At 42.4% G+C, this 57,671-nt stretch carries 49 protein-coding genes (2 of these 49 running past the window's edge); 20 read left to right on the top strand and 29 right to left on the bottom strand.

Annotation, left to right across the window (positions count from 1 at the left end; genetic code table 11):
- The 4 genes in view from PQ461_RS18885 to PQ461_RS18870 are tightly spaced (at most 47 nt apart) and all read left to right on the top strand, a layout consistent with a single transcriptional unit that may run on beyond the window.
- Window positions 1–2,796: the 3' portion of an efflux RND transporter permease subunit gene (locus tag PQ461_RS18885; RefSeq protein ID WP_274207094.1), read on the top strand. It extends 330 nt beyond the left edge of the window; only the last 2,796 of its 3,126 coding nucleotides appear in the window; its start codon lies off the left edge, out of view; it ends in the stop codon at window positions 2,794–2,796.
- Between the two features lie 5 nt (window positions 2,797–2,801).
- On the top strand, window positions 2,802–4,121 hold the full coding sequence (locus tag PQ461_RS18880; RefSeq protein ID WP_274207093.1) for a TolC family protein: 1,320 nt from the start codon (window positions 2,802–2,804) through the stop codon (window positions 4,119–4,121).
- 47 nt (window positions 4,122–4,168) lie between these two features.
- Window positions 4,169–4,552, top strand: a complete 384-nt coding sequence (locus PQ461_RS18875; RefSeq protein ID WP_274207092.1) for a response regulator — start codon at window positions 4,169–4,171, stop codon at window positions 4,550–4,552.
- The gene (locus PQ461_RS18870) at window positions 4,549–5,397 is read left to right on the top strand and encodes an N-acetylglucosamine kinase (protein ID WP_274207091.1); all 849 of its coding nucleotides are present in this window, start codon (window positions 4,549–4,551) and stop codon (window positions 5,395–5,397) included. The genes PQ461_RS18875 and PQ461_RS18870 overlap by 4 nt, the downstream gene beginning before the upstream one ends.
- Window positions 5,398–5,725: 328 nt before the next feature.
- Here PQ461_RS18870 and lnt read toward each other — a convergent pair whose 3' ends face one another.
- Complete coding sequence (lnt, locus tag PQ461_RS18865; protein WP_274207090.1) at window positions 5,726–7,348, bottom strand: apolipoprotein N-acyltransferase; 1,623 nt, start codon at window positions 7,346–7,348, stop codon at window positions 5,726–5,728.
- Window positions 7,349–7,352: 4 nt separating this feature from the next.
- On the bottom strand, window positions 7,353–8,036 hold the full coding sequence (rsmI, locus tag PQ461_RS18860; RefSeq protein ID WP_274207089.1) for a 16S rRNA (cytidine(1402)-2'-O)-methyltransferase: 684 nt from the start codon (window positions 8,034–8,036) through the stop codon (window positions 7,353–7,355).
- A gap of 113 nt (window positions 8,037–8,149) precedes the next feature.
- Here rsmI and serS point away from each other — a divergent pair, with 113 nt between their 5' ends.
- Window positions 8,150–9,421 (top strand): serine--tRNA ligase, encoded by a 1,272-nt coding sequence (gene serS, locus PQ461_RS18855; RefSeq protein WP_274207088.1) that lies wholly within the window; start codon window positions 8,150–8,152, stop codon window positions 9,419–9,421.
- Between the two features lie 3 nt (window positions 9,422–9,424).
- On the opposite strand, the gene PQ461_RS18850 is transcribed toward serS, so the two are convergent.
- Window positions 9,425–9,838 carry a hypothetical protein gene (locus tag PQ461_RS18850; RefSeq protein ID WP_274207087.1) on the bottom strand — a complete coding sequence of 138 codons (414 nt, stop codon included), beginning with the start codon at window positions 9,836–9,838 and terminating at the stop codon, window positions 9,425–9,427.
- Between the two features lie 114 nt (window positions 9,839–9,952).
- Complete coding sequence (locus PQ461_RS18845; protein ID WP_274207086.1) at window positions 9,953–10,234, bottom strand: hypothetical protein; 282 nt, start codon at window positions 10,232–10,234, stop codon at window positions 9,953–9,955.
- Window positions 10,235–10,375: 141 nt separating this feature from the next.
- Here PQ461_RS18845 and PQ461_RS18840 point away from each other — a divergent pair, with 141 nt between their 5' ends.
- Window positions 10,376–12,064, top strand: coding sequence for an ArnT family glycosyltransferase (locus tag PQ461_RS18840; RefSeq protein WP_274207085.1), 1,689 nt, complete (start codon window positions 10,376–10,378; stop codon window positions 12,062–12,064).
- A gap of 53 nt (window positions 12,065–12,117) precedes the next feature.
- On the opposite strand, the gene PQ461_RS18835 is transcribed toward PQ461_RS18840, so the two are convergent.
- Complete coding sequence (locus tag PQ461_RS18835) at window positions 12,118–12,813, bottom strand: SIMPL domain-containing protein (RefSeq protein ID WP_274207084.1); 696 nt, start codon at window positions 12,811–12,813, stop codon at window positions 12,118–12,120.
- 236 nt (window positions 12,814–13,049) lie between these two features.
- Between PQ461_RS18835 and PQ461_RS18830 the strand changes: the two genes are divergently transcribed.
- Window positions 13,050–13,856: a porin family protein gene (locus tag PQ461_RS18830; protein WP_274207083.1), complete on the top strand. Its 807-nt coding sequence runs from the start codon at window positions 13,050–13,052 to the stop codon at window positions 13,854–13,856.
- A 38-nt stretch (window positions 13,857–13,894) separates the two neighbouring features.
- Window positions 13,895–15,328, top strand: a complete 1,434-nt coding sequence (locus tag PQ461_RS18825; RefSeq protein ID WP_274207082.1) for a hypothetical protein — start codon at window positions 13,895–13,897, stop codon at window positions 15,326–15,328.
- A gap of 94 nt (window positions 15,329–15,422) precedes the next feature.
- Here PQ461_RS18825 and PQ461_RS18820 read toward each other — a convergent pair whose 3' ends face one another.
- From PQ461_RS18820 to PQ461_RS18790, 7 genes are all read right to left on the bottom strand, one after another.
- Window positions 15,423–16,028 carry a lipoprotein signal peptidase gene (locus PQ461_RS18820; protein ID WP_274207081.1) on the bottom strand — a complete coding sequence of 202 codons (606 nt, stop codon included), beginning with the start codon at window positions 16,026–16,028 and terminating at the stop codon, window positions 15,423–15,425.
- Window positions 16,029–16,421 (bottom strand): TraR/DksA family transcriptional regulator, encoded by a 393-nt coding sequence (locus tag PQ461_RS18815; protein WP_274207080.1) that lies wholly within the window; start codon window positions 16,419–16,421, stop codon window positions 16,029–16,031.
- Window positions 16,421–19,807: an isoleucine--tRNA ligase gene (ileS, locus tag PQ461_RS18810; RefSeq protein WP_274207079.1), complete on the bottom strand. Its 3,387-nt coding sequence runs from the start codon at window positions 19,805–19,807 to the stop codon at window positions 16,421–16,423. The genes PQ461_RS18815 and ileS overlap by 1 nt, the downstream gene beginning before the upstream one ends.
- A 133-nt stretch (window positions 19,808–19,940) precedes the next feature.
- Complete coding sequence (locus PQ461_RS18805; RefSeq protein ID WP_274207078.1) at window positions 19,941–21,308, bottom strand: S41 family peptidase; 1,368 nt, start codon at window positions 21,306–21,308, stop codon at window positions 19,941–19,943.
- 91 nt (window positions 21,309–21,399) lie between these two features.
- Entirely contained in the window at window positions 21,400–21,945 is a 546-nt protein-coding gene (locus tag PQ461_RS18800; RefSeq protein ID WP_274207077.1) for a glycosyl-4,4'-diaponeurosporenoate acyltransferase CrtO family protein, read from the bottom strand.
- Between the two features lie 53 nt (window positions 21,946–21,998).
- Window positions 21,999–22,775, bottom strand: a complete 777-nt coding sequence (locus tag PQ461_RS18795; protein ID WP_274207076.1) for an SDR family oxidoreductase — start codon at window positions 22,773–22,775, stop codon at window positions 21,999–22,001.
- 54 nt (window positions 22,776–22,829) lie between these two features.
- Window positions 22,830–25,178: an efflux RND transporter permease subunit gene (locus PQ461_RS18790; protein WP_274207075.1), complete on the bottom strand. Its 2,349-nt coding sequence runs from the start codon at window positions 25,176–25,178 to the stop codon at window positions 22,830–22,832.
- A 520-nt stretch (window positions 25,179–25,698) separates the two neighbouring features.
- Here PQ461_RS18790 and PQ461_RS18785 point away from each other — a divergent pair.
- Together PQ461_RS18785 and recO are read left to right on the top strand one after the other, a co-directional pair.
- Window positions 25,699–26,043, top strand: coding sequence for a diacylglycerol kinase family protein (locus PQ461_RS18785; protein ID WP_274207074.1), 345 nt, complete (start codon window positions 25,699–25,701; stop codon window positions 26,041–26,043).
- A 1-nt stretch (window position 26,044) separates the two neighbouring features.
- Window positions 26,045–26,767 (top strand): DNA repair protein RecO, encoded by a 723-nt coding sequence (gene recO, locus PQ461_RS18780; RefSeq protein ID WP_274207073.1) that lies wholly within the window; start codon window positions 26,045–26,047, stop codon window positions 26,765–26,767.
- On the opposite strand, the gene PQ461_RS18775 is transcribed toward recO, so the two are convergent.
- The 6 genes from PQ461_RS18775 to PQ461_RS18750 form a co-directional block, all read right to left on the bottom strand.
- Complete coding sequence (locus tag PQ461_RS18775; RefSeq protein ID WP_274207072.1) at window positions 26,764–27,849, bottom strand: AI-2E family transporter; 1,086 nt, start codon at window positions 27,847–27,849, stop codon at window positions 26,764–26,766. The two genes, recO and PQ461_RS18775, sit on opposite strands and share 4 nt — an antisense overlap.
- Before the next feature lie 58 nt (window positions 27,850–27,907).
- A complete protein-coding gene (locus PQ461_RS18770) occupies window positions 27,908–28,180 on the bottom strand; it encodes a hypothetical protein (RefSeq protein WP_274207071.1) in 273 nt (90 codons plus the stop codon).
- A gap of 80 nt (window positions 28,181–28,260) precedes the next feature.
- The gene (locus tag PQ461_RS18765; protein ID WP_274207070.1) at window positions 28,261–29,820 is read right to left on the bottom strand and encodes a vanadium-dependent haloperoxidase; all 1,560 of its coding nucleotides are present in this window, start codon (window positions 29,818–29,820) and stop codon (window positions 28,261–28,263) included.
- 12 nt (window positions 29,821–29,832) lie between these two features.
- On the bottom strand, window positions 29,833–30,777 hold the full coding sequence (locus PQ461_RS18760; RefSeq protein ID WP_274207069.1) for a hypothetical protein: 945 nt from the start codon (window positions 30,775–30,777) through the stop codon (window positions 29,833–29,835).
- A gap of 39 nt (window positions 30,778–30,816) precedes the next feature.
- Window positions 30,817–31,629 carry a DoxX family membrane protein gene (locus tag PQ461_RS18755; protein WP_274207068.1) on the bottom strand — a complete coding sequence of 271 codons (813 nt, stop codon included), beginning with the start codon at window positions 31,627–31,629 and terminating at the stop codon, window positions 30,817–30,819.
- Window positions 31,630–31,734: 105 nt separating this feature from the next.
- Window positions 31,735–32,283, bottom strand: coding sequence for a hypothetical protein (locus tag PQ461_RS18750; protein ID WP_274207067.1), 549 nt, complete (start codon window positions 32,281–32,283; stop codon window positions 31,735–31,737).
- A 126-nt stretch (window positions 32,284–32,409) separates the two neighbouring features.
- Here PQ461_RS18750 and PQ461_RS18745 point away from each other — a divergent pair, with 126 nt between their 5' ends.
- The 3 genes from PQ461_RS18745 to PQ461_RS18735 all read left to right on the top strand — a co-directional run bounded on the left by PQ461_RS18745 (window position 32,410) and on the right by PQ461_RS18735 (window position 35,972).
- A complete protein-coding gene (locus tag PQ461_RS18745; protein WP_274207066.1) occupies window positions 32,410–33,447 on the top strand; it encodes a tetratricopeptide repeat protein in 1,038 nt (345 codons plus the stop codon).
- 47 nt (window positions 33,448–33,494) lie between these two features.
- Window positions 33,495–34,823 carry a sigma-54-dependent transcriptional regulator gene (locus PQ461_RS18740; protein ID WP_274207065.1) on the top strand — a complete coding sequence of 443 codons (1,329 nt, stop codon included), beginning with the start codon at window positions 33,495–33,497 and terminating at the stop codon, window positions 34,821–34,823.
- A 216-nt stretch (window positions 34,824–35,039) separates the two neighbouring features.
- A complete protein-coding gene (locus PQ461_RS18735) occupies window positions 35,040–35,972 on the top strand; it encodes an SMP-30/gluconolactonase/LRE family protein (protein WP_274207064.1) in 933 nt (310 codons plus the stop codon).
- Between the two features lie 45 nt (window positions 35,973–36,017).
- On the opposite strand, the gene PQ461_RS18730 is transcribed toward PQ461_RS18735, so the two are convergent.
- The 8 genes from PQ461_RS18730 to kdpF form a co-directional block, all read right to left on the bottom strand.
- On the bottom strand, window positions 36,018–37,985 hold the full coding sequence (locus tag PQ461_RS18730) for a KUP/HAK/KT family potassium transporter (protein WP_274207063.1): 1,968 nt from the start codon (window positions 37,983–37,985) through the stop codon (window positions 36,018–36,020).
- A gap of 232 nt (window positions 37,986–38,217) precedes the next feature.
- Window positions 38,218–39,972, bottom strand: coding sequence for a HAMP domain-containing sensor histidine kinase (locus tag PQ461_RS18725; RefSeq protein WP_274207062.1), 1,755 nt, complete (start codon window positions 39,970–39,972; stop codon window positions 38,218–38,220).
- 12 nt (window positions 39,973–39,984) lie between these two features.
- Window positions 39,985–41,118 carry a universal stress protein gene (locus PQ461_RS18720; RefSeq protein ID WP_274207061.1) on the bottom strand — a complete coding sequence of 378 codons (1,134 nt, stop codon included), beginning with the start codon at window positions 41,116–41,118 and terminating at the stop codon, window positions 39,985–39,987.
- Between the two features lie 8 nt (window positions 41,119–41,126).
- Complete coding sequence (locus PQ461_RS18715; RefSeq protein ID WP_274207060.1) at window positions 41,127–42,206, bottom strand: porin; 1,080 nt, start codon at window positions 42,204–42,206, stop codon at window positions 41,127–41,129.
- A 147-nt stretch (window positions 42,207–42,353) separates the two neighbouring features.
- Entirely contained in the window at window positions 42,354–42,917 is a 564-nt protein-coding gene (locus PQ461_RS18710; RefSeq protein WP_274207059.1) for a K(+)-transporting ATPase subunit C, read from the bottom strand.
- 83 nt (window positions 42,918–43,000) lie between these two features.
- Complete coding sequence (kdpB, locus tag PQ461_RS18705; RefSeq protein WP_274207058.1) at window positions 43,001–45,028, bottom strand: potassium-transporting ATPase subunit KdpB; 2,028 nt, start codon at window positions 45,026–45,028, stop codon at window positions 43,001–43,003.
- A gap of 89 nt (window positions 45,029–45,117) precedes the next feature.
- Window positions 45,118–46,833: a potassium-transporting ATPase subunit KdpA gene (kdpA, locus tag PQ461_RS18700; protein ID WP_274207057.1), complete on the bottom strand. Its 1,716-nt coding sequence runs from the start codon at window positions 46,831–46,833 to the stop codon at window positions 45,118–45,120.
- Between the two features lie 12 nt (window positions 46,834–46,845).
- Window positions 46,846–46,923, bottom strand: coding sequence for a K(+)-transporting ATPase subunit F (gene kdpF / locus PQ461_RS21255; RefSeq protein ID WP_173272533.1), 78 nt, complete (start codon window positions 46,921–46,923; stop codon window positions 46,846–46,848).
- A gap of 631 nt (window positions 46,924–47,554) precedes the next feature.
- Between kdpF and PQ461_RS18695 the strand changes: the two genes are divergently transcribed.
- The 5 genes from PQ461_RS18695 to PQ461_RS18675 all read left to right on the top strand — a co-directional run bounded on the left by PQ461_RS18695 (window position 47,555) and on the right by PQ461_RS18675 (window position 52,623).
- Window positions 47,555–48,526, top strand: a complete 972-nt coding sequence (locus PQ461_RS18695) for a polyprenyl synthetase family protein (RefSeq protein ID WP_274207056.1) — start codon at window positions 47,555–47,557, stop codon at window positions 48,524–48,526.
- Window positions 48,526–49,575 (top strand): TerC/Alx family metal homeostasis membrane protein, encoded by a 1,050-nt coding sequence (locus PQ461_RS18690; RefSeq protein WP_274207055.1) that lies wholly within the window; start codon window positions 48,526–48,528, stop codon window positions 49,573–49,575. Before PQ461_RS18695 ends, PQ461_RS18690 begins: the two co-directional genes overlap by 1 nt.
- A gap of 171 nt (window positions 49,576–49,746) precedes the next feature.
- A complete protein-coding gene (cdaA, locus tag PQ461_RS18685) occupies window positions 49,747–50,538 on the top strand; it encodes a diadenylate cyclase CdaA (protein ID WP_274207054.1) in 792 nt (263 codons plus the stop codon).
- A 16-nt stretch (window positions 50,539–50,554) separates the two neighbouring features.
- Window positions 50,555–51,364 carry a helix-turn-helix transcriptional regulator gene (locus PQ461_RS18680; RefSeq protein ID WP_274207053.1) on the top strand — a complete coding sequence of 270 codons (810 nt, stop codon included), beginning with the start codon at window positions 50,555–50,557 and terminating at the stop codon, window positions 51,362–51,364.
- Window positions 51,365–51,411: 47 nt separating this feature from the next.
- Entirely contained in the window at window positions 51,412–52,623 is a 1,212-nt protein-coding gene (locus tag PQ461_RS18675; RefSeq protein WP_274207052.1) for a serine hydrolase domain-containing protein, read from the top strand.
- 65 nt (window positions 52,624–52,688) lie between these two features.
- Here the strand turns inward: PQ461_RS18675 and PQ461_RS18670 are convergent, their stop codons facing one another.
- The 3 genes from PQ461_RS18670 to PQ461_RS18660 all read right to left on the bottom strand — a co-directional run bounded on the left by PQ461_RS18670 (window position 52,689) and on the right by PQ461_RS18660 (window position 56,404).
- On the bottom strand, window positions 52,689–53,225 hold the full coding sequence (locus tag PQ461_RS18670; RefSeq protein WP_274207051.1) for a DUF2911 domain-containing protein: 537 nt from the start codon (window positions 53,223–53,225) through the stop codon (window positions 52,689–52,691).
- An 88-nt stretch (window positions 53,226–53,313) separates the two neighbouring features.
- Entirely contained in the window at window positions 53,314–55,818 is a 2,505-nt protein-coding gene (locus tag PQ461_RS18665) for a M1 family metallopeptidase (RefSeq protein ID WP_274207050.1), read from the bottom strand.
- A 175-nt stretch (window positions 55,819–55,993) separates the two neighbouring features.
- Window positions 55,994–56,404 (bottom strand): BrxA/BrxB family bacilliredoxin, encoded by a 411-nt coding sequence (locus tag PQ461_RS18660; protein WP_274304037.1) that lies wholly within the window; start codon window positions 56,402–56,404, stop codon window positions 55,994–55,996.
- Between the two features lie 163 nt (window positions 56,405–56,567).
- On the opposite strand from PQ461_RS18660, the gene PQ461_RS18655 reads away from it, so the two are divergent.
- Both PQ461_RS18655 and ahcY read left to right on the top strand, forming a co-directional pair.
- The gene (locus PQ461_RS18655) at window positions 56,568–57,458 is read left to right on the top strand and encodes a M23 family metallopeptidase (RefSeq protein WP_274207049.1); all 891 of its coding nucleotides are present in this window, start codon (window positions 56,568–56,570) and stop codon (window positions 57,456–57,458) included.
- An 80-nt stretch (window positions 57,459–57,538) separates the two neighbouring features.
- Window positions 57,539–57,671 carry the 5' portion of an adenosylhomocysteinase gene (ahcY, locus tag PQ461_RS18650; RefSeq protein ID WP_274207048.1) on the top strand. The gene runs 1,187 nt beyond the window's last position, so 133 of the gene's 1,320 nt are visible here — the first part of the coding sequence; it begins with the start codon at window positions 57,539–57,541; the stop codon falls past the right edge of the window.

Raw genomic sequence — 57,671 nt, 5'->3', positions numbered from 1 at the left:
AAGGTATCACAGGCGCAGCGCCAGTTACCGCAGGATATTGATGCGCCGCCGGTAGTAACCAAAGCCGATGCTAACGCCGATAATATCATCACCCTTACGGTAAGCAGTAATACGCGTAATATTATGCAGGTAGATGATTATGCCGAAAACGTATTGCAGGAAGGTTTGCAAACCATACCGGGTGTAAGTTCTATCAACATACAGGGCCAGCGCCAGTACGCTATGCGTATATGGATTGATCCTAATAAACTATCTGCACTTGGCCTTGCCGCTACCGATGTAAGGGACGCTATAAATAATGAAAACGTGGAGTTACCTGCCGGTAAGATAGAAGGTAACAATACCGAATTAACGGTAAGGGCATTGGGTAAAATGTCGAGCCCGAAAGAGTTTAATAACTTGATCATCCGTGCCGATAGTAACCGTGTTATCAGGTTTAAAGACATTGGCTACGTGGTAATGGGATCAGCCAACGAAGAGACCTCGCTTCGCGAAGGCGGTGTGCCCGAAGTAGGCTTGGCTATTGTGCCGCAGCCCGGCGCAAACTATGTGCAAATTGCCAAAGACTTTTATAAGCGTTTAGAGCAAATAAAGAAAGACCTACCGCCTGATATACAGGTAAAGGTAGCACTGGATAATACCAAGTTTATCACCCAATCGATTGATGAGGTGGAAGAGACGCTGATCGTAGCGTTTGTACTGGTGGTTATTATTATCTATCTCTTCTTCCGCGACTGGCTTATCGCTTTCCGCCCGCTGATCGATATTCCGGTATCGTTGATCGGTACGTTCTTCATCATGTACATATTCGGGTTCTCTATCAATATTCTTACGCTATTGGGTATTGTTTTAGCTACGGGCCTGGTGGTGGATGACGGTATTGTGGTAACGGAAAATATCTATAAAAAGGTAGAAGAGGGCATGCCAATACGGAAAGCCGCGTTTGAAGGTTCGGCCGAGATTTTCTTTGCCGTAATTTCCACGTCGGTTACGCTGGCGGCGGTGTTTTTACCTATCGTTTTTCTTGAAGGGTTTACCGGGCGGTTATTCCGTGAGTTTGCAATAGTAGTAGCGGGTTCCGTATTGATCTCTGCATTTGTGTCGCTGTCGTTAACGCCAATGCTTAACGTAAAACTGATCCGCAAGAACCAAAAGAAATCACGTTTCTACGAAAAAACAGAGCCGTTTTTCCAACGGATGAACAACGCTTATACCGAAACGCTGATATCATTTATGAAACGCCGTTGGATCTCAGTTGCGTTAATGGTGGTGTCATTGGTGATCATCGGCCTTTTGGTTAAAAGTACCCAATCAGAGCTGGCACCGTTAGATGACCGCAGCTTATTACGTTACCAGGTTACGGGTACAGAGGGCGCTACTTACGACTTTATGTCGAAATACATGAACAAAGTATCGCAACTGGTAGACGATTCCATACCTGAAGCTAACGTAAATATTTCGGTAATTTCTCCGGGTAGTGGTGGCGGTGGTTCGGCTAACAGCGGCTTTGGCCGTATCGGTTTGGTACCGCCAGATCAGCGTGGGCGTACCCAGCAACAGATAGCCGACTGGCTTACAAAAAAATTAAGCCGTTTCCCGGATGCCCGTGCCATTGTGGTGCAGGAGCAAACCATATCGGGTGGTGGTAGCGGTGCGCGTACATCTTTGCCTGTGCAGTTTGTAATCCAAAATCAGGACTTTGAAAAGATCCGCAAAGTATTGCCCGAGTTTTTCTCTGAGGTGCAACGCGATCCGGTTTTCGCCACATCAGACGTTAACCTGAAATTTACCAAGCCCGAAATTACGGTAGTAACCGACCGTGACCGCGCGCGCGATTTAGGTGTACAGGTAAATGATATTGCGCAAACCTTACAGCTGTATTACTCAAACGGTCGTTTGAGCTATTTCCTGCTTAATGGTAAACAATACCAGGTAATTGCGCAGGTTGACCGTGCAAACCGAGATCAGCCCTTGGATCTTAAATCCATTTACGTGCGTAACAACCGCGGACAACTGGTTCAGTTGGATAACGTAGCACATATAGCAGAGGATGCCACCCCGCCGTCGATCTATCACTTTAACCGTTTTAAATCGGCAACTATACAGGCTGGCTTATCACCGGGTTATACGGTAGGTGATGGTATTGCCGAAATGCAGAAAATTGCCGACCGCCTGCTCGATCCAAGTTTTAGTACCGCATTAAGCGGGCCATCGCGGGATTATGCAGAAAGCTCGTCAAACATCCTGTTTGCGTTTGGCTTTGCCTTGTTATTGATCTACTTGGTACTGGCCGCACAGTTTGAAAGTTTTATAGATCCATTTATTGTGATGCTTACCGTGCCATTGGCTATTGCCGGTGCATTTATATCGCTATGGTTGTTTAACCAAACGCTGAATATTTTCAGCGAGATCGGTATGATTACCCTGGTAGGTTTGGTAACCAAGAATGGTATCCTTATCGTGGAGTTTGCCAACCAGCGTATGGAGCATGGCCTGTCTAAATACGAGGCAGCTATTGAAGCAGCAACAGCACGTTTACGCCCCATCCTGATGACCAGCTTAGCGGTGGTTTTAGGTGCGGTGCCGATTGCGTTCGCTTTAGGTGCAGGTGCAAAAAGCCGTACTTCGCTGGGTATCGTCATTATGGGAGGTATGTTGTTCTCTTTAATCCTGACACTTTATATCATCCCGGTGATGTATGTAATGATGGCATCTAAAACAAGGCATAACCCGGATGAAGAACCACCTGAAGAAGCTAATGAACAAAAAGAAATTAAACTGATCGAAAATTTATAAGCAGCATGAAAATCAGATTAAGCTTTTGCCTCACTATGGCGGCCTCCCTTATCATAGGCCGTTTGCATGCGCAGAATGCTCCACTGCTTACAATTAAAGATGCGGTTGAGATTGCGCTTAAAAACAACTATAACATCAAGCTATCGCAGAATAATGCTGCCATAGCAAAAAACAACGTTACCCCCGGTAATGCCGGTATGCTGCCTAATGTAACGGGCGATTTCACGTCGAGTAACAGCATACAAAATACAGTTCAAACCCGTGCCGATAATACGGTTAACCGGATTTCGCGTGCGAACAATACCGGTATTAATTATGGTGTAAACCTTAACTGGACCATTTTTGATGGCTTCGGCATGTTTGCCAATTACGATGCCCTGAAAAGACGTGACGAGCTTGGGCGGGTTTTGCTGCGCGATACCATACAAGCCACGTTGGCCAATGTGCTCGCCAGCTATTACGACCTGGTAAACCAAAAAGAAATTATCAAAGCCTTAAATGGCGCTATTGATATTTCGCGGATCCAATTGCGTTATGCTAATGATAAGTTTAAAGTAGGACGTGTTTCCCGCCTTGATGTGTTGAATGCTCAGGTAAATTACAATACAGATACTGCAAACCTGATCACCCAGATGCAGCAGTTTAAAGCATCTAAGATCAAGCTTAACCAGTTATTGATCCGCGAGCCTCAGACTGATTTCACCGTTGTGGATACCATTACCGTTGATCAGCATGTAACGCTTGGCGAGGTGCTGAATAAAGCTCAAAACCAAAACCCTGCCATACTGGCTTCGCAGATCAACCAGCGTTTAAATGAAATTGCTTTAAAACAGGTACAGTCTACCCGGTATCCAAATGTGGCTGTAAGTGCCGGTTATACCGCAAGTAACAGTAACTCACCGGCTGGTTTTGCGCGTACGCAAAGAAGCAATGGTATAAATTATGGGCTGGCAGCTACCATTAATATTTTCGACGGTTTTAACCAGTGGCGCAGGGAGCGTAATGCCAAGCTGCAGATTGATAATGCGACTATCAACCTTAATCAAACAAAACTGGATATTAATGCGCAGATCAACACACTTTTCAGTAGTTACCTGAGTGGTTTGGATTTGATTCAACTAGGTCAGTCGAACGTGGAAATAGCCAAGAAGAATCTTGACATCTCGCTCGAAAAGTACCGGTTGGGTAATATTACTCCGCTGGAGATCAGGGAAGCGCAGCGTAATTACCTGACTGCACAATCCACGTTTTTTAATGCGCAGTACCAATCAAAAATTGCAGAGATTACGCTTAAACAAATTACGGCAACTGTCGACATTCAATAAGCGTAAAAGTTATTTTATTATATTTAAAAATCAATTACATTTGACTAATGTCTTTGCCATACAAAACCTGTTTATTAATTGACGATAATTATATCGACAACTTTGTTACGCGGCGGATTTTAGAAAGCGGAAACTTTGCGGAGGAAATTGTGGTGAGCCAGTCGGCTAATGAAGCTATTGCTTCATTAAGGGATGGTGAGATCGTTCCTGACGTAATTTTCCTGGATTTACGTATGCCGATGATGAATGGGTTTGAGTTTTTAAGCGAGATGGATAAAATTGAGTTTGAAGGCAAAGACAAATTGAAAGTTTTTATGCTTTCTTCGTCCCTTGACCCTAATGATGTAAGGCGTTCATCTGAGAACAAATACATTATACAGTTTATACACAAGCCGCTTACCCATAAAATACTGGAAGAACTCGGTTCATGATTTTAGTTGCTGATAGTGGTTCGTCAAAAACAGATTGGTTGCTGTCTTTGCCAGATCAGGAGCCAATAGAATTTAGGTGTAGTGGGCTCAACCCTTATTTCCTTACCGAAAAACAGATCACCAAAATTGTACAGGAGCAGGTGCCCGAGCTTGTTGCTTATGGTCCGCAGGTTACTGAGATTTACTTTTTTGGTGCAGGTTGTTCAAGCCCCGACAGGCATGAGATTGTTTCCAATGCACTAAGTCAGGTTTTTACAAAAGCGTTTATCAGCGTTGATAGTGATTTGCTGGGTTCTGCTTATGCTACCTGTGGCAAGGAAAAAGGTTTTTGCTGCGTTTTAGGTACAGGTTCAAATATCTCTTTTTTCGATGGAGAGGATATTCATGAAGGCAAGCATGGCCTGGGTTTTGTATTAGGCGATGAGGGTTCAGGGACATGGATAGGCAAAAAGCTGGTAACTGATTATCTTTATGGCAATATGCCTGGAAATATAGAGGCGGCTTTTAGGAAAGAGTACGATCTGCAAAAAGATGCACTGATGGAACGGGTTTACCAAAAACCCAATGCCAATACCTATTTAGCATCTTTCTCGCGTTTCCTTGCGCTTGTACGCGATACCCCTTACGCAGATAACCTGATCAGGGACACGCTGCAAAGCTTTATTGAAACCAACATCAAATCATACGCAGATCATCAGCGTTATAAGTGCCACTTTGTAGGCTCTATCTCTGCTGTATTTGAACATGAATTGCGCACCTTATGTGCTGCACAGCATATAAAGGTGGGTAAGATCATGAAGCATCCTGTTAATGATTTGCTGCATTTTATCTTGAATAGGGAGTAAAAAAGCCTCACTAAAATTCCTCGTACCACTTTCGTCATTGCGAGGTACGAAGCAATCTATAGCTAAGTAACCATTTAGATTGCCATGACCTTTCAGGTTTCGCAATGACAACATTGGTAAATACTGATCATATATCTCACCAAAGCCGCGCCTCTAGTTAGAGCGAGTTTAGGTTAGGGTTACTTAATTGTCATTCCGAACGAATGTGAGGAATCTATTAAGCCTACTTAATTACATTGTATAATTAGATTCTTCACTTCGTTCAGAATGACAAGGCGGTTTATCGTTCCCTCCCCTGGGAGGGTTAGGGAGGGGTTTAAAGAAGCGCTTACGCTACAACATTCTTCCTGGGTAGCCTGATCTTAATGGCAATCCATAAAATGCCGAGCACTGCTAAAAAGCAGGCCGTTTTAGGAATATAATCGCCATAGCGCACATAAAAAGTAAGATCAGAATTAAGGTTAATGTCCTGCTTAATTGCTGTACGCACCCACCAGCCGGTATGTTTAACAACATCGCCCCGCTCATTAATAAAAGCCGAAATGCCGGTATTAGCCGAGCGGCATACCCAGCGCCGGGTTTCAATAGCACGAAGCTTAGCATAATCCATGTGCTGGTCTTTTCCTGATGAGTTACCAAACCACCCGTCATTGGTAATCACAGCAATAAACTGTGCGCCGTTGAGTACAGCTTGCCCTACATATTCCCCATAAATGGATTCATAACAGATCACCGGATCTGCACCTATGCCGCTTTGCGAATGGAACACACTTGGCCCGGATTGAACGCCATAGCTGCCTGTAGCGCCGCCCAAAGCTGCAAATACAGGTTTTAAAAACGATAATGAGCTGAAAGGGATGCTTTCTACCCCAGGTACCAGTTTCGATTTATGGTAAAACTGTACCTCGTCTGAGTTTTCAATATTAACACCAGTGTTAAAAGAATCAATATATTGGTTAGTGCCCCGCGCCTGACCTGCTGTTGCTGTAACCGGGGAATTATAGATCTTGTAAGTTTCGGCACCGGTAATGACGTTTCCGTTTTTGTACTTATTTAAAAAAGCTTTTGCCTGTCCATAAGCAACGCTGCCGCGGATACGGTCTTCGTCTATGGGTTCGGGTATAGCAGTTTCAGGCCATATAAAATATTCGGTATTGGGTTGTGCAAGTGAGTCAGACAGGTGTGTTAAAATACTGATCTGCTGCGGAGCTGGTATAGCGCCATATTTTTCGTAAGGGTCGATATTAGGTTGGGCAACAACAACGTTTGACGGATTGGGCTGCTCGTGGTAACTATAATATCTGAACAGCGAAAAACCAATTGGTAATATTAAAAAAGTAAAAAAAGCTACAGATAGTATAGCCCTGTATTTATTGGGTTGTGCCTCACCAAGGCTGACGTAGAACAAGAAGATCAGGATATTGATCAGCCACACCCATACCGTACCACCATATACACCGGTATATTCATACCATTGCACCCATTGATGGCTAACAGCGAAACCGTTACCTAAGGTCATCCACGGGAAAGCCAGCGGCCAGGTTTGGTGGATATATTCGTAACCGATCCAAAAACAAACCAGGCCAAATAAGCCAATATTTCTGTTCGTAATTAACCGTAAACGGTAATACAGCCAGCAGGCAGTTGACATCAGCAACGGACCAAGTGAATATGGGATAAGGGTGATAGGTATGGCTATAACGGGGCCTATGGTTTTGATCGAATTATATACCCAGTAGACACATAAGGTGTTCCAGATGAAAAAGCCGATAAAGGTAACTCCGAATATTTTGCTGCCTTTGCGTTTGTCGTCAGACTGGATAATGTTTTCCATTGCCAGCAGCATAGGTACCAGCCCCACAAAAAGCAAAAAAGTAATATAGCTGGTTGGCGGCCATGCGAGCCACATCAACAAACCCGAAAATATAGCGAGCAGTAAGTTTTTTTTCATTGGTTTATTCTTTCCCTTTAATACAAATCACAAACTCCCCTTTAATGGGATGTGTTTCAAAATGGGTTTTCACTTCAGCAACAGTGCCTCGTACTGTTTCCTCAAACATTTTAGTAAGTTCCCGAGAAACAGAAAGCAGTCGTTCGGCACCAAAATAGGTTGACATTTCTTCCAGTGTTTTCAGTAAACGGTGCGGCGATTCGTAAAGTATAATGGTGCGCTCTTCTTCAGCCAGAAATTTGTAACGCGTTTGCCTGCCTTTTTTTAGTGGCAAAAACCCTTCAAAACAAAAACGGTCGGTAGGGAAACCCGAGTTAACCAGCGCCGGCACAAACGCTGTAGCGCCAGGCAGGCATTCTACATGCAGTTCGTGTTTTAAAGCTTCACGTATCAGGTAAAATCCCGGGTCAGATATGGCAGGTGTGCCCGCATCTGATATCAGCGCCACGTTTTTGCCTTCTTTTAAAAACTTTACAATCTCGCCCGACGATTGATGCTCATTATGCTGGTGATGGGCATACACCTTTTTATCTATCTCAAAATGCTTAAGCAATGGTGCAGAAGTGCGGGTATCTTCTGCAAGTATAATGTCCGCCTCTTTAAGTACACGGATAGCCCTTAGCGTAATATCTTCAAGATTACCAATAGGGGTAGGTACAAGGTATAGTTTGCCTGCTTCGCTGTTCATGGTTTATTGCTGATAGTTCATAGTGCGATATAGTTTTGCATGTAAAAGGCCATTAACAATGAACTATAAACCATGAACTAATTATATCTTTGTTGTTCAAAAAAATAATTTCAATGCTGCAAGTTAGTTATATCCGCGATAACCGTGAACAGGTTTTAGAGCGTTTGGCTGTAAAAAATTTCAAACAGCCTGAATTGGTTGATGAAGTGATCAAGCTTGATGACAGCCGTCGTCAGGCACAGAACCGTTTAGACAGTGTATCCGCCGAAGCTAACTCCGCAGCAAAACAAATTGGCGAACTGATGCGCAACGGCAAAAAAGAAGAAGCCGAAGCCATGAAAGCTAAAACCGGTGCCTGGAAAGAAGAAATTAAACAACTGGGCGAGCAGTTAAGCCAGGTTGAAGCCGAACTACAGCAAAAGATTGTTTTGTTGCCTAACCTGCCGCATAGCAGTGTGCCTAAAGGATTGACACCTGAAGAGAATGAAGTGGTGCTGGAGAATGGACAAAAACCAGAACTGCCTGCCGATGCTTTGCCACACTGGGAACTGGCCGCTAAATACAACCTGATTGATTTTGAACTGGGTGTTAAGATCACCGGTGCGGGTTTCCCGGTTTATAAAGGTAAAGGTGCCAAACTGCAACGTGCCTTGATCAGTTTCTTTTTAGATGAGGCTGAAAAAGCAGGTTATGACGAGCGTGCGCTGCCATTAATGGTTAACGAGGCATCTGGATTTGGTACAGGGCAATTGCCAGATAAAGAAGGCCAAATGTATTTTGTTGGGCAAGATAATTTATACCTGATCCCTACTGCCGAGGTGCCAATCACCAATCTGTACCGCGACGTAATTTTAAAGGCTGACGAAATACCTGTTAAAAATTGCGGTTATACACCATGTTTCCGCCGCGAGGCTGGTTCTTATGGTGCGCATGTGCGTGGTTTAAACCGTTTACACCAGTTTGATAAAGTAGAGCTTGTACAGGTGGTGTATCCTGAAAAATCATACGCTACGCTTGAAGAAATGAGCCTGCATGTACAGGGTTTGTTGCAAAAGTTAGGCTTGCCATACCGTGTGTTGCGTTTATGCGGCGGCGATATGGGCTTTGCTTCTGCGCTTACTTATGATATGGAAACATGGAGCGCTGCACAGCAACGCTGGCTGGAGGTGTCATCTGTAACCAACTTCGAGACATTCCAGAGCAACAGGCTTAAACTACGTTTCCGTAATGCCGAAGGCAAAACCCAGTTAGCGCATACCTTAAACGGAAGCGCCTTGGCATTGCCGCGTATTGTTGCTACCCTGCTGGAGAATAACCAAACAGAAAAAGGCATTAAGATACCGGAAGTACTGGTGCCTTATACCAAATTTGAGTGGATCCACTAAACGTTACTGTACCGCTACGTTAAGTACAGCCGACTGAAATAATTTACTGATAGCTTCCGGCAGCGTAAAGTTGCTGGTAGCTTCTTCTACTTTTTTAGCGGCAGGTTCATGTAAAAAATAGTTTACACCCAGTGTTGATAAAAGGCTGTCTACCTTACGTTCTGCTTTGGGTTTGTAGCAGCAAATTTTGGTGCGTTTGTAAAAAGTATTGGTCCTGATACGTCTTAATATCCGCTCAAAATCGGCTCCCAGGTAATCATAATCAAAAACAATCAGTTCGGGATTGTACTCAAAAATCACGGGGAATAACTTTTCTGTCTGAACGACGTGTCTAACTTCTTCGTTGGTATCAAGCAGTTGCTTAGAGAAAGACTCCGGAGCAACTAGCAGTATCTTCTTTGCTTTTATACGGATCACGCTCAAAATAATTAGGTAGTGTAAAGTTAAAATGTAAAAGTCACTTTGTCAAGCACTTAACAAAATGTTAATGCAATTTGATTTTACCTTCTATTTAGATAACCTTAGTAGGGTTTAAGGATGCGGGTTTTTAGCTTTGGGTACCGTATCATTTTCGATATGACCCGTTGGATTTGCATTGCCGTTACTGGTCGAATCTTTACCACGGTTTTTATTACCGTTATTAGATGTGTCTGCTTTATCGGCAGTATTCACAGCGCCGGCATCAGACCCGGCGGAAACGTTTGTAGTATCCTGTGAGCCGCCCAGTGTGGCTGAATTGCGTTTTTGATCACATGCAGAAAGACTAAAGGTGAGTATCCCCGCAAATCCGATATATTTTAATGTTTTCATCATTAACTCTCCTTGTATTTTCTTTTAACGATAATTTGTAACTTATGTTTTAAAGGCTAAATTTTTAGCTCGTGCCGTAATTGATTAAATAGTTTAATTTTGCTAACGTAATAAACACTGCATTAGTGCTGTTTATGTTAAAGCATGACTCAAAATAAAATCAGCTCATCCACTTATTTCTGGCTTTTTATAGCATTATTGGTTGCCTATATCTTTGGTTTGGGCGTGCCTTTGATGGACGAAGATGCATCGCACCATGCCAATATTGCCCTGCATATGTTTCAGCATCACGACTATGTGAATCTGGTTGATGATATGGGGAAAGATTACCTGGATAAACCGCACCTGCATTTTTGGTTAGCAGCACTCTCTTACAATATTTTTGGTGTAAGCGACCTGGCTTATAAGGTGCCGTCATTTTTGATGACCATACTGGCCGTTTATGCCACTTACCGTTTAGCCAAACTGCTTTACAGTCACGAAACAGGTTTATTAGCTGCGCTTATTGTTGCCTGTGCCCAGGCAGAGTTTTTGGCCAACAATGATGTGCGTATGGATGCTTTGCTGATGAGCGGCATTGCATTAGCAACGTGGCAACTGGTAGAAGCAGCTTATTTCAGAAAATGGTATAACTACGTTTTGGCAGCACTTGGCTTAGCTATAGGCTTCACCACCAAAGGAATGATCGGTTTTGTTATGCCCTGTGTGTCGCTGTTCTTTTTGCTGCTTTATCAAAGAAACTGGAAACGGATGTTCGACTGGCGTTGGATTATTGTTGCTATTCTATGGGCAGCGTTCATTGCGCCATGCGTATATTGTTACTATTTGCAATATGATCTGCACCCTGAAAAGGTGGTGCGCGGCATGAGCCATGTATCTGGCGTTAAATTTATTTTATGGAACCAAAACACAGAACGCCTGGAAGGCAAGCATTGGGGTAAGGGGCATAAAGATTATTTCTTCTTTTTTCATACCATGCTGTGGGCGTTCCTTCCTTTCTGCCTGTTAACCTATTATGCGTTTATAGACAGGATTACCGGTTTCTTTAAAACACGTTTTGCCTATGTTAAAGGGTGGGAAATGCTTACCGTAGGCACCATCGTTATCATTTTCGTTATTATTTCATCGTCCGGTTATCAGCTGCCACACTATTTAAATGTATTGTTCCCGATTTTTGCCGTACTTACCGCCGGGCATTTAATGGAAAAAGCCGATCATCACGAGCGAAAAACTTTGATGTTCAGCTTGTATGTACAGTATTTTGTTATCGGTGCTGTTTTGTTACTGCTGATACTTTTAAACTTCTGGTGTTTCCCGGTAAGCTACTGGCTGGCAGGTATCGTAGCAGCCATATTATTCGGACTGTTGGTGTACGAGCTGGTTAAAAAATCAACAGCCTTTAATAAGCTGGTTATTGCTTCGGTGCTTTTGGCCGCATTAACAAACGTTTTGCTGAACGGCAATGTATATATGCAGTTGCTTAACAAGTATCAGTCGGGCATAGGATTGGGGAAAGTAGTAAGGGAAAAGCACATTCCCACTGACGAAATTTATAGCCTGGGGATGCACAGCTCTTCGTTCAACTTCCATGCACAACGCCTATCGCCTATTATTGAAAGCATAGATACTGTTAAGGCAATGGTTGCAAGCGGTAAACCGGTATGGTTGTTTACCACCCAGCAATTTAAAGATGAACTGCAAAAGCAGGGTGTAAAAATTGATAGCGTTTACACGCATGTTAATTATGGTATAACAAGATTGACACCTAAATTTCTAAATCCGGCTACGAGAGGTGAGACATTAGAAAATCATTATCTCTTAAAAGTAGAATAAAACAAAGAAGCCCATCAATTGATGGGCTTCTTTGTTACGAGCTAATTGAGTTGTTATTTTACCAACTCAAAAGTTGCGCGTATCTGGTAACTTAATTTGATGGTTTTAACATCTATATCTTGTGGCGCTGGTGGCATAGCCTCGGCATCAGCAGCTTTTGACATCATCATGGTGCGATATACTGGTTGAGGGAAGGTTTCATTATCCACTTCCTGAATATCCAAAGCGTTACCCACATGGTCGCCTATGCTGCTGGTAAGGTAAGTAGCCTTCTCTTTTGCAGCCAGTAAAGCCTTGATCTTTAAGTCGCGTTTTAGCGCCTCAATTTTTGAATAGTCGTAGCTTTCAATACCTGTTGACTGAATTGCTTTAGGGTCAACCGCGCTTATGATCTGGTTGTAACGGTTAAGATCATGTAATTTGATCCGGTATTGTTTGCTGGCTAAAAAGTCGGGGTTCTTTTTCTTTTGAGCATAGTTATAAGCAGATACATTGCTGATGGTAAAGTCTTCTTTTGCAACCCCTGCATTGGCAACTGCGCTTTGTAATTGGCGTTCAAGGGCATCAATGCTGATATGGTTCCTGCCATCCATGTATTCTTTCAGCGAAACTGATACATATATAATATCTGGTGTAACTTCCTGTTCGGCACTGCCACTTACTTCAATTTTACGGCGAAGATCAACAGACTGGGCAAATGCACTTACGGTAAACGTAAATAAAGCAGCAATTAAAAATATTCGTTTCATATCCTATTTGTTTTAAAGTTTTAGACGAGTTGTGTTACCCGAGTGTAACCATCAACAGTAATTTTTTTTTATTGTTTAATGATGTGACTTTAAAGCAGGCAAAAGGATTAACGGATTTTAGCATCAACGAATGAGAAAATGTTTTAGCTTAATTGTAAAATAATTGTTGCAACGCAATAAATATAAAAGGGCGTTATATCTTCGCGCTCAACTTAGTCCTTATACTAATTAATTAAATGCGCTTCCCTATACCTTTACTTCTATTAGCTGAAAAGCTTAATTCTACTATTTTATTTTTCTGTACCGGATTGGTTTTATTGTCAAATATTACAAAGGCTCAGGACACTTCCCATAAAACTAAAGATTCTGTCAAAGTTGATGACCATAGAATAATTGAACTGGGTGTAAGCGGCGGCCTAAGTTTGAACAGGTTTACAAAAGAACAGCCTCAAACAGGATATAATGTAGGTGCCGTAGCCGGAATTTCAGCTCATTATAATTTTTATAAAGGATTAGGTTTGCAAATCGAAGTAAATTATTTACAGCAAGGTGGGCAGATGATCACTTTTAAAGATGATACAAGACTTGGGCTACCTGAAAGCTTCAGCACAAAAAATGTAAAAAATAGTTCTTACGAGCTTAATAGTATAGAAATACCACTTTTAATAAATTATACTTTCGATATTAAAAAATCCTGGAAGCCCTCGTTGTACACAGGTGCCAGTTATGCTTACACTTTTAATGTTACAGAAAGCTATAGAAAAACCGGGAACTTACTGACCGGTGAAGATATTATAGCTACTGTTAACGGCAAGCAAAGCGTAACAAACCAGTTTGACAGAAACAGGTACAATTTTATTGTAGGTGCGAACTTAAAGCTTCCAATAAGCAATAGGCTGAGTTTACTTGTTGATTTCAGATACCTTAACGGTATAACAGCCGCCCGTCAGAATTATTCCTATATGGAAAAAGTTGGTTTCGGCAGCGATGTACGGAGCAACTCATTTTTATCTAAAATCGGTTTAATACTTTCTGTAAGGTAACCGGGCTTTACCCCTAATTAATAAACACTTTAATCATAATGAAATCTAGATTTTTACTAATCACAATTGCCTTTGCTACGCTTTTTGCAAGTTGTTCTAAAAATGAGTTTAATGAGCGGGATGCCATTGATGCTCAAAAGGAACTGTTGAACCTACAATATCAGCATGAATTAGACCTTGAAACACTTAAACAAAAAGGAGCTACTGCATTACAAGAACTTATTAATACAGCTGCCCTTAATCAGTTAAAATTAGCAGACAGCCTGCAAAAGCAAAATGCCATTGCAGCTAAACGCCAGGATTACACAGTAAGTGTAGTTGATGTTGTTACAAATGCTCCTATTGCAGATGCAGATGTAACTGTATCATCTGAGGGTAAAGTAGTTTCAGCAAAAACTAATGCTCAGGGAGTTGCATCATTTACAAGTTTGTACTTATTTCCTACATCGGCTTTTCTGGTAACAAAGTCTGGCTATGCGGCTACCCAAATTCTGCAGCAGAATATTACTTTAGGTACTGCTAAATTGTGGAATACCACCGATTTAAGCAACCAGATATCTGGTAATCTGTATATCGATACAGATCTTACTAATGCAACACCCGAAAAGGTTGGCGCAAATGTACTGGTAACAGCTTCTGCAATAATACCTGGCAGCCCGTCTGGCACTTATACCGTATATTTCCCAACCTATACTGCTGCAGATGGCTCTTATTCAATAAAAGTTCCTGCTGCACCAAATGGCTATAATCTTTCTTTTGAGCAAATTGCTGCCGACCAAAAATTATATGTTAATGCAACTGAGGATGATGCAGGTACCTCTTTCCCTGTTGCTTTACCACGCAAAACAACCATTAAAACCTATTTCAACGTAAACAGGTTTAATGCGCCTCTTCCAAATGTAACTATGAATTATTATTTTAAGGTGGCTGCAGATAATGCTGGAAAGGTTTTATATGTTCCGGGCAATAATTACTATTACGGGTATAATCAGATTTTCCTGTCAGCTATTAATGGTAAATACCAGGTTGAAAGATTAAATACAAACAACTACAATTATTACAGCGGGACTTACATAGACTTTAATTCATTCACTTATACACCTAACAGTAAAATTGATGTTCAACTTGTAGACGTTGCCGGTAATATTATAGAATCTGCTCCAAAACTATCTGCTACTACTGATGCTTATGGTAAGCTTTTGTTCTACAATTCTCCGGAGGGAGGCTCAGGCTACATACATTTAAAAAGAGATGCTTCAGGAGCATTGGTTGCTAATGCTAAAGGAAGTATTTTAAAAGGTGTAATTTATGATAGCTATAACAATATTTATACTCTTAATTACTCCAATAATTTAAATGCGGCTAATAATACCATCAATGGTAATACCTACTTGTCGCTTAACAAGGGTGATAAAAAAGTAGTGAACTTTTATTATGGTTCTGGAGATAGCAGAACAAAGCAAGTATATTAATATTAATTACAGGATTAAACAAAAAGCCACTCTGCGATTGCAGAGTGGCTTTTTTATATGTTGAATCTTTTTTCCGGAATCTCATTAATTTAAATCATTCTTCCAGTACTTCGCTGTGCGGGCTATTTACTTCTTCCTCCTGGTGCTTGAAATAACGCTTCTGATATAGCAGGATCATAATAACGCCAATGGATATGGCCGAATCGGCAACGTTGAATATCGGCCTGAAAAATTCGAAATCCTGCCCGCCCCATATTGGCACCCATGCCGGGAAAATACCCCTCACGATAGGGAAGTAAAACATATCTATTACCCGCCCCTGAAATACCGGTGCGTAACCGAATATCATACCATAAAAAGTGGAATCAATGATATTGCCTACAGCACCCGCAAAAATAAGCGCCATGTTCATGATGAGCCCGCGGTGGTATTTATGTTTGATCAGGTACCACAAGCCATATCCAATACCTATCACAGCACCAATGCGGAACAATGTTAAAGCAAGTTTACCCAGTTGGCCGCCAAGTTCCCAGCCAAAGGCCATACCGTTGTTTTCGGTATAAAGTAACATTCCCCTGCTGCCCAAAAACTCAATGCGCTCGCCCAGGTACATATGTGAGTGTACCCACAGTTTAACTACCTGATCGATAATAATTACTATAGCAGCAGCTGCAATAGGTTTAGTATAGGTTGCCTTCATTTAATATTGCTTCATTTTTGCTTCCATACTTAAAGTAGTATGAGGCACAGCGCGCAGACGCTCTTTCTGGATCAGTTTGCCTGTTTCGCGGCAAACACCATAGGTTTTATTTTCTATACGCACTAAAGCTGCTTCCAGCTGCTCAATAAATTTTTTCTGACGTGCAGCCAGCTGGTTGATCTGTTCTTTCTCTAAAGTGGCCGAACCATCTTCAAGTGTTTTGTAAGTACCTGCCGTGTCATCAGTACCATTTAAGTTGGGGTTACTTAATGATGATGCAAGCGCATTTAATTCTTCACGAGCGCCACGTACTTTTTCTATGATGATCTCTTTAAACTCTTGTAATTCTGCGTCAGAATACCTTGTTTTTTCTGGTTGTTGTTCTGCTTTCATTATTTTTTAGTTATAGCAATCCATATTTGATTATCATCAATAACTGCGGCTTCCGCGTCGGTTAATTGATCTTCGAACTGAATGTTATCGGCTAAAATTTCGGCGCAAATGTAAGATGAGTTGCTTTTTACGGCTTCATTAATCTCGCCACTATCGGTTTTTAAACGAACGTCTATCTTATCCGTCACCTCAAAATTTTTGCTCTTACGCAGGTTTTGTATACGGTTGATCAACTCGCGCGAAATACCTTCCTGTTTCAGTTCGTTGGTTATGGTAACATCTAAAGCTACGGTTAGTTTGCCTAACGTTGCAACTTGCCATCCCGGTACATCTTCGGCTAATATTTCAACCTCTGATGACGATATCTGATATTTACCATCCAATACAGCAATTGAACCTTCATTTTCCAGCTGACTGATGGCCTGCTGATCGAGGGTGTTAATTGCCTCTGCAACGGCTTTCATGTCTTTTCCAACCTTTTGGCCAAGGGCTTTAAAGTTAGGCTTGATCTTTTTCTTGATAAGGCCGGCAGTGTCGGTAATATACTCAATATCCTTAATATTTGTTTCAGTCAATATCAAATCTTTTACCTGTTCAACCTGTTGCTCAAAGCTGGCGCTTAATACCGGTAGTAAGATTTTGCTTAGCGGTTGGCGCACATTAATGCCGATCTTTTTACGTAACGACAGCACAAGCGATGATATATCCTGTGCCAGTTGCATGCGCTCTTCCAAGCTGGCATCAACCAGTTCTGACTGGTAAGCAGGGAAGTTGGCTAAATGCACTGACTCAAATTGCTCTTTGCCGGTAACGCTGTTTAAATCGGTATATAAACGCTCGGCAAAGAATGGCGCTATCGGCGACATCAGTTTAGAAATGGTTACTAAACAAGTGTATAATGTTTGGTATGCAGAAAGCTTATCGTTAGAATTATCTGATTTCCAGAAACGGCGACGGCTTAAACGTACGTACCAGTTGCTCAGGTGGGCATCCACAAAATCCTGGATGGCACGGGCTGCTTTGGTAGGCTCGTAATCGGCATAATATCCATCAACTTCCTTGCTTAATGTATTTAGCAGGGAAATGATCCAGCGGTCAATCTCCGGACGATCGTTGATGTCTGCTTCGCTGTAGTTGAATTTATCAATGTTAGCATACAGCGCGAAGAACGAGTAAGTGTTGTACAATGTACCAAAGAACTTACGGCGAACCTCGTCTACACCTTCAATATTGAATTTAAGGTTATCCCACGGCGATGCATTGCTGATCATATACCAGCGGGCAGCGTCGGCACTGTATTTTTCAATGGTATCAAACGGGTCAACCGCATTGCCTAAACGTTTAGACATTTTGTTTCCGTTCTTATCAAGCACCAAGCCGTTTGAAACTACGTTTTTAAACGCGATGCCTTTGTTGCCTACACGCTCATTAACCGCTTTTACTTCGTCGCTTGTTTCGCTTAGCATTACGGCTATCGCATGCAGAGTAAAGAACCAGCCGCGGGTTTGATCCACACCTTCGGCAATAAAATCGGCCGGGTAAGCATTCTCAAATTCGGCTTTGTTTTCAAACGGGAAATGCCATTGTGCGTAAGGCATTGCGCCGCTATCAAACCAAACGTCGATCAGGTCCGGCTCGCGGAACATCTTTTTGCCGGAGGCAGATACTAAAATCACGTCGTCCACATAAGGGCGGTGCATGTCTTCCAGCTCAAAGCCTTCGGGCATAAAACCAGCTGCTATAGACTTAGCGATCTCGGCATTCAGCTCAGCTATTGAGCCGATACATTTTTCTTCGCTGCCGTTTTCTTCGCGCCAGATTGGTAGCGGCGTACCCCAGTAACGTGAACGCGAAAGGTTCCAGTCTACCAGGTTTTCCAGCCAGTTACCAAAACGGCCTGTGCCAGTAGCTTCCGGTTTCCAGTTGATAGTTTTGTTGAGTTCGATCAGTTTATCCTTAACGGCAGTAGTTTTAATAAACCAGCTATCCAAAGGATAGTATAAAATAGGCTCATCTGTACGCCACGAGTGCGGGTAGCTGTGCTCGTATTTTTTAACGTCGAACGCTTTATTATCTTCTTTCAGCTTGATAGAGATCAGCACGTCAGTCGGTCTGAAACCTTCTGCTTCGCGCTCTTCCTTGCTGTAATATTCTTCTTTAACGTAACGGCCTGCAAAATCAGTTACCTCATCAACAAACTTACCTTGTTTGTTTACCAATGGTACTTCTTTTCCTGTCTCGTCAAGCACCATTACAGATGGTACATTTTGCTCTTTACAAGCCCGGAAGTCATCCGCACCAAAAACAGACGCGGTGTGTACGATACCTGTACCATCTTCGGTCGTTACAAAGTCGGCAGGAATAACGCGGAATGCATTTTTCTCCAGCTCGTCATTAGTGACATAAGGCATCAGTTGATGATAGCGTAACCCAACAAGGTCGCTGCCTTTAAATTCGGCTTTTACGCTCCACGGAATAACTTTATCGCCACCTTTATAGTCTTCAAATGAGGCATTCTCGCCTTCGGCTTTAAAGTATTTTGATACAAGCACCTTAGCTAATACTACGTTGATTGGCTTGTAAGTATATGGGTTGAAAGTGCTTACTTTAACATAATCGATATCTTCGCCAACGGCCAGCGCACAGTTTGATGGCAGGGTCCACGGGGTAGTGGTCCAGGCAAGTACAGCTACATCATCAGCATCATTGAAAAGGGTAGGGATCAGCGGATGCTGCTGGTCTTTCTTTAAAAAGAACTGCGCTACAATGGTGGTATCCTTTACCATTTTATAGGTACCCGGCTGGTTAAGCTCGTGCGAGCTTAAACCTGTACCCGATTTTGGCGAATAAGGCTGTACCGTATAGCCTTTGTATAGCAGGCCCTTGTTGTAGATCTCTTTTAAAATCCACCAAAGCGTTTCAATGTACTCGTTTTTGTAGGTGATGTACGGGTCGTTCAAATCAACCCAGTAACCCATTTTTTCGGTCAGGTCGTTCCACACGTCGGTAAACTTCATTACCTCTTTGCGGCAGGCCTCGTTATAATCTTCTATCGAGATCTTTTTGCCGATATCGTCTTTAGTGATACCAAGCGTTTTCTCCACACCAAGCTCAATCGGCAGGCCGTGGGTGTCCCATCCGCCCTTACGTTTTACCTGGTAGCCTTTCAGCGTTTTATAACGGCAAAAAATATCCTTAATTGACCTTGCCATAACGTGGTGTATGCCGGGCATACCGTTAGCAGAAGGTGGGCCTTCATAAAACGTAAACGGGTTATTAGCAGGGCGGCTGCTGATACTTTTCTCGAATATGTTGCTCTGTTTCCAAAACTCCAGTACTTCTTTGCCTATCTGCGGTAAGTTGAGTTGCTTATATTCCTTGTACATCAATGTATTTGCCTCAAAATTAAGAGGTGCAAAAATACGTAATTAAACCTGAAAAATATCAATTGCATTTGGATTTAAGCATTAAAATACGTATTGACGCAGATGTGTTAAGTGTATGTAAGGATGTAGTAAATTAATCAATTGCTGCAATCAGTTTTTCAGGTGTGGAAGCGTTGTCCATGTCAATGATTTTGTCCGGGCGTAAAACATTGTCTTTTGATTTACCTGTTGGCCTAATCCATTCTTTTACACCAAATCGAAATGGTAGTTTAGTGTTTGGTAATACATTGTTATACATTTCACCAAAATGGTCAGGGTGTCCGCTGTCAGGTATTTTGCCAACAAGCGTTGCAATGTGATTGTCTTTGATGGTTGTAGCAAACATAATGGCACTCGAAAAGGTACCATCGCCAATTACAATGTACACTTTACCATTAAACCGATAAGGATTATGTACATCAGGGGTAATTTTTTCTGAATTGCTGTGAATAATAGTACCCACAGGCCGAGCCTCATATTCGGGATTGTTTAAGCCCCATGATTTTATCAATTTCAGGTAATCGTCGCTACGCTTAAAATTACATTGATAGCCATTGTATGGCTTACCATAAATATAGTTGATCAGTAGCTGACCTACGGATGAGTTGCCGCCCCCGTTATGGCTTACATCTATCACCAGTTTTGAAACGCCATCATCCTTCACTTGTTTAAATATTGCTTGTAAGCGGGTATTAATGGAATCTAACTGACGGTCTGAAGCAGTAAATGAGCATGATGTAATGTAACCTGTGTTGCCATATTTTCTGTAAGAAATCAGCTCATCGCATTTGCTGTTCCAGCCAGTTTGACGATTAATCTCAGTTTGCCAAACTGAAAATGCCACACCTGTTATAGTCAGCGATTTACCATCATTTGTTTTAAGTACATAACTTGTAACAGCACCTGGTGTTATACGTGAATATAGCAAGCCGAATTGATCAAGTGCTTTTTGCATACGCTGATCTTTGTAGCCACTTGCCATTAGCGAAGCCTGCTCAACTGCTTTATCAACCGGGACGCCATTTATAGATGTAATATTTATATCTGCAGCCAAGCCATTTTGGGGTACTAATATTTTGCTAACAGTATATTTGTTCCCTTCCTTTAAAAGTGTAAAGGGTAAGTAAATAGTGCCTGTCTTATAAATCTCGGGTAATATCTTTTCTGGAACCGACAAGCCGGCATGTTCATCGGATAAATAAGCAAAGCAAGGCCTGATTAACTTAAAGTATTCTACTGCATTAAGCGAATCGGTAAGCTTACTTTCAATGTTGGTAAATAGCTGTTTATACTGCTGCTGATTTAATTCTGTATATGGATAGGCATGTACACTATAAATCTGATTTTCTAAAAAATGAAGATCAGATTTGAGTTGATCAGTCGAAAACTTATTTGCAGGCTGGCTAAAGACTGTGGTTTGTAAAATGATTAGTGATAAAAAGGTTAGGATCAATCGTTTCATATGGATATAAGATGGCAAATAATTAAAAAGGTTACAGCAATTGGGAATATTACTCATGGTACACATGCAACGTTGTTGACCAGGATGTTGATCACCTGAATGATTTAAGTTTTACACGGATGTAGTGTTGCAGTAAATTAGGGTAAACATTATAGAATACATTTGCGATTAAAACAAAGATAGCCCATAGCCAAAGCGCATTAATTAATGCATATACCATCACCATAATAAAAAACATAAACATACACCAATGGAACTTTTCATTAACGTAGGTTTGATTAATCAGCCGGTTTATAGATGACCGATTATACCTGACGCCCTGATAAGCCGGATACTTTCTTTTGATTAAAGCGTTAATAAGACTGCCGTTTTGAGCCAAATCATTAATAACATTTACGCCAAGCTTTTTATAGATAACCGTCGATTTAAATTCAAGCTTATGGAGATAAGAGTTAGGAATAATTGCAGGAACGATGCTGACAGCAATAAATGTATATAGTAGTTGATGCGAAAGATAATTGTAGCATAGCCAGGTTACGGGTGTAAATGCTAAAACAGACCATAATACGCTGGCTATGGTATTATACCAGATGAGTTGGAGATTGTTGGCAGATAACTCCTTGTTGCTAAGCCCCATGGAATTAAATATAATAAAGATTTCAAAACAGGATTTGGCTGTTTTAATGGCGCTTAATAAATACTTCTGCTCGCGCCGCCGTCTACCTGTATAGTGGTGCCGGTAATGTAGGATGCTTTTTCTGAAGCCAGAAAAGCCACAATGCCTGCAAATTCTTCGGGTTTGCCAATACGTTTCAGTGGAATAGCTTCTGCACGCTCTTTAAGTATCTGTTCAGCCGGTTTATCTTTTGGTAAGGTGTCTTTTACTCTGTCTGTTAAAATAAGTCCGGGCGCTACGTTATTCACCGTGATGTTATACGCACCCAATTCGTCGGCCATTAATTTGGCCATACCCACAACACCCATACGCATACTGGTCGAAAGAACAGAATTGGCCAACACCGATTTAGCCGAACCGCTAATGATATTAATGATACGACCGCCCCCGGTTTTCTTCATGTGCGGCAACACCAGGCGGCTGTTGCGCGCAAAGCTAAGCAGTATGTCATCGAAAGCTTTGCGCCATGCTTGGTCGTCAAATGTTTCAAACTTATCAAATGGCGGCCCGCCGGTGTTATTAATGAGAATGTCGATCCGCCCAAATTTCTGAACCGTTGTATTAATCAGGTTTTCAATATCCTTTGGTTTTGAAACATCAGCAGGGATGCAGGTGACCTTGCTCCGGGTGGCTTCTTTAATTTCAGCCGCTGCTTCGTTCAGTTTTTCGGCATTGCGCGAACTGATAATTACGGTAGCGCCTTCGTTAGCTAATGCAGTAGCAACGGCTTTGCCCAAACCTTTGCTTGCAGCCAATACAATGGCTATTTTGTTAGTCAGTTTTAAATCCATAGGTGTGTTTAAAAACCGTATGAATATAACACTTAAAATGCTGACTTGTTTAGCTTAAAGCTCCTGTGCTTCCAGGTCAATTACGGGTTCCTGCTCAGCGTTCTTAGCGCGGCGTTTCTCCATGCTCAGTAAAAATGCAGGCAATAAAGTAAGGTTCGTGATCATGGCAATAAGCAGTGTGATAGACAGCAATATGCCTAAGGCCACAGTACCACCAAATGTTGATGCCGCAAAAATACCAAAGCCAAAGAAAAGCACCGTTGCGATGTAAATCATGCTGATGCCGGTTTCCCTGATGGTGTCTGACACTACCTGCGAAATGCTCTTTTTGCTGTTGCGTAGTTCCTGGCGATAGCGGGTAAGAAAATAAATGGTCTGGTCTGAAGATATACCCATAGCTATGCTAAAGATCAGGATGGTAGAAGGCTTTAACGGAATGCCGAAGAAACCCATAATGCCGGCTGTAATAACCAATGGTATCAGGTTAGGCAATAAGGAAATGGCAATCATCTTAACACCCCGGAACAATACCCACATCACAATACCAATAAGAAAGATAGCAAGGGCAAGGCTTTCGTAAAGGTTTTTGATAAGGTAGTTATTCCCCTTCACAAATATGACACTTGAGCCGGTAAGCTCGACATGGAAGTTCTTTGGATTAAATATCGAATCGATACGTGGCTGCAGTTCAGTAAACAGGCTGTTCAGTTTTTTTGAACCTGCATCCACCATCTGGAAACTGATCCGCGTAGTTTGCTTGGTGCTATCGAGGTAATTCTTCAGCATGTTGGTGCCTTTGCCGCTGTTGGCCGCATAGCTTAAAATAAAGTTTTGCTCAAGGCCATCAGGCAGGCGGTAAAACTCGGGCTTGCCACCATAAAAAGACTGTGTCGAAAACTTAAGCACCTGTATCAGCGACAGCGAACGGCTAAACTCGGGGTAGGATGAGATCAGGTTTTCCAGGCGTTCAACCTTGCGCATTACAGCTACGTTTGCAAGTCCGTTTTTATGTTTTGATTCTACACTTACTTCAAGTGGTAATACACCTTTAAAGTTGCTTTCGAAAAAGCGCATGTTACTTAATACGGAGCTTGTTTTAGGAAGGTCGTCAACAATATAGCCGTTTACGTTAATGCGGCTCATGCCGTAAAAGCAAACAGCCACCAGTGCTACTGTGCCTATGTAAATCGCCGGGCGATAATTATGGACCAAGTGGTCAAGTTTAGCTAAAAACAGCTGAATAAACTTGCGGTCTTTAATACCGCTTTGACGCGCTTTAGGATCGGGCAGGTAACTGAATATTACCGGCACTAGCACAATGCTTAACGCAAAAGTAGCCATGATGCTTAGTGAAGCCACAAGGCCAAACTCCATTAATATCTGGCTGTTAGTAAAGCAAAGTACACCAAAACCAATAGCTGTAGTAACGTTGGCAATGAAAGTGGTGATACCTACTTTCTCAATCACGGTATAAAGCGATGCCATTTTATCGCCGGTGAGGCCATATTCGCGATAGTATTTGTTAAGGATGAAAATGCTGTTTGGGATACCGATCACCACCACCAACGGCGGAATGATACCCGTTAGCAAGGTAATATTAAAGTGATTGATCACTAATAAGCCAAGGCTCCAAACCACACCCAGCAATACGACAAGTACAGGGAATATGACTGCATAACCTGTCCTGAAAAATATTAATAAGATTATTGCGGTAATTAGCAACGATAAGCCCAGGAACAAAGCAAACTCATGCGATACCAGGTCGCTTACTACAGTGCGGATCAGCGGCAAGCCCGAGGCATGTACTTCGATACCATGTTTTTGCTGGAAAAGCTTTCCCTGGCGCAATATCTCATTGATTACCGGTACGCGGGCAGGTGAGTTAACTACTTTGGTATCAAAGGTAATGGCCATTAAGGTCGACTTATGGTCTTCACTTAAAACCAGCCCGTCGTAAAATGGTAAATCTAATATGCGTTGTTTTACACTGTCAACACCCGCCTGTGAAGCAAGCTGATGCGTAACCAGCGGTTGTAATATAAAGCGGTGTTGTAGGGTGTCTTTATTTAGATTGTAAATATTTGCGAGTGAGATAACGGCTTTGATGCCATGCAGGTGCTGTACATTTACGCCTAACTGGTACCAGTCGTTAAAAATATCTTTATTAAAAAGCTTGTCAGATTTAATGCCCAGCACCAGTGCGGTACCATCCTGTCCAAATTTTTTCTGAAATTTTGTGAAGCGGATATAAGCAGAATCTGTAACCGGAAGCACCTTGCCTGCATTGTAAGTAAGCTTTACCTTACTGGCTTTCCAGCCCATGAACGCACTCAATAAACCAACAATGATGATAACCGCTAAACGGTTTTTGAGGATAAGTCCGGCAAGTTTTTTCCAGATCATGCTATAAGTCAAAATAGTAACAGGGCGACAAAAGTACAAATTATATTAATCAACCGATTGATTAAACACGATTGTGACATTCAAGTGGATGTTAAATTTCAATGCTTACCAGTAAACGTATTTATTGTGTTGGTATTGCCCTTTTGAGATTGCTTCGTGCCTCGCAATGACAAGTAGCCCCAACCTAAATCCTCCCCGGAAGGGGAGACCTTTAAAGAAGCGAGAGTCATTAAAGGATAATGTCTACCACTATTGTCATTGCGAGACCTGAAAGGTTGTGGCAATTTAAGTGGTTACTTAGTTAGGGATTGCTTTGTGCCTCGCAAAGACGAAAGTTAATTGAGCCAGGTTTTATTTAATTGTCAATATCCGTCATTGCGATTCGCCTTTGGCGGAGAAGCAATCCCTAATTTGCAAACGATCTGCATTGCAGTTATCCCCCAACCTAAATCCTCCCCAGAAGAGTACTTACGCTGCTTTTCATCCCACATCAGTAATAATTAATTTATCTTTGAATTTCATGCGCAAATTTATCAATGGTTTTAAGTACGCCTTTAAAGGGATGGGGTATGCTACGGCAACGCAGCTTAACTTCAGGGTACACCTTGTGGCTACACTTTTAGCTATTGTGTTGGGTTTTTATCTGCATATATCACCCGCCGAGTGGTGTTGGATCACTGCCTGTATTGCGCTGGTATTGATAGTAGAGCTATTAAATACAGCCATTGAAATTTTAGTCGACCTTGTTTCGCCAGGGTGGAATGAAAAGGCAGGCCATATTAAAGATGTATCGGCGGCGGCTGTGCTGCTCACTGCTATATTTGCCCTGATTGTAGGCGCTATTATATTTATTCCGAAGTTGTAATATGCTGCAAAAGACCCGCGGAATAGTTTTTAAGGTAACCGACTACCAGGAGAGCAGCGTTATTGTACAGGTATTTACCGAGAAGTTCGGCATGCAATCATACATTATCAATGGTGTTAAAAAGCCGAAAGCAAAGATCAGCCGTAACATATTACAGCCACTGCACCTGTTGGATATGGTGGTTTATAATAATGGAAGCGGAGCCATACAGCGCGTTAAAGAATTAAAAAGCCAGCCGATATTACAAACCATCCCTTACGATATTATAAAAAGCAGCCTTATCATCTTTCTGAATGAAGTTTTGTACAAGGCGATAAAGCAGCAATCTGGCGACGAATACCTGTTCAATTATATCTGGCATTCGGTAGAGTGGCTTGATCAGAGCGATGGCAATCTGAGTAACTTTCACCTTATCTTTTTGCTTGGGCTTACGCGCTACCTCGGTTTTTATCCGCATGTCAATAGCCCGGAGCACGATTATTTCGATTTAAAGGATGGTGTGTTCGCACGATACAGGCCCGAGAGTTTGCATTACCTGTCTGCCCCACACAGCCATAATTTTTATCGCTTGCTGCAAAGCAGTTTTGATAACATGCAACACCTGCGTTTACCTAACGACGAACGGCGCTATCTGATCGGCAAACTGATGGACTACTATGCCCTGCATATCGAAGGCTTTGGTAATATCCGTTCTAACGAGATTTTGGAAGAAGTACTTGGCTAATCGTCGCTACTGCTGAATATCTTACTGAAAATACTCTTATCATCACTTGCATTCTCCTGCGAGCCAATAAGATAGCCATACGGTTTCAAGGGTTCAACATTATCACATAAAACCTTAAACATACCCAGCAATGGGATGGCCAAAACCATACCCGCAATGCCCCATAAAGCTTCGCCCACTACGATAATTAAAATAGTGAATAACGGATTCAGGCTAACCTGTTTGCCTACCACTAATGGTTCTAATAAATAAGTTTGTACAAACTGCACTATGCCATAAGTAATCAATACACCTATCGCCATATTTACGCTTCCGCCTTGTGCCAAAGCAATAAGTACGGTAATGGTTGTGCCCGTAATGTTACCCGCAAATGGTACAATCTCAAGTGTCCCGCAAAGTATGGCAAAGAATATGGCTCCCTTAATGCCTACTATGCTAAAGCCAATGCCATACATCACCCAAAGCATCACAATCATTAAACCTAAGCCACTGATGTACTGCTGTGTTACCATGCTCGATTTGCGCATGATCTTTTTTGCATCGGCTTGCTTGTCGGCATTGGTAAGCTTCAATACAAAACTTTTGAAACGATCGCGGAAGTAAATAATCACGAAGGTATACACTAACACCAGCAAGGTATTTACCATTAACCCGGCAACCGAGTTTAAGGCAGCCATAATGATGCCTGCAATTTTACCCGCACCGTCAGACTGTTGGTCTTTCAGCATTTGTTTTTGCTGCTGCGGCGATACATCAAATTTTTGATAGATATAACCCGTTACCTGGTCAATGAGCTTCTGTAATTGCTGTTCTATTTTCGACATGTCCTTTACCAGGTCGCCTACCTGCCAGTTCAGTAAAAGCACCAGGGCTGCAACAATGGTTAGCAGGAAAAGCAGGCTACCGGTAGTAGCCAGTCCACGATTTAAACCTTTACGCTCAATCCATTTGCAAACAGGTGTTAACAGCATGGCAAATACCAGCCCAAATGTAAGTGGTACCAGTACCGGAGCGGCAAAATAAAGGATTAATGCGGTGAGGACAAATAGGGCTAATACCTGGAGCGTACGGGTTAACTGCATAGCTTGGAGTGAGTATGAAAATAAAATAGCCGGTACCAAGGATACCGGCTACAAAAACTTATTGATTAGGTGATGCCACCAGGCTTCCGGTTGCATCATGTCCTAAAACATGTTTGCGTATAAAATCAATGTTAGATGGCGGCAGTTCTGGTCCCGATGTTTGCACCAGTGTGCCATCCTGCTGTATTTCTAAATCTGCATTGATGTTATTGTCAATGTGCAAATGCAATATGTTTCCTTCTTTTTCTACAGTACATGATAATTCACGCTCCGAATAGTTCATGGTAAACTCTTGTTTACCGTCTGGGGTGTTATTTGTGTTGTCAGCCATAGCGAGTGATATTTATTGTATAACATCAGCTGTATATGCTATGTTTTAATTACCCGCAAGGTTATTGTAAACGCTGCATGTTACTTTATTCCGGCACCATCTGCCTGGCCTCGTTGTACGGCGTATTGTCCAACCTTTGCCCCGGTAACCAGGCCTGCATCGCAGTCGGTACGATAATGTATCCCGCCATATAAGCGCGACATAGCAGCCTCATGAGCCATATCAGTAAACTTGCTTCCACGGTCGGGCAATAAATAGCTTAACACGGTAGATGCCGCTGCACTAAAGTTAGAGTGCCCTGAAGTGTAAGCCGGGAAGTTCGGAACACCTGTAAGCGTTTTTATCTGATCATTGATCTGCGAAGGCCTTGCGTTGAAATAAAAATATTTGGTATCCCAGCATACAATACCGGCATCCATCAAGGCCATATTTAATAAAGCCAGGTTACGTGCCCAGCGCACCTCGCTATAGTTTTGTTTTACGAATTCGTCAGCCGCTATGGCATTCCAGTGTCCTGCCGGGGTGTAAGTGGCTACTCCATCAGCCCAAAAGGCAACCTGTGCATTATGTTCGCGGGTTACGTTCTTCGAGTAATATAAAACCTCTTCCGTTTCCTTTTTAAACTGTTCTGATTTTACTGATGGCGGCGGCCCCGGCCTTAAAGCGATCACGGTTAAAGAATCAAACAGAAACGGCTTAACCTTGCTGAACAAAGGCAGCATTGGCGGGCGTTTAGGGGTTTCAAGGCTTTGCCAGGGTGTTTCGCCTGTTGCGGCTGTGGTCGTAACAAACTGTGCCCAGATAGCAGGTGTACCTATGGCAGCACCGGCGCGGTCGCCGCGGGCACGGGTAACAAATTTTGCAGCTACCTGCTTGCCCAAAGCTTCGCCGGCATCCCAGTCGCTGCGGGTATTGGCACCAACCAGCATGCGGTAAGTTTTAGCATCCTGCTCTTTTTGCTCAATGTAAGCTAACTCTGTCGGGAACAGCAATTTCATCATTTCAACTACTGTACCGGCTACCACTGCATCTTCGCTTGGGTAGGCAGGCAAGTCTGATTTAGGGATCAGTGCCTGAACGGTTGCATCATTTTTATATGGAGCTGCGCGGTTATATGATTTTTTAAAGTGCCATGCAGCTACCAATGCATCATATTGTGCTGCGCTTACATAAGCGTATGAGCGTGCTGCATATGGCGGATTAGAGAACGGAAACTGCGGATAAGCAAACGGGTTAGCCGAGCTTGGGGCAGGGTAGGTGCCGTCGGGGTTTTGGTAAGGCGGCAGGTTATATTTAGCCACCAGTTCGCGTAATATTTCGTTCCAGCGTAATACCGCCCCGGCACTCCAGTAATTGATCAGGTTTTTTTGATCGGTTGATATATTTCTTTGCAGGCCTTTTATTTCATTAAGATCTGCCTGGTATGCAGGTGATGTTACCGCATCTGGTGTAGCTACGGTAAGGTCGTTAAAGCCAGTGATTAAAATAGGTTTCCAGGTATCTGCGTTTAAATCAATATTGCTTGGGCTAAGCGCCGGATATTCCATATTGGTTTCAACAATATCCTTTTTACACGATGAGGCAAACATGGCAGTTAAAGCCACTGCTGCAAGTATTATATAATTGGTAAATCTTTTCATGTCTGTATCTCCTTATTTTTTTGCAGCTGCTTTTTTAGATGATGTGTCGAACAGGTAATAAATACCACCGTGGAAAACGGTGCTTTGGCCCACATTACGGCCGGCTATAGTGTAGTTGCCGCCTCCGGTAAGTTCTATACCTGAGTCGAAAGAATATTTGAAGTTAACGCCCGCCATGGTCGAATTCATTTTGTTGCTTGGAAAAGGCATGTCGTTTTTACGGATGTCAAAACCGCCATAAGTGGTCATGTTAGATAATACAGCTTCGGCAATAATGCGCTCGCTGCGGTAGCCTGTCCTGAAGTTGAACATTCCTGCATTAGGCATATGTACCTGGTTAGAGTAGATCAACGATGTGGTGTAGTATGACTCACGATCAATAGTAATATTACTACGCTGAACATACTGCCCAGATCCGGTTGCAAAGAAATTGTTGATCTGATAATCGACCATTAAACGTATAGCTGCGGTCTTGGCATGCAGGCCGATAGACAATGGCTGAAAATCGGCTACATAATTGCTAAGCGGAATGCCTATAGTGCCAATTCCATAAATTGAAAATACACCTTTGCCCAAGCTGGTTTCTACAGGCATCCACTTTAAGCTGGCGGTAAGGTCCTGAAAACCTTTTTGCCCGGCCAATGTACCGGCAGATGCATGTGTGGTAACATAAGGTACACTTGCCAAAATGTTAAGGTTATTTGTGATACCATAATTCACCATAGCCATATAAACATTGCTGCTTAATGTGCCAATGTTTTGGTTGTCGCGTTTAAAGGTGCCTTCCCAATAATCTTTCCAGCTGCTGTTGCTATACATCACACCGCCGCAGAAATATTTTTTAGGGATCATGATCGCGTCTTCGTCGGTCTGGGCATTTGCAGCGCCAAAAAACATAAGCGCCAATACGGTAATTATAAGCCTTTGTTTCAGACCCTTTTTTAAATGAGGATGCATTTGTTTAAGTAAAGTTTGTCGATAGTTTAAATAGTAAGGTTAATTAGATTTAAAATGGAGCGGGTGCTTTACAGCCGAATGAATCATGTTGTCTTCTGTTCGCAATACCATCCATAAAGCCAGGATGCAGCCGTAGCTTCCGCCGCGCTCTACCCATTCAAATAGTTCATAGTGCGGGTAAAATAATTCGCTGCCAGCTTTCCAGATCAGGAATATGATCAAGATACTTCTTGCGGGTTTAATCAGTACGGTCAATGCGGCAAATACCTCAAACAAGCCAACGGTTAACGCTACCTGCTGTGGGTTGTGGAAGCCCAGCGATTCATACTGCTGTAACAGGCCTTTTTTATCCATGAGGTTTAGCCAGCCATGCCCGCATAACAATAAAAACACCGCCGTACGTAGCACCAGGGTAAGCTGTTTTAATTGTTGCTCATTCCCTGCGATTTTATGAGTGTCGATCAATTTGAACCAGCTTTTAATTTTACTGTCGGCACCGCATAATACAAGCAATGCTAATGGCGCGCCGTAGTTGCCTGCCCGCTCTATAAATTCGGCAAATGGTTCTCCTGATAAAGGTCTCAGCATGGCGGTCATTAGTCCCCAAAGCACCAGCCAGCCGGCAACAGTACGGATAGGATAAAATAGCATGACAAGGCCTAATAAAATATCAATGGTGCCAACAACAGGCATTAATTGATAAGCAGTATCATGCCCAATGCCAAATACCGCAAAGTAATTGGCCCATATCGGTTTGGTAATTATGCCGAATGCACCGTGGCCTATAAAGCACATGGCTACAGCTAAGCGAAGTATGAAATATGTTTTTTGTTGTGTAGAATAAGTACGCATAATAATCAATAGTGGGCACATGCAAGCAGGTGCCTCCCCGCAGCTAAATCGTTAAAAATGAATGTGTGCCTTACCTAAAGCGGTTGGCAATGGTAGATAGGTGTATCAACAAAAAGAATCAGGCGGCATGTATGGCGTATCTTGCAAGGCGCTTTTTATACCTGATACCTGCCTTATATTATAGGCTTTAGGAGCCTTTATAGGCTTGATAAAACTAAATATCAATGTAGCATGATCATAATAATCAATGCCTGATTTCTTTTGTGATGGGAAATTATTGCGCTTATTTACAGGCAGGTCGGCTATATTTTTGGCGCAAATTACATTTGCGTTGATAAGCCGGGTTTTCTCGTAATTCGGGATACATTTTACAAAGAGCGTATCGCGGGTAATTTTAAGCTTAACGTAGTTATAGCATGCTTCGCGAAACTGGATCTGTCCGCTTACCGGTTGGTAGTCCGTCCATTCTGTAATGTTTTGAAAGTGTACCGGCACCTTTACTTCAACCAGGTCATGCACGTTATACATATTGTGAGCAATATGCTCATTCATTACCCTGTCAGACTGGTAAATGAAATACTGATAAAGCAAGTGGTAGCCACCTAAATTAAAAAGGTGGATGCTCAATAACAATGATGCAATTAGCTTTCGCAAAACAGTTTAAATAATTAGTACACTAAAAGTAGCATAAATTTTACAATTAACCCAAACCGAAGTTGAAAATTGATTATCAGCGTTATAATAGCATACTGACAGCTTTATTTGTAGTAAATTTATAGCATGATGAAAAAGACCTGTTACACTTTACTTATCACAATTCTTCTTAGCATTTCTGCTAAAATGCTTTACGCCCAAAATACAAGCGGCGATCTTATTAAGCAAGGTATAGCATTGCACAATCAGGGCAAGTATGATGATGCTATTGCCAAATATAATGAGGCTTTAAAGCTTGACCCTAATAACGAGTACGGCCATTATGAACTTGCTTTTTCTTTATATGCCGAAAATAAATACGATGATGCCATACCGCATCTGGAAATCTCTGTCAAGTCGGCTAATAAAAATTTGAGCGTTGCTTCTTATAGTTTATTGGGTACTATTTATGACAATAATAAGCAAGGCAAAAAAGCAATAGAAACTTATAAAAAGGCGATTGAAATCGATCCGGATTACCCACAGATCTATTATAACCTGGGTATAACCTACTCACGCAACCAGATGTATCCAGAGGCAGAAGCAAGTGCTATTGAAGCCATTAAGCACGATCAAAAAAATGCCAGCAGCCAGCGCTTGTATGCGCTGGTGTGTTTTCATGAAAATAAAAGGGCCAATGCTTTATTAGGGCTGAGCAGTTTCCTGTTGCTGGAACCAACCGGCCAGCGGGCTGCTGAAGCTTATGGTAATATTCAGCATATTTTACAAGGCGGTGTATTGAAGGATGCTAACGGCAATAATGCAATTGCCGTTTCAATAGATGATGAAAAGGAAAACAATACCCTTAATACGGCTATCAGCATGGTTACCCTGGCTGCGCGAACCCAAAAACTGACAGGTGCTGACCTGTTGGAGTACCAATTGAAAAGCATATTTGCTATTACAGGCGAGTTGTCTGCTAAGAAAACAGAAAAGACTTTTTTTGACAAGTTTTTTGTAGATTACTTTTACAAGCTATCGCAAAGCGACAACATGCCTGTTTTTGCACATACTGTTGCTTTGCAAGGCCCTAACCGCGATGAAAGTGGTGCATGGTTAAAAGCGCATACAGATCAGATACATGCTTTGGGCGAGTGGATTAAAAACACACCACGCAGCTTTTAACTGCGTAGGCACTATTTGTTTACTTTTGCTGTTCAATTATTTTTTATATGCAACTTACGGTACTGATTATAGATGACGAAACTAAACTGGCTGGTTTATTAAGCCGGATTATTGAATTAGAAGGGTACCGTACCTTACAGGCGCATACCGCTAAAGATGGCTTAAAGATATTGAGCCAGCAAACCGTACATGTAGTTTTAAGCGACGTGAAGCTGCCTGATGCCAGTGGTGTTGAACTGGTAAAACAGATCAAGGAAAAATACAGTTACATAGAAGTGATCTGTCTCACAGCCTACGGCACCATAGCTGATGGTGTTACCGCTATAAAAAATGGCGCCTTTGATTACATTACAAAAGGCGATGATAATGACCGTATAGTGCCGCTGCTGGCCAAAGCATCAGAAAAAGCAGAAGTGCAATACAAATTGTATCAGTTGGAAAATAAGCTGATTGATGCGCACGGTTTCGATAATATCCTCGGTAATTCTCCCGTAATAAAACATGCGGCTAATATGGCGCAAAAAGTATCGCAAACAGATACTACTGTGCTGCTGCTGGGTGAAACCGGAACAGGCAAAGAGGTTTTTGCACAGGCCATACACTATAATTCATCGCGGAAACATAAAAACTTTGTGGCGGTTAATTGCAGCGCCTTTGCACGCGAATTATTGGAAAGCGAATTATTTGGATATAAAACCGGTGCATTTACCGGTGCTGTAAAGGATAAAAAAGGCTTGCTTGAAGAGGCAGACGGCGGCACGCTTTTTCTGGATGAGATTGGAGAAATGAATATAGACCTGCAGGCAAAATTACTGCGGGTACTGGAATCTGGCGAGTTTATTAAGGTAGGCGAAACCCGTACGCAAAAAATAAATGTGCGGATAATAGCCGCCACTAACCGTAACCTGGAAGAAGAGATCGGGAAAGGCAATTTCAGGGAAGACTTGTTTTACAGACTGTCTGTTTTCACCATTAACCTGCCCTCGCTTAACGAGCGTAAGGAAGATATTGCACTGCTGGCCACGTACTATCTGAAGCAGTTTTCAGACAAAACAAATAAGAAGATTTCTGAAATTGAACCTGGTATGCTGGCCAGGTTAGAAAACCACCATTGGAAAGGCAATATCCGCGAACTTAAAAATGTAATTGAGCGCTCAGTTATATTAACAGATGGACAAGCTTTAACTGCCGACAGCCTGCCCTTTAATACGAATGACGTTTACACGGGTACACCATTTGAAATGGCAGAGGTAGAAAAACGCCACATCGCCTGGATGCTTAACCACACTAAAGGCAACAAAGCCGAAGCCGCCCGTTTAATGAAGATTGGCCTTACTACGCTTTACCGTAAGATGGAAGAGTTTGGGCTGAATTAAAAAGCAGAACTTATTTCTGGTGTCCTGCCTGAGCCCGTCAGCATGTTGCAGGCCCACCTCCATACCTTTCGACAAGTTCAGGGTGACAAGGCTCTATTGCGGTGTCCTGTTGAGCCTGTCGAAGCGTGATGTTAAGGTCTTAATACCGATCTTCAATTCATGTTGCGTATTACCCTAATTTGTTACCTTGCCATTGTTATAAACAAGCCTATGCAAATGAAAAATATTTTAACCGCTGCTGTGGTAATGGCTTTGGGCTATACTGCTACATCTGGTAAGTATCACACAGTTAAATTAAATTCGGCAGAGCCTGACAGTGCAAATTATATCTATGACACTACTGTACGGGCGAAGTTGATATCAAATCAATTCAGTTTTACCGAAGGCCCGGCGACTGATAAAAAAGGTAACGTTTTCTTCACCGATCAGCCTAATAATCAGATATGGAAATATAGTACCGATGGCAAACTTACCCTTTTTATGGCCAGCGCAGGCCGTAGTAATGGTATGTATTTCGACAAAAAAGGCAATCTGATCTCCTGCGCTGACGAGCACGATCAACTGTGGTCGATTTCGCCGGATAAGAAAGTAACCGTTTTGGTAGCAAACTTAGACGGCAAGTTGCTAAACGGCCCTAACGATGTATGGGTTAACCGTAAAACAGGCGGCATCTATTTTACAGATCCTTATTACCAACGCGATTACTGGACACGTAAACAACCTGACATTGACGGGCAAAAAGTGTATTATTTAGCACCCGGAAGCAAAGTGCCGGTGGTGGTTTCAGATCAATTAAAAAAGCCAAACGGCATCACCGGAACGGCCGATGGTAAATACTTATACGTTGCTGATATCGGTGCTAACAAAACTTACCGTTTTGAAGTACAGGCAGACGGCACACTTAGTCAACCTGCATTGTATGTTAACCAGGGCAGCGACGGCATGACCATCGATAATCGTGGCAATATTTACCTGTCGGGCAAAGGGGTTACGGTTTACTCATCTGCCGGTACTAAGCTTGCACATATCGATATCCCTGAACCCTGGACCGCCAACTTGTGCTTTGCAGGGAAAAACAAGGATATTTTATTCATCACTGCTTCAAAAGCGATCTATATCCTGAAAACCAAAATGAAAGGGATAGAATAACCCAAACAAAAAATGTCTGATCAATTGATCAGGCATTTTTTGTTATTACTGCGCTTCTACGCGCCTTAGATTAACATTATTAAGCGGGTTTACCACCAAAGGGATTTTCTCAACCCGGGTTTCGCTGGTATCCAGCCCGAAAGCCTTGGCTTCGCTAAGCCCCCAACTTTTGATGGCAAAATAACTTTTCAAAATAAAGCCTTCGCTAACGCTAAACTCATTATTGTAGGAAAGGTATTTCTCCATAATCACAAACTGGAAGTCGGCAGGCAGGTTGTAGCTTCCCAAAGACTCGTACCTGCTGGTAATATCCAGTTCGCCGCGTTTGATCATGTCCTCAACTACCTTACGGAACAACACATTCACACGTGGGTTGATTCGGAAGCCCAGCCTGAACTCAACCCTTATTACCTTGTCATCCTCCAGTTCTTCAACCGAATATTCCATGGTAAAAGGTTCATCGGTTCGTTCTATATGTACAAACCAATACACATCTGCACGTTTAGGTTTGCGGCTTAATATCGAATAGATAATCTTTTGCTCTACCTGCTTGCTGTTATTGGCTTTTGTAAGATAGATAAGGTGTGTAGCATATTTAGGGATGCCCTGATCCTTACTCATAGAGTTAAGCATGGGGATATAATCCTTCAGATCCACAAACGACAGGAACCTGTTATTAATCTTACGCGCCCTGAACCAGATGTACATAGTAAAGATCAGCCCTACCTCAAACACCAGGAAGAACAACCTTTTAAGGATTTTTACCGCATTGGCCACAAAGAAAGAGAACTCAACTGACAGGAATACGCATAGGATGATAACCACCAGCCATAGCGGCCAATGCTTCACATATCGCATAAAATAGAACATCAGTATGGTGGTCATCAGCATGGCAATGGTAATGGAGAAACCATAAGCAGCTGTCATGGCCTCAGATGTTTTAAAGTAAAGCGTTACCGCGATACAGCCAAAACATAAAATCCAGTTGATGCTTGGAATATAGATTTGCCCACGAATGTTTGACGGGTATTTGATAGTGATCTTAGGCCAGAAATTCATACTCACCGCTTCGCTGATCAGCGTAAATGAACCACTGATTAATGCCTGGCTGGCAATAATGGTGGCCATAGTTGCAATAGCAACGGCAGGTATCAAAAATTGGTGCGGAACAATTTCAAAGAAAGGGTTTACCCCCGAAAAATCGCGATACTTATGCTGTGTAAGCACCCATGCGCCCTGGCCTAAATAATTAAGCACTAAAGCTGTTTTTACAAATATCCAGCTTACCTGTATATTCTTACGTCCGCAATGCCCAAGGTCTGAGTATAAAGCTTCGGCACCTGTTGTACATAAAAATACGGCACCTAATAACCAAAACCCTTTAGGGTGTTCGGTAAGCAAATGCCAACCATACATAGGATTAATGGCTTTAATAATTTCAGGATAGTGTGCTATTTGTATAGCCCCCAGGCTGCCCAGCATTACAAACCATATCAGCATGATAGGGCCAAAGGCCGCGCCAACCACGTTGGTGCCAAATTGCTGAAAGAAGAATAATAATACCAAAATGGTAATTACAATACCAATAATCAATTCATTACCGGGAATAAAATCCTTTGAAAATGCAGGCACCAGGCCTAAACCTTCAATAGCTGATGTAACCGAAATAGGGGGGGTAATAATACCGTCGGCCAGTAGTGTACCGGCGCCAACTATAGCAGGTATGGCCAGCCATTTGCCATAACGGCGTACTAAAGCATACAGGGAAAAGATACCACCTTCTCCGCGGTTGTCTGCTTGCAGGGTAATAAAGATATACTTGAATGTGGTTTGTAAGGTAAGTGTCCAGAATACGCAGGAGATGGCTCCTAATACCAGGAAAGCGTCTGACCGGCCGCCTTCTTTTAATAATGTCTGGAATGTGTAGAGTGGCGATGTACCGATATCGCCGAAAATAATACCTAAAGTTATAAGCAGCCCGGCAGCTGATAGTTTCCTGACGTGCGAGCTCATTTAACAGTAAATTTTAAGGGAAAGGGCAAATGCAATACATTAGTACTGCACAATAGCGTATGAAAAACAGATAATTGCATAAACAATAGTTTTCAACCGCTTGTCAACCCTTGTGCCACTTATATAGCTTAGGCTTTAAATGTAGTTTTAACGCATATTTTCAGGCAATAAAATCCCTGCAACCTTTTCATTTTGAAAAGATCGATTTTCATTTTGAAAAAATGAGCTCAGGCTAGGCCTGATAAGCCGGCAGGCTAAAGTAAAATGTACTGCCTTCGCCTATTGCACTTTCTACCCAGATATGCCCGTTTTGCGCTTCTATAAAGTCTTTAGAAATAGCTAAACCCAAGCCTGTTCCCGCCTTACTTTGCCCATCGGTCGGCACCTGGAAGTATCGTTCGAATAAACGTTTCTGATATTGCTCGTCAATGCCTTTACCAAAATCTTTCACAGAAAATATTACCTGGTTCTGGTGAGCGCTTACGCCAATAATTACTTTTGATTTTTCAGAACTGTAACGTAACGCGTTTGATAAAAAGTTAACCAGCACCCACGCGGTTTTCTCTACATCAACCTGCACCTTTGGCAATTGCGGTTGTGCTTCAACCTGCAAGCTAATTGATTTCTGTTCTGCCGGGAAACGAACTGAATTAAGTGCATAATCAACAATAGCAGCCGGATCTGACGGTACAAAGTTGAGTTGAATGTTACCTGTTTCTACCTGCGAAAGGTCAAGCAACTCACTGGTAATCTTCAACAACCGGTCGCTATCATCGCTAATGTGCGCTAACAGTTCTTTTTGCTGACTGTTCATTTCGCCTATACGCTGATCGTTCAGTAGTTTCAGGCTCATTTTAATAGCCGAAATAGGCGTTTTTAATTCGTGAGAAATGGTAGCGATAAAATTCGTCTTAGCCTCATCACGCTCCTTAAACTCGGTAATGTTGCGCAGCATATAAACCTTACCTGCCGATTTTCGGGAAATTACTACCCCCTCAGACTGCTGCCCGCTCATATTAGGAATCACGATCTCGCGGCTTTCTAATTTAAAAAAAGCTTCCTTGCCATTCAGTGCAATCTTAAACGGATTTGCGGTGTCTTTGCTTTCCAGTATCGATTTAAAAAGATCATTGCTTACTGTAAACTTGGCAGCAGGCTGGCCAACCAGCTTTTGCTCGTTAAGGTTAAGCACATTTTCGGCTACTTTATTAATGAAAAGGATCTCCTGCTTTTCGTTTAACCCGATAATGGCATCATCCATCTGTTCAATAATCGTCTCGATACGTTGCTTATCAGATAGTACCATAGCCAGGTTACTGTTTTCCCAGTCGTTTAACCTGGAGGCCATATCATTAAAAGCGGTGGCTACTTCGCCAAACTCGTCGTCCTTGTTAAAGCGTAAACGCTGGCTGTAATTTTTGTGGCTGATTTCGCGGATACCTTCAAGCAGTGCACGCAGCGGGCTGTTAATAATATCCGGAAAGTTTACACTAAAGCTAAACAGGATCAAAAATGTAAAACCGCCAACAAAACTTAAAAATATAGTTGCCCTGTTCACCGAAGCATGGGCCTTATCGTTCTTTTTAACAATGGCCTGCATGTTTAGCCCTTCTATGGTACGCAGGTAGTGGCGTATCTCGCGTTCATCACTCTGTAAAGCAGCAGCAGAAGATTCGCTTTGCATTTTTATAAATACGGCTCTCAGCGCAGCAGTAGCCTGGCTTTCGCCGGGTTCTGTAATATTATGCTCCTGCCTGGTAAGTTGCTTGTCAAATTCAGTAAGTGATGCCTTATCGAGCGGCAGGTTATGCTCATCCAAAATAGTACGCATACCCTTGGTATAGCTAAGGGTTTCATAGTTATTTTTTAAGATCACTTTCGCACTTTTTGATATATCCTGAATGTAGTACAGTGATGTTGCTCCAAAAAACAGCACCACGATAAACAGGAATGCGAAGCCCAGCCGGAGTTTATTTTTGATTTTCATGACGTTTAAATTTTATGATAGTATAACCAGGTCTATTTCTTTTTTGGCAAGGTGCTTCAACAGCTGATTAAATATCGCAGTTTTAATAATTACCTGAAACAGATTTAAATGCGGCTTACCAATGCAAATGGTCGTAATGTCGCGTTCATCTGCTATTTGCAAAATGGTTTCGGCAATGTTATCGCTCTTTAACTTTACCACTTCTGCACCAAGTTGCGTTGCCAATTTAAAATTATTGATGAGGTGGCGTTGCTTATCTAGTTTAATACGGTCGCTGCTTTCGCTGCTGCTTTGCACATACAGCACTACCCACGGCGACCTATAGTAAGATGCCAGCCTTGCCGTTTTGCGGATCACAATTTTTGCAGTTATTTCATTGGATGAGATACAAGCCAGAAATTTTTCGGGCCTAAGCTTGATCTGTTTGGGTATCTCAATATCAATTTTTCGCTCAACGTGATGCGCTACCTCCTTTAATGCCAGTTCGCGCAACTGCAGTATTTTATCTGCCTGAAAGAAATTCTGCAAAGCAGTATTCACTTTGCTTTTGTCATATATCTTACCCTCTTTAAGCCGGTCAATCAGTTCATCGGCGGTAAGATCAATGTTTACGATCTCATCTGTCAGTTCCAGCACCTTGTCCGGTATACGTTCGGTAATAGGTATACCAGTTATCGACTCGATCTCTTCATTCATGCTCTCGAGGTGCTGAATGTTTACCGCAGATATAACGCTGATGCCCGCCTCAAGAATATCTACCACGTCCTGCCAGCGTTTTATATTCTTGCTTCCCTCTACATTGCTGTGGGCCAACTCGTCGACTATTACTACCTCCGGGTGCCGGTTTAAAATGGCGTTCAGGTCCATTTCTTCCAGCTCTTTGCCTTTGTAAAAAATTTTACGCCTTGGTATTGCGGGTATACCGTCGAGCAGGGCATGTGTTTCGGCCCGGTTGTGTGTTTCTATATAGCCTATTTGTATATCAATACCATTACGCAAAAGTGCATGAGCTTCCTGCAGCATACGGTAAGTTTTGCCGACACCGGCACTCATACCTATATAAATCTTAAACTTTCCACGCCTTGACTTTTTTACAAGGTCGAGGAAGTTTTTTACTGATGTATCCTGCGGCTGTTGCTCTGCCATGATCTTTGTTAAAATGATACTGCTATACTTGCTGTAATAAGCGGACTGTTACTTACCGTAGCTCCGTTCTTTAAAAATACATTGTCTTTACTGCTATAATTTTTATACTCTAAACGTACCAAGGCATTGCTTATTGGTGCGTAATCTATATTAACCGAATACCCCGAGGTTTTAAACCCATCAGGTGTGCCTGTTACTATGAATATGCCATTCTTATCATGATAATATTCATATCTGCCAGCTACGGCCCATTGCTCTGCAAACTGGTAACGGCCTATAATTACAGGCGAAACAATGTGATTATAATCACTGCTTCCCTTTGCTTTTTCCTGCTGGCCGTAATCAAACCCGGCAGTTATGCCAAACTGTTTTGTAAGCTGGAACACGCCATATAAGTTATGGTATATCCGGCGTACGCCAACAGTATCTGCCCCCTCAACACCTAAATAATTACTGTAATTTAGAGTAATATCATCAGATGGTTTCCAGGTAAGCTGTAAGCCCCCTGCGGCCTTGTTATTACCATCCTGCCGCTGAATGCGCTGCCATCCGTTAAGATACAGCCCCGTGGCGGTAAAACTGCCGTCGTTAGTGGTGTATGATAACTTTGCCCCGGTTTCAAAGTACGGCGTATTATCAGATGCGATGTTGCGTGTAAGCACCCAGCAGTCTTTTGATACAGCGCTTTCAAACCCGATGTGCGATGCGAATACACCTGCATCCAGCCATAGGTTAGCGTTTTTTGCCAGCTTAACCCCGGCATTGGCTTCATAAATATTTTTAAGAACGCCCGGCTCTGCCGCCAGGTTGGCATTAGTGTAAGTGCCTGCCATAAAGGCCAGGTTTGCCCTTACCCTTTCATTATCATAATTGGCTTTTATAAATCCTAAATTCAGGTTCACCTCATTAGTCCGGTTATGTGAATACACAAAAGGCGGACGGTTATGATTTTCCGGCTTATTAAAATCAAAGCCATAGTAAAGCTCAGCATAACCACTTATGGTAAGCTTGCCTGTTTTTGTGCTGTCTTGTGCTTTTACACCAATAGCGATGCAACACAACACAGCTGCGTAAAGTAGTTTCTTCATCGAGTTTTTAAAGCTTCCCCCAAAGCTTTTTAACAACTTATTAATAAATATTCCCCTCCTTGCGAGGGGATGTTAAGAGGATAGTAAATACTATCCTCCTCTTTTTTCTTTCGTTACGAAGGATCAGTTCACGGACATCAGGCCAGCTTATTTCAGCTGATCTAAAGCGACGTTAAGTTTCAGCACATTTACTTTTGCAGGGCCAAATAAGCCAAGCAAAGGTTTTTCGGTATTGGCGGCAACCAGATTAGTTACTTTTTGTTCGTCAAGTTTCCTGAATGTGGCTACACGTTTTACCTGAACCCTGGCAGCCTCGGGAGAAATGTCCGGATCAAGTCCGCTACCCGAAGCTGTAACCAGGTCGGCAGGTATATCGCTGCGTTTTAAATAAGGATGGTATTTTAAAAGTGTATCCACACGGTTATTTACATTCTTTAAGTAGTCTGGGTTGGTTGGCCCTTTGTTTGAGCCTGCAGAACCTGCTGCATTATAAGCTACCGCTGATGGCCTGCCCCAGAAATATTGTGGCTTATCAAACTTTTGGCCCAGGTTGGCATAACCTACCACTTTACCATTTTCGGTGATGGTTTCGCCATTGCCACGTCCCTTTGAAAGTTTACCGGCAAAACTGATAATTACCGGGTATATGATGCAAAGCAACACAGTAAGCACTACTGTAAGCCTTATTGATGTGAGGATGTACTTTTTCATTTTTTTGTTTCTGAGTTGCGTGTAATGAGGTGTGAGTTCTGAGCCCTAATTAGTTTTATTTAATAACCTGACCTCACCTCTGATTATATAAATAGTGCTACAACAAGGTCAATTAATTTAATACCTATAAATGGTGCTACTACACCGCCGAAGCCATAGATAAGCAGGTTGCGGCGAAGTAATGCACTTGCTCCAATTGGTTTATACTCTACACCTTTAAGTGCCAGCGGAATCAGCAACGGAATAATGATTGCGTTGAAGATCACCGCAGAAAGTATGGCGCTTTCAGGACTGTGCAAATTCATGATGTTGATACTTTGCAACGCCGGGATTGATGCAATGAATAATGCCGGTACAATTGCAAAGTATTTAGCCACGTCATTAGCGATAGAGAAGGTAGTCAGCGTACCACGGGTAATCAGCAATTGCTTGCCTATCTCCACAATCTCGATCAGCTTGGTTGGGTCATTATCCAAATCCACCATGTTTCCGGCTTCTTTAGCTGCCTGGGTACCACTGTTCATGGCAACGCCAACATCAGCCTGTGCAAGTGCAGGGGCGTCATTGGTACCGTCGCCCATCATGGCTACCAGCTTGCCGCTGTTTTGCTCATGTTTAATGTAGTTCATCTTATCCTCTGGCTTAGCCTCGGCAATAAAATCATCCACACCTGCTTTTTGCGCAATAAATTTGGCCGTAAGCGGGTTATCGCCGGTAACCATTACCGTTTTCACACCCATTTTACGCAGGCGTTCAAAACGTTCTGAAATACCGGTTTTAATGATGTCCTGTAATTCGATAGTACCTAACACCTTTTCGTTTTGCGATACCACCAATGGCGTACCACCGTTTGAGGAAATGATCTTCACACGGTCTTCCACTTCTTCAGGGAAAGGGTTGCCAGCTTTTTGAGCAATATTACGGATGGAATCAAAGGCGCCTTTACGGATCCGTAAACCATCAGGTGTATTGATGCCGCTTGAACGGGTTTCGGCAGTGAATTTCACAAACTCTGAACCCTGCGGTGCTTTAGGTAAAGCAAAATGAGAAGACGCTAACTCTACAATTGATTTACCTTCGGGTGTTTCATCAGCAAGTGAAGATAACACACAGGCCGTGATCAGGGTATCAGGCTCGATACCTTTTGCAGGCCAAAACTGTGTGGCTTTACGGTTACCTATTGTTATCGTCCCGGTCTTGTCTAACAATAAGGTATCAATATCGCCAGCAGTTTCAACAGCCTTACCTGATTTGGTAATTACGTTGGCGCGTAAAGCACGGTCCATACCGGCAATACCAATGGCAGATAATAAACCGCCGATTGTTGTTGGAATAAGGCAGACAAACAACGAGATCAGCGCTGCAATTGTAATTGGCGTATTGGCATAGTTAGCAAATGGCTGCAGGGTAACGCAAACGATAATGAAGATCAGCGTAAAGCTGGCCAACAGAATGGTAAGCGCAATTTCATTCGGTGTTTTCTGGCGCGATGCTCCTTCTACCAAAGCAATCATTTTATCCAGAAAGCTTTCGCCGGGCTGGGTGGTTACCAATACTTTTATTTCGTCTGATAATACCTTGGTGCCACCGGTTACTGATGATTTATCACCACCAGACTCTCTGATCACCGGAGCAGATTCACCTGTAATGGCTGATTCGTCAATGGTAGCAATACCTTCAACAATTTCACCGTCGGTAGGGATGGTATCGCCGGCAATACAGGTAAACACATCGCCTTTACGCAGTTCGCTTGATGATTTTGTAACGACCTCGCCGTTTTCCAGAACCACCTTAGCCGGTGTTTCTTCGCGTGTTTTGCGCAGGCTATCTGCCTGTGCTTTACCGCGTGCCTCGGCAATGGCTTCCGCGAAATTTGCAAACAGTACAGTTAAGAACAGAATTATAAATACCGCCAGGTTATAACCGAAAGAACCCTGGCCATGATGTGAAAGGCTGTAAATGGTTACGCCAAACATTACCACAGTGCCAATTTCTACCGTGAACATCACCGGGTTGCGTACCATAGCCCGGGGATCAAGTTTTATAAATGATTCTTTCAAGGCAGTCTGCACCAGGGCTGGCTCGAACAATTTATTTGATTCAGATTTCATTTTTATATTTTTTGAAGCCCTCTTGTAAATCTCCCTAAATGGGAGACTTTAAGCCCTCCCTTCAGAGGAGGGTTGGGTGGGGCATTTTTTTATTTCATTGAAAAATATTCTGCCAGTGGCCCTAAGGCCAGTGCAGGGAAATAAGACAATGCATTTAATACAAGTATTACGGCGAAGGTCATGATACCGAACGTGGTGGTATCTACACGCAACGTACCGGCAGATTCGGGCACATATTTTTTCTGTGCCAGCAAACCGGCAATTGCCACAGGGCCAATAATTGGTAAATACCGGCCAAGTATTAATACAATACCGGTGGTCACATTCCAGAAAACGTTATTATCACCCAGGCCTTCAAAACCAGAACCGTTATTGGCGTTTGATGAAGTATATTCATACAGCATCTCTGAAAAACCATGATAGCCAGGGTTATTTAACCAGGCGGATGGTTTTACTGACCAGTTTGCATCCGGCGCTGTTTTAAAGACATAGGCTGAAAGTGCAGTGAATGCCATAATCAGGAATGGGCTCAATAAAGTGATCAGCGCTGCAATTTTAACCTCGCGGGCCTCCACCTTGTGGCCAAGAAACTCAGGCGTACGCCCAACCATTAAACCGGAGATAAATACTGCAATTATGAGATATATAAAATAGTTGAGGATACCTACACCGCAACCACCAAAGAAACCGTTAACCATCATGGCCAGCAATTCCCAGCAACCGGTAAGCGATGTCATGCTATCATGCATGCCGTTTACAGAACCTGTTGAAGTAACGGTGGTAAGCGTGCTCCAGTAAGCGGTTGCCATAGGGCCGAAACGTACTTCCTTGCCTTCCATGGAGCCGGTTGGCTGGCTGATATGCATTTTTGTGAGCATGGCGTTGCCGCCTGTTTCGCTGATGATAGACGGGATCATAAACATCATTACCCCTACCATCATCACCCCGAAAATGATCCAACTCAGCTTTCTACGGTTAATAAAGTAACCGAAAGCCAGTATCATAGCCACAGGAATAATAAACTGGGCAATGATCTCGGTCATGTTGGTCAGGTAGTTCGGGTTTTCAAGCGGGTGGGCAGAGTTGGCGCCAAAGTAGCCGCCACCATTTGTACCTATATGCTTAATAGCAATAAACTGTGCAGCAGGGCCGCGCGAAACGTTTACGGTATCGCCCTGTAATGAAATAAATTTATCCTTACCTGCATAGCTACTTGGCGTACCGTTAAATGCCAATATCAATGCTACTATTGCCGAGAGTGGCAGTAATACACGGGTAATAGATTTAACAAAGTACTCCCAAAAGTTACCAATGTTGGTTGTAGTTTTATCTTTAAATGCTTTGAACACTGCTACTGCTGCAGCCATACCTGTTGCACAACTGGTAAACTGCAAAAACATAAAAATGAATTGCTGGGTAAAATAAGTTGCCCCGCTCTCGCCGCTGTAATGTTGCAGGTTACAGTTAACCACAAAGCTGATAATACTATTAAAAGCAAGGTCTGGGGTTTGGCCTGCGTTACCATCAGGGTTAAGTGGTAATTTATCCTGATAGATGAGTACAAAAAAACCATAAACCAACCAAAGGATATTAATGGTCATCATGGCTTTCAAAAACTGTTTCCAGTTCATGGGTTCATTCGGATTGATGCCCGAAAGCTTATAGATGCCTTTTTCGAGTGGTTTAAAAAAGTCGGTCCACACTTTTTCGCCGGCATACATTTTAGCCAAGTACTTACCCAGCGGTATGGCGATTACAAGTGTGATGATGAACGAGGCAAGAATGCCCAGAAATTCGGTGTTCATAGCAAAGTCAGATTAGAATTTTTCGGGTTTTAGCAGCACGTAGATCATATAGATGAATACGGCTATGGAAATGATGAATAAAGTCAGCATAACAATCAGATTTTTTCGAACCAGTCAATTGATTTAAAGATGATCCAGCAGAGTAATATCAGTGCAAGGAAGAGATAAAGCGTTAGCATAGTATTGTGTTTTGCTGCCATTTGCCAAACGCAATGCCATTATACATCAATACTTTAATAAGTAGTTGATTTTCAAATAATTGATATGGAAACACATGCATTTAGACGGGGTTATAAACAAAAAGACCTTACCATTTTGGTAAGGCCTTTTTTCAAATCAAGATTGTTAATATAATATGTCGATTAACCCTTGGATGCTTCGACAGGCTCAGCATGACACTGCACAATGGTTTATATGTTTGCTTTTGAAGTGTCACCCTGAGCTTGTCGAAGGGTATAGAGAAGGCTTGCCATTCGTGCTTCGACGGGCTCAGCATGACCCCAGATAGCGCCTTGTCACCCTGAGCTTGTCGAAGGGTATAGAGAAGAAATTCGCACCATGCTTCGATAGGCTAAGCTTGAGAGCCGCACTATAATTACTGGTTTCTGGTCACTCGCATCTGTAAACTATAGCATAAATTACACGCTTTCAACACTGCAAATGAGTGCGCATATCTATTTTTTAGCTATGTTTGCTACCGTTAAATACCTTTTGAGTTTAAATGCTGAGCATTAACGAGATCAAGAAACCTATAGCGGCCGATATAGATGTGTTCGAAGAAAAGTTCAGGTCTTCGATGCAAAGCTCAGTACCGCTGCTCGATCGCATCACCCATTACATTGTAAAACGCAAAGGCAAGCAGATACGGCCGATGTTCGTTTTTTTTGCTGCCAAATTATGCGGCGGCATTAACGAGTCTACACACCGTGGTGCAGCCTTAGTGGAGTTATTGCATACTGCAACCTTAGTGCATGACGACGTGGTTGATAACTCATACCAGCGCCGTGGCTTTTTCTCTATCAATGCGCTCTGGAAAAATAAAATAGCCGTACTTGTTGGCGATTACCTGCTTTCAAAAGGTTTACTGCTTTCGCTGGATAATAATGATTTCCAGTTACTGAAAATTGTATCTGAGGCAGTGAAGCAAATGAGCGAGGGTGAGTTGCTGCAGATTGAAAAGGTGCGCCGGATGGACATCAGCGAGGATATCTACTATGAGGTGATTCGCCAGAAAACGGCTTCGTTAATTGCATCATGCTGTGCCTGTGGGGCTGCGTCGGCTGGAGCAGACGCAGAGACCATTGAAAAAATGCGGCTTTTTGGTGAAAAGGTGGGCATTGCTTTTCAGATCAAAGATGATATGTTTGACTTTGGTACCGACGATGTGGGCAAACCACTGGGTATCGATATCAAAGAAAAGAAAATGACCCTTCCTCTGATCTATTCGCTTAATACAGCTACAAATGCCGAAAAACGAAGAGTGATCAGCCTGGTAAAGAACCATAACAACGATCCGAAAAAGATTGAAGAAATCATCCGTTTTGTAAAAACCACAGGTGGCCTGCAATATTCTGAAACCCAAATGAGAAGGTTACAGGATGAGGCTTTTACCATATTAAACACCCTGCCAGATAACGATGCCAGGCTCGGCCTTGAGCAATTAGTGCGTTTTACCACCGAAAGAAATAAATAATGGCCAGCGAAATAGAATTTATAGCCGGTTTTTTAGTGTTCATTGCACTTATGCTGGCTATTGACCTGGGCCTGTTTAGTAAGTCGGACAAGCCGGTGAGCATGAAGCAGGCCGGTATCATGAGTGCGGTATGGGTTGCTTTGGCTTTAATATTTTACGGCTTAATCTATCGTTATGGGCACCTGCTGCATCATATAGATAGCTTCGAAGCTTTAAAGGAGATCAATCAGCGGCATTTACACAGGCTAAAGCTTAACCCGAACGATTTTGAGGGTAGCCTTGCTTTATACCGTAAAAACTTATCACTCGAATTTATTACCGGTTATATTGTTGAATACGCACTTTCTGTCGACAATATTTTCGTGATGATACTTATTTTTTCGGCTTTTGCAGTTGATCAGCGGCATTATCATAAGGTATTGGTATGGGGTATTATAGGCGCGGTAATCATGCGCTTCCTGTTCATATTCATTGGTTCGTCGCTTATTGCCAATTTCCACTGGATTTTATACCTGTTTGGTGCATTCCTGGTTTACACGGGTGTCATGATGTTTATTAACCGTAACAAGGAAGACGAGATTGACCCGCAGCATCATCCTATTGTTAAGTTTGCTTCAAAATACTTTTCGGTACATCCGCAGTTCTCGGGCAATAAGTTTTTTGTCAGGATCAATGGTAAAAAAATGATTACCCCGCTACTTCTTGTGCTATTGATCATTGAGGTGACAGACCTTGTGTTTGCAGTAGACTCAATACCGGCAATATTTTCGGTGACGAAGGACCCATTCATCGTCTTCTTCTCTAACATATTTGCCATACTGGGCTTACGGTCAATGTTCTTTTTGCTGGTAAATATTATTGATAAGTTTCACCTGCTAAAGGTGGGATTGTCAGTCCTATTAGCATTTATCGGCTTAAAGATGCTTGCAGGGGAGTATGCCGAAAAAGTTGGAATAACCACTGCTACATCACTGTATATTATTCTTGGGATATTAGTTATCAGCATTGTTGCTTCATTGATTTTCCCGAAGAAAGAAGAAGCGGTATAGATATAAATAGTGTGTCATCCTGAGCAAAGCGAAGGATCTTATCAAATTAGATTCCTCACATACGTTCGGAATGACAAACTTGTTATTTTACTTTCTTAGCAGATATAGTCAATAGCTTCTCTCCATTTATCTTACTTGCCTTAACACTTAAAACTTGCTAACTTGCAGGCAATGCATTTGTTCGACTTCAGCTTTCTGAAATTCAACTTCTTTAGCGCGCTTGATATTGTTTTAGTGGCTATTATTATCTATCAATTGTACAACCTGATACGTGGTACCATAGCGGCTAATATCTTTATCGGTCTGGCCATCATCTGCATATTGTATTTTGTAGTGCGTGCCCTGCACATGCAATTGCTTACAGGTATCCTGGGCAATTTCATGAATGTGGGTATCATCGCAGTAATCGTAGTTTTTCAGCAGGAGATCAGGCGGTTTCTGTTATTGGTAGGGAAGAATGCCTCCTTGCAGCGTAACAAAGCCTGGTGGCGATATTTTTTCGGTAAGGCAGAAACTGAAAAAAACAACTACGCACGCATTAAGCCTATTATTGATGCCTGCAAAAGCCTTAAACAAACCCGTACCGGGGCATTGATCGTTTTTGCCAGATTTTACGACGAACAATTTTTTCAGAACAGCTGCGAGGTTTTAGACGCCAAAATATCCAAGCGCCTGCTCGAAAGCATATTCCAGAAAACCAGTCCGCTGCATGATGGGGCAGTTGTAATATCGGGCAATAAAATCCGTTCGGCCAGTTGCATTTTGCCACTGACAGATAATACCGACCTTCCCCCGCAATTTGGTTTGCGCCACAGGGCAGGGATTGGCGTAACAGAAAACAACGAAGCTACCGCTATCATCGTATCTGAAGAAACCGGCGAGTTATCTTATGCCAAGCATGGCCGGGTTAAAATGGATATCAGTTTCGCGGAATTGGAAAAACTGCTGAACAAGGATTTTTAAAAACGTGTAATCGCGTATGTTTAATTATGCAGAAGTAACTCCTCAAAGTAATTTCAGCAATTACATAAGAAAATTCTGGGTTCTTGATAATCTTAATCATCCTTTAATTTCAGAAGGAAGGTATACGCTTCCCAACGGTTGTTTCACTATTGCATTTGTAAGTGGTCAGGGTATTATTTGGGAAAACAATGCTGGAATTAAGCACATCGGTGATGGTATTTATTTAGTAGGGCAAACCACCAAAAGGCTTAAAGTATCATTGATGCCTTATACAAAGGCAATTATGGTGCAGTTTAACCCGTGGGCGATATCGCTTGTTACAAATTTGCCTTTGAACGAAATCACAGATCGATATGCTGATCTTAAAGACATTAATAATGCTGCTTACTTGAAATTTATGGATGCAGGTAAACTGGATGTAAATGCTGTTGAAGCGAAATGTTATGACGTTTTTGGTTCATTTTTTAATAACAGCACTGCAAATTCAACTTTAGTACAGGCTTTATGCCTGCGGTTATCCGGCGATCTTTTAAATCCTTCATTAAAGATGGATGATGTTGCCAATTATGCAGGATATTCAAAAAGATATATAGAGAAGAAATTCAATGATCATATCGGTATGGCGCCTCAAAGCTTCCGGTCTATTTTACGTATGCGCAGCCTGGTTAATGAGCTGGATAAAGACAAATCACTTGCTGAAGTTTACTATAAATATGGCTATTACGATCAGTCGCACTTTATCAAAAGCTACAGCAAAATAATGGACAGCCGGCCGACAAAGTTTGACAGCCACCAGTACATACTTCCTTTTTCAAATAATACGTAGTTCGTTTTTATACAATTATTGATTTACCAGGTAATTTATCTTGCAGCATGAAAGATAAAATCAACGTTGTTTCCCACCGGTTTCTTTTTTGCTGTTTGGTATTGACCCTGCTTATCCCTCATCATTTAAAGGCTCAGGCTAAGTATGGTTCATTAACCGCAAATCTTCAAAAAGTAGTAGTCCAAGATAGTCTGCCGGGGCTTTCGGTGATGTTGGTAGATGCGGATCATGTCATTTATAAAAAGAACTTTGGGTATGCAGATATAAAAGGTAAGGTACCATATAGTTTTAAAACCATACAAAACATCGGATCAGTAAGTAAAACGATTCTTTCGGTTGCTTTAATGAGGGCGATAGAGCTGCACTATTTTAATCTGGAAACTGAGATAAACGATATCCTGCCATTTAAAGTCATCAACCCTAATACTAATAAGGGAGGCATCACCATAAAACAGCTGACCGATCATACATCGGGTATCATAGATAATCCTTCGATTTATCCGAATACTTGCCACTTTTACCCTGCTCTGCGGAGTTACAGCCAGGACGCTTTGAGCAAATTGCAGGCAATTGGATATAACCAGGCCATTCCTGATAGCGATTTAAAAGATTTCCTTTTCAACTATCTGTCAAGTCAGGGCAAATATTATAACGATAAGAACTTTGTGAATGCCGAACCGGGGCAGGCATCTGTTTACAGTAATATCGCTTCGGCTTTAATTGCCTATCTTATTGAGATCAAATCGGGAATGAGCTATGCCGAGTTTACCAATAAGTATATTATTAAACCATTAAAAATGGTTCACAGCGGATGGTTTTTATCATCGGTAAATTTGAAAAACCATGCTTATTTATATTATGACCTTAAAGAGTATTTTCCTTTATACGATGAGATCACTTACCCCGACGGCAGTTTTAAAACGTCTCCTGAAGATTTAAGTAAATACCTGCAAGCAATTATCCGCGGGTATGCTGGCGATACCACATTGTTATCAAAAGCATCTTACAAAGAAATGTTTACCCCGCACTTTGAGTTAAGTAAACTTCCTGCTGGTTTTAATGCTACAAAACGCAATAAAGGTGTTTTATGGAATTTGTATACTAACGGTATGATAGGGCACGATGGCGATGACCCGGGAGTAAGTACCTTTTTGTTTTTTAACAAGACAACAGGTAAAGGCGGATTATTTATCTGCAATAAGTATATGGAAGATAAAAGTGCGATTGTAAATCTTTTATACCAGGCTACTAACAAATGATCAAATAACCCATAACAGAAGAGGGCCGCCATTGGCAGCCCTCTTCTGTTTAATAAGTAAGCTCTTTATTTGATAGTAACCGGAACAACTAAGTTATCCCATGCCATTTCAAAGCCGGTTTTAGTAATGCGGTAAACCAGTCTTTCTTCCATAGTGGCAGATTTTTTAGGTTTTACGGTTACCACTAATACATCTTTAGTAGCATCGTCAGTTGTTGAGCCATCACGGTTAATGCCCCATTGGCCGGTTTGTGAATTAAAGATCACTTTCCATTCGTTTTCACCAGGAGTAAGGTACAGGCTGTATTTACCTGCAGGCAGTGTTTTGCCTTCCACCTTAATTGCTTTGCTGGTTTCAAAAATGGTGGCTTCATTAGCGCCTGCGCGCCAAACTTTATCAAAAGGCACCAGGTCGCCCCATATCTTGCGGCCTTTTACAGCCGGGCTGCTGTATTTAATGGTGATGGCTGCGCCGTGGATAGTGCCTTCGGCAGTAGCTGCCGGGCTTTGACGTTGTGGCTTATCCTGTGCAAAAAGCGATACAGACATCAGCATAGCCATTAAGCTAAGCATAAATGATTTTCTCGAAATTAAGTTTTTCATGAGATTATATGTGTTGTTATGTATGAGCAAGTTACAAGTTAGTTGTAAAAAAAGCAAAGCCCTCCGGGGTTAGGGGAGGGCTTGCAGATTATTGTAGTTCTTTTATGCCATCTTCGGCTGCTTTAGCCGAAGCCTGATCGCCAAGTTTTTCGCGTCCGGCTTTAACCGTGTTGATGTATTCAATAATACGCGGTGTCTGGCCATATTCTTTAAAACGTTTACCAGCTTTTACCAGTTCGCTGATACCTTGTTGAGCATAAGCAGGGTTATCTACTTTGGCAGCCATATTAGCAAAGTTGCGCATCATACGGGCTTTGGTATCTAACCTGCCTTTAGTAAACTGCTCGTAAACAAAAGGCCAGTCGGCTGATTGTCCGTTGGTGGCGTAGATGTTTGCAATTTCAAGTTTAAGCGGTCCGTCGCTGTCTTTTTCCAGTTTGTGGGCATAGGTTAAAGCTTCGGCGGCATCTATTTGCGCAATGCCACGTAAAGCAGCCGCTTCCACCATGTATGATTCGCTACCGATTGCATTTTTAAAGATATTTAAGTTCCCTGCGGCTTTAAGATCAGCAAGCTTATGTAAAGCAGCGGCCTGCACTTCGGTGCGTTTGCTGGTTTGTGCCAGTTTGGTAAGTATTGGCAGGGCGGCATTGCGCACATCATCATTTTTCATGTTGAGTGCATTAATAGCCTCTACCTGTAACGACCAGTATCTGTCGTTCAAAGCAGCCAGTACCACTTCGCGTGCGCCTTTGGTATCTTGGTGCGGGCTTAAGGCGGCTAATGCCTCGTGCCTGTCGAGGTATAAAGGCCCGTTAAAGTACTGGTATGCAAATTCTTCCGGCGTGTGGTTATCTACTTTAATACACAGTAAAACTTTATCGGCATCAACGTTCACCAATTTAGGTTTGGCAGCAAGTTTAAAGGTAAGCGTGTCTGATTTGTCACGCATCCAAACTTGTTTACGCTCTTTACCGTTAGCGGTGTATATATCAACCTTCAGGGGTAAAATAAATGCATTGCCGTCCTGCGATTGGTTAAGTATCACACTTTGAGTCTTGGTCGCTTCGTCCCACTGGTAGTTAATTGATAATACCGGGTGGCCGGCGCCGTAATACCATTGGTTAAAGAACCAGTTGAGATCCTGTCCGCTTACTTCTTCAAAAGCTAAACGCAGTTGCTGTGCTTCAGCGGCTTTAAATGCGTTGGTTTTTAGATAAAGGTTTAGCCCTTTAAAAAAAGCATCGTCGCCTAAGTAATGACGCAGCATGTTAAGGATACGGCCGCCTTTGCGGTAAGTAACCATATCAAATACGTCCTCTTTGTCATTATAATAGAAACGTACAAGATTGCGTGTTGCTGCCCCCGGTGTTTGAAAATAAGGCTCAATGGTTTTATAGTTGTATTCGTTACCGGCATCAGCACCATATTTATGCTCCATCCATAAGGTTTCGCTCAGGTCGGCGAACGACTCATTAACGGTAAGGTTGCTCCAGCTTTCTGTAGTTACATAATCGCCAAACCACTGGTGGAAAAGTTCGTGTACGATGTCGATTAAACTTTCAGAACCGCCATCAATCAATTGGCGGCGGGTTAGCTGTACTTGCTCACCATGCAGCGTAGCGGTAGTGTTTTCCATAGCGCCGCTTACATAATCGCGCACAACAATCTGCGAGTATTTATTCCACGGATAGTCAACACCTAAAATATTAGAGAAGTATTCCATCACTTCTGGCGTAAAGCCGAAGATGTCTTTTGCATAAGGTGCATATTTAGGTTCCAGGTAATAGTTCACTTCTTTATTGCGCCATTTATCATGGTAAATGCGGAAATCTCCCACCGCCATCATGATCAGGTAAGGGGCATGAGGAAGGTCCATCACCCAGGTATCCGTACGGGTGCCATCAGCATTCTTTTTCTGCGAAGCCAGGCGGCCGTTGGAAAGGGTCACATACTTACCCGGAACAGTCATGCTGATCTCGTCGGTGGTTTTTTGGTTGGGCTTATCAATAGTAGGGAACCAGGCCGAGTTGCTTTCAGATTCACCCTGTGTCCAGATCTGTACCGGTTTGCCTTTTTCGGTACTGTCCGTGTTAATGAAGTATAAACCCTTGGCATCATTGATAGCAGCGCTGCCCTGTACTTTTAGTTCATCGGGTTTTGAGGTGTAATCAATATAGATGGTGTACTTCTCTGAGTTGAGATACTTTTTATCCAGCTTAATGTTCAGCGACATGTTATCGTATGAATATTTTAGCGGAACGTTCTTGCCATTTTTTACTACGGCTATCTGGTGAATGTCCATACCCTTGGCGTCAAGGCGTAGTGAATCCGTAGGGTAAAAATGTGGTTTTAACGTTACCCATTCTTTGCCGTACAGGTACCGTTTTTTGTAATCGAATTTTACATCCAGCTTAGTGTTTACCAAATCGTTTATTTTGGTAGCAGTTGCCCTGTAAATGCTCATAGGGTCTTTATGCACCGGCTCCTGTGCAAAAGCGCCGTTGTGTGCCGAAATAAAAACGCCTGCAATTAAAAGCGCAGGCAAGGTTTTCTTAATAAACATCAGATTTATAATTTTTTCGCTTTTCATCTTATAACACTATAACGGACTGATCCATACAATAGTTATAAGGGCTACAATATCAGGATATTTTACATTTTATAAGATGTAAATTTTGCTTTATGCCTAAAAAGTCAGCGAACGGCTTTAAAACACAAAAGGCCGGAGTAAAACTCCAGCCTTTTATTATTTTGTTAGGTATTGCTTAGCAATATTGCTCGAAAGCGTGAACCAGGTTATCTGCAATCATTTGTGCAGAACGGCCTTCAATTTGATGGCGCTCGATCATGTGTACTAATTTTCCATCTTTAAATAACGCCATTGATGGTGATGATGGCGGATAAGGCAGCATGTAGTTACGTGCAGCATCAACTGCATCTTTTTCCATACCGGCAAAAACAGTTACCATTCTGTCGGGATGTTTTTCAAACTGGGCAGCAGCTTTAGCAGCAGGGCGGGCGTTAGCAGCAGCACAGCCACAAACTGAGTTAACAACTACTAAAACGGTTCCTTCGCTTTCCACTGCATTCTTAACAGCATCAGCATCTTTTAACTCTTCGAAACCGGCGTTGGTAAGATCTGCTCTCATCGGAGCAACTAAATATTCTGGGTACATCATTGCAAATCAATTTTTTGAATAACAAAAGTAAAAATCATGAGCCAAAATTTTCATAATTCGCAAAATATTAACATTTTGTTGACGTTTACTCTTAACCTGTGCAACGGCAACGGTATGCAAGGTAAGGTTTACAACCCTGATTAAATTTTTTAACTATTGTATGAACTTAAAACAAGCAGATTTAGGTGTGAGCGGCGTATATGATGAGGATCAGCTTCAGACCAAAGTAATACGAATAAAAGTAAAACATTTTAACGGACTTAAGCTAACGGTTGCCATTGTGATATGCCTTGCCATGGGCCTTATGTACAGCGTTAAAGAACTTGAGGCTACAGCAGATCTTAAAACGAAGGAGAACTTACGCCTGCAATCGCAAATTGCGGCTTTAAAAGAACAGGTTGGTGCAAGTAATGAGAAACTGGACGCCATTTCAGCTTCAAGTGACAGCAGTAATAATAAAGCTTTAGGATATATCGAAAGCATCCAGAGCAAGCTTAAAAAAATCAACGATTATTTGGGTAAACGAGGTTTAAGAGGAATTTCCTTCCATACCATTAACGTAGCCAAAAAGAACAGCAGTAAAAAACAAGACAACCTGAAGTTGTATGCTAAATACAATAATTACCTGGAAGAATTTGTGACCAACGTGGCTATGGTGCCTATGGGTTACCCAAGGGTAAGCAGCTTTACTTCTTTTTTCGGATACCGCAGCAACCCGTTTGATTTTGGCGGTGGCGAGTTTCATCCCGGTATCGACTTTAAAGGTAATACCGGTGACCCGGTGAAATGTACTGCCAGCGGCAGGGTAGTATTTACAGGCCGTGCAGGCGGTTATGGCAACTGTATCCGCATACAACACATGGGTAATGTGCAAACCTGGTACGGCCATCTTTCAAAAATACTGGTGCATGAAGGCCAGCGAGTAACCGTAGGCGAGGTGATTGGCAAGGTTGGTTCAACCGGGCGTTCAACAGGACCGCACCTGCATTACGAGGTAAGGCGCAATGGCAAGCCGGTAAATCCCAAACAATACCTTACACTTAACCAGTAAAATATAAAACGGGCCTGTTTATCAGGCCCGTTTCTCTTTTACATACCTATTGGTTAACTTTGCAGTCTAAATATTTAAGTATGTCATCATCGCTTGAAACTACCTACGTTAAAAATAAAGTAAAGGACCCATCGCTTGCAGCATGGGGCCGCAAAGAAATTGAATTGGCAGAAGCAGAAATGCCGGGTTTAATGGCACTACGTGCAGAGTATG

It is taken from the genome of Mucilaginibacter sp. KACC 22063 (assembly GCF_028736115.1).
Taxonomy (GTDB): Bacteria; Bacteroidota; Bacteroidia; order Sphingobacteriales; family Sphingobacteriaceae; genus Mucilaginibacter.
The sequence above is the reverse complement of the archived record's forward strand: the minus strand, read 5'-3'. Positions and strand labels throughout refer to the sequence as shown.

Bases quoted from the DNA above. Each gene is read 5' to 3' on its own strand.
- PQ461_RS18880 (WP_274207093.1), top strand. From the start codon at position 2,802: ATGAAAATCAGATTAAGCTTTTGCCTCACTATGGCGGCCTCCCTTATC.
- PQ461_RS18875 (WP_274207092.1), top strand. From the start codon at position 4,169: ATGTCTTTGCCATACAAAACCTGTTTATTAATTGACGATAATTATATC.
- PQ461_RS18870 (WP_274207091.1), top strand. From the start codon at position 4,549: ATGATTTTAGTTGCTGATAGTGGTTCGTCAAAAACAGATTGGTTGCTG.
- lnt (WP_274207090.1), bottom strand. From the start codon at position 7,348: ATGAAAAAAAACTTACTGCTCGCTATATTTTCGGGTTTGTTGATGTGG.
- rsmI (WP_274207089.1), bottom strand. From the start codon at position 8,036: ATGAACAGCGAAGCAGGCAAACTATACCTTGTACCTACCCCTATTGGT.
- serS (WP_274207088.1), top strand. From the start codon at position 8,150: ATGCTGCAAGTTAGTTATATCCGCGATAACCGTGAACAGGTTTTAGAG.
- PQ461_RS18845 (WP_274207086.1), bottom strand. From the start codon at position 10,234: ATGATGAAAACATTAAAATATATCGGATTTGCGGGGATACTCACCTTT.
- PQ461_RS18840 (WP_274207085.1), top strand. From the start codon at position 10,376: ATGACTCAAAATAAAATCAGCTCATCCACTTATTTCTGGCTTTTTATA.
- PQ461_RS18835 (WP_274207084.1), bottom strand. From the start codon at position 12,813: ATGAAACGAATATTTTTAATTGCTGCTTTATTTACGTTTACCGTAAGT.
- PQ461_RS18830 (WP_274207083.1), top strand. From the start codon at position 13,050: ATGCGCTTCCCTATACCTTTACTTCTATTAGCTGAAAAGCTTAATTCT.
- PQ461_RS18825 (WP_274207082.1), top strand. From the start codon at position 13,895: ATGAAATCTAGATTTTTACTAATCACAATTGCCTTTGCTACGCTTTTT.
- PQ461_RS18820 (WP_274207081.1), bottom strand. From the start codon at position 16,028: ATGAAGGCAACCTATACTAAACCTATTGCAGCTGCTGCTATAGTAATT.
- PQ461_RS18815 (WP_274207080.1), bottom strand. From the start codon at position 16,421: ATGAAAGCAGAACAACAACCAGAAAAAACAAGGTATTCTGACGCAGAA.
- ileS (WP_274207079.1), bottom strand. From the start codon at position 19,807: ATGTACAAGGAATATAAGCAACTCAACTTACCGCAGATAGGCAAAGAA.
- PQ461_RS18805 (WP_274207078.1), bottom strand. From the start codon at position 21,308: ATGAAACGATTGATCCTAACCTTTTTATCACTAATCATTTTACAAACC.
- PQ461_RS18800 (WP_274207077.1), bottom strand. From the start codon at position 21,945: ATGGGGCTTAGCAACAAGGAGTTATCTGCCAACAATCTCCAACTCATC.
- PQ461_RS18795 (WP_274207076.1), bottom strand. From the start codon at position 22,775: ATGGATTTAAAACTGACTAACAAAATAGCCATTGTATTGGCTGCAAGC.
- PQ461_RS18790 (WP_274207075.1), bottom strand. From the start codon at position 25,178: ATGATCTGGAAAAAACTTGCCGGACTTATCCTCAAAAACCGTTTAGCG.
- PQ461_RS18785 (WP_274207074.1), top strand. From the start codon at position 25,699: ATGCGCAAATTTATCAATGGTTTTAAGTACGCCTTTAAAGGGATGGGG.
- recO (WP_274207073.1), top strand. From the start codon at position 26,045: ATGCTGCAAAAGACCCGCGGAATAGTTTTTAAGGTAACCGACTACCAG.
- PQ461_RS18775 (WP_274207072.1), bottom strand. From the start codon at position 27,849: ATGCAGTTAACCCGTACGCTCCAGGTATTAGCCCTATTTGTCCTCACC.
- PQ461_RS18770 (WP_274207071.1), bottom strand. From the start codon at position 28,180: ATGGCTGACAACACAAATAACACCCCAGACGGTAAACAAGAGTTTACC.
- PQ461_RS18765 (WP_274207070.1), bottom strand. From the start codon at position 29,820: ATGAAAAGATTTACCAATTATATAATACTTGCAGCAGTGGCTTTAACT.
- PQ461_RS18760 (WP_274207069.1), bottom strand. From the start codon at position 30,777: ATGCATCCTCATTTAAAAAAGGGTCTGAAACAAAGGCTTATAATTACC.
- PQ461_RS18755 (WP_274207068.1), bottom strand. From the start codon at position 31,629: ATGCGTACTTATTCTACACAACAAAAAACATATTTCATACTTCGCTTA.
- PQ461_RS18745 (WP_274207066.1), top strand. From the start codon at position 32,410: ATGATGAAAAAGACCTGTTACACTTTACTTATCACAATTCTTCTTAGC.
- PQ461_RS18740 (WP_274207065.1), top strand. From the start codon at position 33,495: ATGCAACTTACGGTACTGATTATAGATGACGAAACTAAACTGGCTGGT.
- PQ461_RS18735 (WP_274207064.1), top strand. From the start codon at position 35,040: ATGAAAAATATTTTAACCGCTGCTGTGGTAATGGCTTTGGGCTATACT.
- PQ461_RS18730 (WP_274207063.1), bottom strand. From the start codon at position 37,985: ATGAGCTCGCACGTCAGGAAACTATCAGCTGCCGGGCTGCTTATAACT.
- PQ461_RS18725 (WP_274207062.1), bottom strand. From the start codon at position 39,972: ATGAAAATCAAAAATAAACTCCGGCTGGGCTTCGCATTCCTGTTTATC.
- PQ461_RS18720 (WP_274207061.1), bottom strand. From the start codon at position 41,118: ATGGCAGAGCAACAGCCGCAGGATACATCAGTAAAAAACTTCCTCGAC.
- PQ461_RS18715 (WP_274207060.1), bottom strand. From the start codon at position 42,206: ATGAAGAAACTACTTTACGCAGCTGTGTTGTGTTGCATCGCTATTGGT.
- PQ461_RS18710 (WP_274207059.1), bottom strand. From the start codon at position 42,917: ATGAAAAAGTACATCCTCACATCAATAAGGCTTACAGTAGTGCTTACT.
- kdpB (WP_274207058.1), bottom strand. From the start codon at position 45,028: ATGAAATCTGAATCAAATAAATTGTTCGAGCCAGCCCTGGTGCAGACT.
- kdpA (WP_274207057.1), bottom strand. From the start codon at position 46,833: ATGAACACCGAATTTCTGGGCATTCTTGCCTCGTTCATCATCACACTT.
- kdpF (WP_173272533.1), bottom strand. From the start codon at position 46,923: ATGCTGACTTTATTCATCATTTCCATAGCCGTATTCATCTATATGATC.
- PQ461_RS18695 (WP_274207056.1), top strand. From the start codon at position 47,555: ATGCTGAGCATTAACGAGATCAAGAAACCTATAGCGGCCGATATAGAT.
- PQ461_RS18690 (WP_274207055.1), top strand. From the start codon at position 48,526: ATGGCCAGCGAAATAGAATTTATAGCCGGTTTTTTAGTGTTCATTGCA.
- cdaA (WP_274207054.1), top strand. From the start codon at position 49,747: ATGCATTTGTTCGACTTCAGCTTTCTGAAATTCAACTTCTTTAGCGCG.
- PQ461_RS18680 (WP_274207053.1), top strand. From the start codon at position 50,555: ATGTTTAATTATGCAGAAGTAACTCCTCAAAGTAATTTCAGCAATTAC.
- PQ461_RS18675 (WP_274207052.1), top strand. From the start codon at position 51,412: ATGAAAGATAAAATCAACGTTGTTTCCCACCGGTTTCTTTTTTGCTGT.
- PQ461_RS18670 (WP_274207051.1), bottom strand. From the start codon at position 53,225: ATGAAAAACTTAATTTCGAGAAAATCATTTATGCTTAGCTTAATGGCT.
- PQ461_RS18665 (WP_274207050.1), bottom strand. From the start codon at position 55,818: ATGAAAAGCGAAAAAATTATAAATCTGATGTTTATTAAGAAAACCTTG.
- PQ461_RS18660 (WP_274304037.1), bottom strand. From the start codon at position 56,404: ATGTACCCAGAATATTTAGTTGCTCCGATGAGAGCAGATCTTACCAAC.
- PQ461_RS18655 (WP_274207049.1), top strand. From the start codon at position 56,568: ATGAACTTAAAACAAGCAGATTTAGGTGTGAGCGGCGTATATGATGAG.